General features: G+C 73.9%; 54 protein-coding genes, 1 tRNA gene and 1 other RNA gene (1 of these 56 cut by a window edge). 22 read left to right on the forward strand and 34 right to left on the reverse strand.

All coding sequences use genetic code 11. The features are described 5' to 3' along the window. The 4 genes from IEY37_RS14460 to IEY37_RS14475 all read right to left on the reverse strand — a co-directional run. Positions 1-228, reverse strand: the 5' portion of a protein-coding gene (locus tag IEY37_RS14460; protein ID WP_188942740.1) for a DUF3349 domain-containing protein. 99 nt of this gene lie to the left of the window's left edge; only the first 228 of its 327 coding nucleotides appear in the window; its start codon is at positions 226-228; its stop codon lies beyond the left edge, outside the window. Positions 229-265: 37 nt separating this feature from the next. After that, entirely contained in the window at positions 266-526 is a 261-nt protein-coding gene (locus IEY37_RS14465; RefSeq protein WP_188942742.1) for a hypothetical protein, read from the reverse strand. Between the two features lie 14 nt (positions 527-540). Next, the gene (locus IEY37_RS14470) at positions 541-1,836 is read right to left on the reverse strand and encodes an inorganic phosphate transporter (RefSeq protein WP_188942744.1); all 1,296 of its coding nucleotides are present in this window, start codon (positions 1,834-1,836) and stop codon (positions 541-543) included. Between the two features lie 105 nt (positions 1,837-1,941). Next, entirely contained in the window at positions 1,942-2,976 is a 1,035-nt protein-coding gene (locus IEY37_RS14475; protein WP_188942746.1) for an FKBP-type peptidyl-prolyl cis-trans isomerase, read from the reverse strand. 205 nt (positions 2,977-3,181) lie between these two features. Between IEY37_RS14475 and IEY37_RS14480 the strand changes: the two genes are divergently transcribed. The 4 genes from IEY37_RS14480 to IEY37_RS14495 all read left to right on the forward strand — a co-directional run bounded on the left by IEY37_RS14480 (position 3,182) and on the right by IEY37_RS14495 (position 7,077). Next, positions 3,182-4,507: a magnesium transporter MgtE N-terminal domain-containing protein gene (locus IEY37_RS14480; RefSeq protein WP_188942748.1), complete on the forward strand. Its 1,326-nt coding sequence runs from the start codon at positions 3,182-3,184 to the stop codon at positions 4,505-4,507. Next, on the forward strand, positions 4,500-5,102 hold the full coding sequence (locus IEY37_RS14485) for a DUF1003 domain-containing protein (RefSeq protein ID WP_188942750.1): 603 nt from the start codon (positions 4,500-4,502) through the stop codon (positions 5,100-5,102). The genes IEY37_RS14480 and IEY37_RS14485 overlap by 8 nt, the downstream gene beginning before the upstream one ends. Further along, positions 5,099-5,962, forward strand: a complete 864-nt coding sequence (locus IEY37_RS14490; RefSeq protein WP_188942752.1) for an ATP-grasp domain-containing protein — start codon at positions 5,099-5,101, stop codon at positions 5,960-5,962. Before IEY37_RS14485 ends, IEY37_RS14490 begins: the two co-directional genes overlap by 4 nt. Before the next feature lie 122 nt (positions 5,963-6,084). Beyond that, the gene (locus IEY37_RS14495) at positions 6,085-7,077 is read left to right on the forward strand and encodes a universal stress protein (protein ID WP_188942754.1); all 993 of its coding nucleotides are present in this window, start codon (positions 6,085-6,087) and stop codon (positions 7,075-7,077) included. 60 nt (positions 7,078-7,137) lie between these two features. Here the strand turns inward: IEY37_RS14495 and ssrA are convergent. From ssrA to IEY37_RS14530, 7 genes are all read right to left on the reverse strand, one after another. After that, positions 7,138-7,509: a transfer-messenger RNA gene (gene ssrA, locus IEY37_RS14500) on the reverse strand. A gap of 63 nt (positions 7,510-7,572) precedes the next feature. After that, entirely contained in the window at positions 7,573-8,487 is a 915-nt protein-coding gene (locus IEY37_RS14505) for a hypothetical protein (RefSeq protein ID WP_188942756.1), read from the reverse strand. Between the two features lie 43 nt (positions 8,488-8,530). Further along, positions 8,531-9,052 (reverse strand): SsrA-binding protein SmpB, encoded by a 522-nt coding sequence (gene smpB / locus IEY37_RS14510; protein WP_188942758.1) that lies wholly within the window; start codon positions 9,050-9,052, stop codon positions 8,531-8,533. 63 nt (positions 9,053-9,115) lie between these two features. After that, positions 9,116-10,018, reverse strand: a complete 903-nt coding sequence (gene ftsX / locus IEY37_RS14515; RefSeq protein ID WP_188942760.1) for a permease-like cell division protein FtsX — start codon at positions 10,016-10,018, stop codon at positions 9,116-9,118. Between the two features lies 1 nt (position 10,019). Continuing rightward, entirely contained in the window at positions 10,020-10,709 is a 690-nt protein-coding gene (gene ftsE / locus IEY37_RS14520; protein ID WP_188942762.1) for a cell division ATP-binding protein FtsE, read from the reverse strand. Between the two features lie 155 nt (positions 10,710-10,864). Further along, entirely contained in the window at positions 10,865-11,665 is an 801-nt protein-coding gene (locus IEY37_RS14525; protein ID WP_188942764.1) for an inositol monophosphatase family protein, read from the reverse strand. A gap of 22 nt (positions 11,666-11,687) precedes the next feature. Further along, entirely contained in the window at positions 11,688-13,577 is a 1,890-nt protein-coding gene (locus tag IEY37_RS14530) for an ABC transporter ATP-binding protein (protein WP_373298348.1), read from the reverse strand. 243 nt (positions 13,578-13,820) lie between these two features. Here IEY37_RS14530 and IEY37_RS14535 point away from each other — a divergent pair, with 243 nt between their 5' ends. Further along, a complete protein-coding gene (locus IEY37_RS14535) occupies positions 13,821-15,047 on the forward strand; it encodes a TadA family conjugal transfer-associated ATPase (protein WP_188942766.1) in 1,227 nt (408 codons plus the stop codon). On the opposite strand, the gene IEY37_RS14540 is transcribed toward IEY37_RS14535, so the two are convergent. Continuing rightward, positions 15,044-15,811 carry a dienelactone hydrolase family protein gene (locus IEY37_RS14540; protein ID WP_188942768.1) on the reverse strand — a complete coding sequence of 256 codons (768 nt, stop codon included), beginning with the start codon at positions 15,809-15,811 and terminating at the stop codon, positions 15,044-15,046. The two genes, IEY37_RS14535 and IEY37_RS14540, sit on opposite strands and share 4 nt — an antisense overlap. A gap of 58 nt (positions 15,812-15,869) precedes the next feature. Here IEY37_RS14540 and IEY37_RS14545 point away from each other — a divergent pair, with 58 nt between their 5' ends. Both IEY37_RS14545 and IEY37_RS14550 read left to right on the forward strand, forming a co-directional pair. Next, entirely contained in the window at positions 15,870-16,919 is a 1,050-nt protein-coding gene (locus tag IEY37_RS14545) for an LLM class flavin-dependent oxidoreductase (protein WP_188942769.1), read from the forward strand. A gap of 45 nt (positions 16,920-16,964) precedes the next feature. Continuing rightward, a complete protein-coding gene (locus IEY37_RS14550; protein ID WP_188942770.1) occupies positions 16,965-17,723 on the forward strand; it encodes an SDR family NAD(P)-dependent oxidoreductase in 759 nt (252 codons plus the stop codon). A gap of 5 nt (positions 17,724-17,728) precedes the next feature. On the opposite strand, the gene IEY37_RS14555 is transcribed toward IEY37_RS14550, so the two are convergent. Both IEY37_RS14555 and IEY37_RS14560 read right to left on the reverse strand, forming a co-directional pair. Further along, the gene (locus tag IEY37_RS14555) at positions 17,729-19,048 is read right to left on the reverse strand and encodes an HNH endonuclease (protein ID WP_188942771.1); all 1,320 of its coding nucleotides are present in this window, start codon (positions 19,046-19,048) and stop codon (positions 17,729-17,731) included. Between the two features lie 280 nt (positions 19,049-19,328). Continuing rightward, on the reverse strand, positions 19,329-20,336 hold the full coding sequence (locus IEY37_RS14560; protein WP_188942772.1) for a Gfo/Idh/MocA family protein: 1,008 nt from the start codon (positions 20,334-20,336) through the stop codon (positions 19,329-19,331). A 101-nt stretch (positions 20,337-20,437) separates the two neighbouring features. Here IEY37_RS14560 and IEY37_RS14565 point away from each other — a divergent pair, with 101 nt between their 5' ends. The 3 genes from IEY37_RS14565 to IEY37_RS14575 all read left to right on the forward strand — a co-directional run bounded on the left by IEY37_RS14565 (position 20,438) and on the right by IEY37_RS14575 (position 23,533). Continuing rightward, positions 20,438-22,099 carry an alpha-amylase family protein gene (locus IEY37_RS14565; RefSeq protein WP_188942774.1) on the forward strand — a complete coding sequence of 554 codons (1,662 nt, stop codon included), beginning with the start codon at positions 20,438-20,440 and terminating at the stop codon, positions 22,097-22,099. 61 nt (positions 22,100-22,160) lie between these two features. After that, a complete protein-coding gene (locus IEY37_RS14570) occupies positions 22,161-23,117 on the forward strand; it encodes a pirin family protein (protein WP_188942776.1) in 957 nt (318 codons plus the stop codon). After that, complete coding sequence (locus IEY37_RS14575; protein WP_188942778.1) at positions 23,114-23,533, forward strand: ankyrin repeat domain-containing protein; 420 nt, start codon at positions 23,114-23,116, stop codon at positions 23,531-23,533. The genes IEY37_RS14570 and IEY37_RS14575 overlap by 4 nt, the downstream gene beginning before the upstream one ends. 7 nt (positions 23,534-23,540) lie before the next feature. On the opposite strand, the gene IEY37_RS14580 is transcribed toward IEY37_RS14575, so the two are convergent. The 8 genes from IEY37_RS14580 to nhaA all read right to left on the reverse strand — a co-directional run bounded on the left by IEY37_RS14580 (position 23,541) and on the right by nhaA (position 33,976). Further along, on the reverse strand, positions 23,541-25,607 hold the full coding sequence (locus IEY37_RS14580) for an NAD(+) synthase (protein WP_188942779.1): 2,067 nt from the start codon (positions 25,605-25,607) through the stop codon (positions 23,541-23,543). 26 nt (positions 25,608-25,633) lie between these two features. Next, entirely contained in the window at positions 25,634-26,503 is an 870-nt protein-coding gene (locus IEY37_RS14585) for an EamA family transporter (protein ID WP_188942781.1), read from the reverse strand. 11 nt (positions 26,504-26,514) lie between these two features. After that, positions 26,515-27,537: an isopenicillin N synthase family dioxygenase gene (locus tag IEY37_RS14590; RefSeq protein WP_188942783.1), complete on the reverse strand. Its 1,023-nt coding sequence runs from the start codon at positions 27,535-27,537 to the stop codon at positions 26,515-26,517. 40 nt (positions 27,538-27,577) lie between these two features. Further along, the gene (gene dhaM / locus IEY37_RS14595) at positions 27,578-30,076 is read right to left on the reverse strand and encodes a dihydroxyacetone kinase phosphoryl donor subunit DhaM (protein WP_188942785.1); all 2,499 of its coding nucleotides are present in this window, start codon (positions 30,074-30,076) and stop codon (positions 27,578-27,580) included. After that, positions 30,073-30,735 carry a dihydroxyacetone kinase subunit DhaL gene (gene dhaL / locus IEY37_RS14600; RefSeq protein WP_188942787.1) on the reverse strand — a complete coding sequence of 221 codons (663 nt, stop codon included), beginning with the start codon at positions 30,733-30,735 and terminating at the stop codon, positions 30,073-30,075. The genes dhaM and dhaL overlap by 4 nt, the downstream gene beginning before the upstream one ends. Beyond that, the gene (gene dhaK, locus IEY37_RS14605; RefSeq protein WP_188942789.1) at positions 30,732-31,733 is read right to left on the reverse strand and encodes a dihydroxyacetone kinase subunit DhaK; all 1,002 of its coding nucleotides are present in this window, start codon (positions 31,731-31,733) and stop codon (positions 30,732-30,734) included. Before dhaK ends, dhaL begins: the two co-directional genes overlap by 4 nt. After that, positions 31,730-32,575, reverse strand: a complete 846-nt coding sequence (gene ddaH, locus IEY37_RS14610; protein WP_188942791.1) for a dimethylargininase — start codon at positions 32,573-32,575, stop codon at positions 31,730-31,732. Before ddaH ends, dhaK begins: the two co-directional genes overlap by 4 nt. A 72-nt stretch (positions 32,576-32,647) precedes the next feature. Continuing rightward, the gene (gene nhaA, locus IEY37_RS14615) at positions 32,648-33,976 is read right to left on the reverse strand and encodes a Na+/H+ antiporter NhaA (RefSeq protein ID WP_229674449.1); all 1,329 of its coding nucleotides are present in this window, start codon (positions 33,974-33,976) and stop codon (positions 32,648-32,650) included. Positions 33,977-34,174: 198 nt separating this feature from the next. On the opposite strand from nhaA, the gene IEY37_RS14620 reads away from it, so the two are divergent. Continuing rightward, entirely contained in the window at positions 34,175-36,022 is a 1,848-nt protein-coding gene (locus IEY37_RS14620) for an MFS transporter (protein ID WP_188942792.1), read from the forward strand. A 33-nt stretch (positions 36,023-36,055) separates the two neighbouring features. On the opposite strand, the gene IEY37_RS14625 is transcribed toward IEY37_RS14620, so the two are convergent. The 8 genes from IEY37_RS14625 to IEY37_RS14660 form a co-directional block, all read right to left on the reverse strand. After that, complete coding sequence (locus IEY37_RS14625) at positions 36,056-37,132, reverse strand: DNA topoisomerase IB (protein ID WP_188942793.1); 1,077 nt, start codon at positions 37,130-37,132, stop codon at positions 36,056-36,058. A 45-nt stretch (positions 37,133-37,177) separates the two neighbouring features. Further along, positions 37,178-37,927 carry a VIT1/CCC1 transporter family protein gene (locus IEY37_RS14630; RefSeq protein ID WP_229674450.1) on the reverse strand — a complete coding sequence of 250 codons (750 nt, stop codon included), beginning with the start codon at positions 37,925-37,927 and terminating at the stop codon, positions 37,178-37,180. Positions 37,928-37,976: 49 nt separating this feature from the next. After that, positions 37,977-38,378 (reverse strand): pilus assembly protein TadG-related protein, encoded by a 402-nt coding sequence (locus IEY37_RS14635; RefSeq protein WP_188942795.1) that lies wholly within the window; start codon positions 38,376-38,378, stop codon positions 37,977-37,979. Further along, positions 38,375-38,782 carry a hypothetical protein gene (locus IEY37_RS14640; protein ID WP_188942796.1) on the reverse strand — a complete coding sequence of 136 codons (408 nt, stop codon included), beginning with the start codon at positions 38,780-38,782 and terminating at the stop codon, positions 38,375-38,377. Before IEY37_RS14640 ends, IEY37_RS14635 begins: the two co-directional genes overlap by 4 nt. Before the next feature lie 83 nt (positions 38,783-38,865). Then, the gene (locus IEY37_RS14645) at positions 38,866-39,216 is read right to left on the reverse strand and encodes a TadE/TadG family type IV pilus assembly protein (protein ID WP_188942798.1); all 351 of its coding nucleotides are present in this window, start codon (positions 39,214-39,216) and stop codon (positions 38,866-38,868) included. Between the two features lie 38 nt (positions 39,217-39,254). Continuing rightward, positions 39,255-39,536: a hypothetical protein gene (locus IEY37_RS14650; RefSeq protein WP_188942800.1), complete on the reverse strand. Its 282-nt coding sequence runs from the start codon at positions 39,534-39,536 to the stop codon at positions 39,255-39,257. Next, on the reverse strand, positions 39,533-40,471 hold the full coding sequence (locus IEY37_RS14655; protein ID WP_188942801.1) for a type II secretion system F family protein: 939 nt from the start codon (positions 40,469-40,471) through the stop codon (positions 39,533-39,535). The genes IEY37_RS14650 and IEY37_RS14655 overlap by 4 nt, the downstream gene beginning before the upstream one ends. A gap of 10 nt (positions 40,472-40,481) precedes the next feature. Next, entirely contained in the window at positions 40,482-41,336 is an 855-nt protein-coding gene (locus IEY37_RS14660; RefSeq protein WP_188942803.1) for a type II secretion system F family protein, read from the reverse strand. A gap of 462 nt (positions 41,337-41,798) precedes the next feature. Between IEY37_RS14660 and IEY37_RS14665 the strand changes: the two genes are divergently transcribed. From IEY37_RS14665 to IEY37_RS22820, 5 genes are all read left to right on the forward strand, one after another. Then, entirely contained in the window at positions 41,799-43,847 is a 2,049-nt protein-coding gene (locus tag IEY37_RS14665; protein WP_188942805.1) for a serine/threonine-protein kinase, read from the forward strand. 185 nt (positions 43,848-44,032) lie between these two features. Further along, the gene (locus IEY37_RS22560; RefSeq protein ID WP_268238013.1) at positions 44,033-44,167 is read left to right on the forward strand and encodes a hypothetical protein; all 135 of its coding nucleotides are present in this window, start codon (positions 44,033-44,035) and stop codon (positions 44,165-44,167) included. Then, positions 44,164-44,763: a PRC-barrel domain-containing protein gene (locus tag IEY37_RS14670; RefSeq protein ID WP_188942807.1), complete on the forward strand. Its 600-nt coding sequence runs from the start codon at positions 44,164-44,166 to the stop codon at positions 44,761-44,763. Before IEY37_RS22560 ends, IEY37_RS14670 begins: the two co-directional genes overlap by 4 nt. Continuing rightward, positions 44,763-45,194, forward strand: a complete 432-nt coding sequence (locus IEY37_RS14675) for a PRC-barrel domain-containing protein (RefSeq protein ID WP_188942809.1) — start codon at positions 44,763-44,765, stop codon at positions 45,192-45,194. Before IEY37_RS14670 ends, IEY37_RS14675 begins: the two co-directional genes overlap by 1 nt. Before the next feature lie 67 nt (positions 45,195-45,261). After that, a complete protein-coding gene (locus tag IEY37_RS22820) occupies positions 45,262-45,837 on the forward strand; it encodes a GNAT family N-acetyltransferase (RefSeq protein WP_373298349.1) in 576 nt (191 codons plus the stop codon). Here the strand turns inward: IEY37_RS22820 and IEY37_RS22175 are convergent. Next, entirely contained in the window at positions 45,825-48,896 is a 3,072-nt protein-coding gene (locus IEY37_RS22175; protein ID WP_229674451.1) for a C40 family peptidase, read from the reverse strand. The genes IEY37_RS22820 and IEY37_RS22175 overlap by 13 nt on opposite strands. A gap of 358 nt (positions 48,897-49,254) precedes the next feature. On the opposite strand from IEY37_RS22175, the gene IEY37_RS14690 reads away from it, so the two are divergent. Further along, positions 49,255-49,659, forward strand: coding sequence for a hypothetical protein (locus IEY37_RS14690; protein WP_188942811.1), 405 nt, complete (start codon positions 49,255-49,257; stop codon positions 49,657-49,659). Positions 49,660-49,876: 217 nt separating this feature from the next. Further along, positions 49,877-50,983 (forward strand): peptide chain release factor 2, encoded by a 1,107-nt coding sequence (gene prfB / locus IEY37_RS14695; protein ID WP_188942814.1) that lies wholly within the window; start codon positions 49,877-49,879, stop codon positions 50,981-50,983. A 100-nt stretch (positions 50,984-51,083) separates the two neighbouring features. Here prfB and IEY37_RS14700 read toward each other — a convergent pair whose 3' ends face one another. Beyond that, a complete protein-coding gene (locus IEY37_RS14700) occupies positions 51,084-51,335 on the reverse strand; it encodes a DUF6458 family protein (protein ID WP_188942816.1) in 252 nt (83 codons plus the stop codon). Positions 51,336-51,520: 185 nt separating this feature from the next. On the opposite strand from IEY37_RS14700, the gene IEY37_RS14705 reads away from it, so the two are divergent. The 3 genes from IEY37_RS14705 to IEY37_RS14715 all read left to right on the forward strand — a co-directional run bounded on the left by IEY37_RS14705 (position 51,521) and on the right by IEY37_RS14715 (position 53,111). Beyond that, on the forward strand, positions 51,521-51,898 hold the full coding sequence (locus IEY37_RS14705; RefSeq protein WP_229674452.1) for a BlaI/MecI/CopY family transcriptional regulator: 378 nt from the start codon (positions 51,521-51,523) through the stop codon (positions 51,896-51,898). Between the two features lie 10 nt (positions 51,899-51,908). Then, a complete protein-coding gene (locus IEY37_RS14710; RefSeq protein ID WP_188942818.1) occupies positions 51,909-52,856 on the forward strand; it encodes a M48 family metalloprotease in 948 nt (315 codons plus the stop codon). A 99-nt stretch (positions 52,857-52,955) separates the two neighbouring features. Next, positions 52,956-53,111, forward strand: a complete 156-nt coding sequence (locus IEY37_RS14715; RefSeq protein ID WP_188942820.1) for a DUF6131 family protein — start codon at positions 52,956-52,958, stop codon at positions 53,109-53,111. Between the two features lie 92 nt (positions 53,112-53,203). Here the strand turns inward: IEY37_RS14715 and IEY37_RS14720 are convergent. Then, positions 53,204-53,280, reverse strand: a tRNA-Met gene (locus IEY37_RS14720). A gap of 72 nt (positions 53,281-53,352) precedes the next feature. Continuing rightward, a complete protein-coding gene (locus tag IEY37_RS14725; protein ID WP_229674456.1) occupies positions 53,353-56,292 on the reverse strand; it encodes a UPF0182 family membrane protein in 2,940 nt (979 codons plus the stop codon). A 220-nt stretch (positions 56,293-56,512) separates the two neighbouring features. Here IEY37_RS14725 and IEY37_RS14730 point away from each other — a divergent pair, with 220 nt between their 5' ends. Continuing rightward, positions 56,513-57,067 (forward strand): PPA1309 family protein, encoded by a 555-nt coding sequence (locus IEY37_RS14730; protein WP_229674453.1) that lies wholly within the window; start codon positions 56,513-56,515, stop codon positions 57,065-57,067. Positions 57,068-57,078 lie beyond the last annotated feature (11 nt).

The following is a 57,078-nucleotide window of genomic DNA, read 5'->3' on the forward strand; positions in this document are numbered from 1 at the left end:
GGGGGGCTGCCGCGACACCTCGCCGACGACCTCGCCGATCCGCGAGCGGTCGATCTCCAGCTCCCCCGACTCGACCAGGGTAGCCACGATCTCGTCCAGCTCGACGTCGGTGAGCCGGTGCCGCAGCACGGCGATCAGCGGCAGGCAGTCCTTGGGCGGGACTCCGTCCGGGTAGCCGGCGCGCAGCCACGAGACCACCGACGAGAAGAAGCCGGTCCGCTCGGTCATCAGGTCCCTCCGGGTGCGGTGCGGTGCGGGTGGCGGGTCAGGACAGGCCCCAGCGGGCCAGGAACGTCTTGGAGGCGGTGAGCACCACCAGCCCGGCGATGACGGCCACCGCCACGACGAGGAAGCACACCGCGGCGCCGGCGATCCCGGCTGGACTGGTGCGGCCGCGCGGCCCGTCGCTGCCGACGGCCAGCGATCGCATGCCCAGGGCCACCAGGGCGGGCAGGCCGGCGCCGAGCACCAGGCCGACGAGCAGCACCTTCCAGATCGGTGCGACGGAACTCCAGACGGCGGACACGGTGTCGTCCCTTCTCAGACCGAGGCCGGGGTGCGGGGCGAGGCGTCGGCGGCAGCGCGCGGCGCACCGTCCCACTCCTCGTTGACGTTGCCGGCGTGCACCGGGGCGCGGCGCGAGCGCAGCCAGATGGCGGTGGCGGTGGCGACCAGGATCGCGAAGACCAGCAGGATGCCGAACAGTCCGTCGGCCGGGCCCTTGAGCAGGTCGGCCAGCCACCAGCAGATCGCTCCGACGACGGCCGCGATCGGCAGCGTGAACAGCCACCCGGCGGCCATCCGGCCGGCGATGTTCCAGCGCACCTGCGCGCCCCGGCGGCCGACCCCGGTGCCCAGGATCGAGCCGGTCGCCACGTGGGTGGTGGACAGCGCCAGGCCCAGGTGGGACGAGGTCATGATCACCGCGGCGGACGCGGCCTCGGCCGCCATCCCCTGCGGCGGGCTGATCTCCACCAGCCCCTTGCCGAGCGTCCGGATCACCCGCCAGCCGCCGAGGTAGGTGCCCAGCGCGATCGCCACCGCGCACGACAGCTTGACCCAGAACGGGATGCCGTCGGAGCTGGTCAGCGACCCGTGCGCGACCAGGGCCAGGAAGATCACGCCCATCGTCTTCTGGGCGTCGCCGGTGCCGTGCGCCAGGGACACCAGCGACGCGGAACCGATCTGACCCCAGCGGAATCCGCGGTCGCGGCGGCGGGGGTCCAACCGCGCGGTGATCGAGTAAACCAGGTACGTGCCGACGGCCGCGATGACCAGCGCCACCAGCGGCGAGAGCAGCGCCGGGATGACGATGCTGGACAGCACCAGGGTCCAGTCGACGCCGCTGGACCAGCCCAGACCGGCGATGGCCGCGCCGATCAGACCGCCGAACAGGGCGTGCGAGGAGCTCGACGGCAGGCCGAGCAGCCAGGTGACCAGGTTCCAGAGGATCCCGCCGACCAGGCCGGCGAAGACGATCGTGATGAGCAGGTGGTGGCCGCCGGGCGCGTCGAAGAACGGCAGCGGCTGACCGCTGTGGTGGACGACCTGACCGGAGGCGTCCTTGACGTCCTTCGTGTACTGGATCTTGACCACCTTGGAGACCGTCTTGGCCACCTCGATGGACAGGAAGGCGCCGACCAGGTTCAGCACGCCGGACAGCGCGACGGCGACCTTGGGCTTGAGCGCCCCGGTCGCGATGGACGTGGCCATCGCGTTGCCGGTGTCGTGGAAACCGTTCGTGAAGTCGAAGGCCAGGGCGGTCCCCACGACCAGGACCAGGATGACGAGTTCGGTCACGACCTCATGGTCGTTCAGCCGCTGAACGAAGTCCATCGCCGTGCGAAGTGTTTGCGCAGCTCAGCCCAGTGTTCCGCCGCTGTTCACCGGCTGTTCACCTGGGCCGGCGGCACCCCTCGGGGCGCCGCCGGCTCCGGCGGTTCAGAGCTGTGCGACGAGATCGACCACGGCGGCCGCGGCGGACTGCGTCTGCCCCGTCGACTGGTCGGTGCTGCCGGCGATGAGCACCAGCACCCGGCTGCCCAGGGGGACGCCGACCAGGCCGGCCAGCGCGCCGTCGGCGCTGACGGTGATCTGCTGCAGCCCCTGGCTGCTGCTCTCCGTCGCGGCCGCGCCCTTCTTCGGCGGCCACGTCGACTGGGTCTGCGTGCCCGCCCAGTCCCGCACCACCAGCTGCACCAGCACGCCGCCCGCCTTGACCGGAGCGCCGGTGCCCTTGTCGACGACGTGCACCGAGTTCGTCTTGGGCTCCGCCAGACCCTTGGGGATGGTGATGGTCGGCTCCTTGCCGGGAGCGCCGCTGATCGTCGGCAGGCCGGCCGGCAGCTTCTGCGGCGCGGCGTCGGCCTGCCCGGCGGTGTCGGACTTGATCACGCCGACGATGTCGATGACGAACACCAGGGTGTCGGTGCCCTTGATGTCGGGTGCCTTGCCGGCCGACCCGTAGCCGTCCGACGGCGGGAGGCTGAGCAGGACCCGGTCGCCGACCTTGAGGCCGACCAGCCCGACGTCCCAGCCCGGGACGACCTGCCCGGTGCCGATCTGGAACGTCGAGGTGGCCTTGCGGTCGTAGGAGTTGTCGAAGACCTTGCCGCCCCAGGTCTGGCCCAGGTAGTTGGTGACCAGGTAGTCGCCCTTGCCGACCGTGGCGCCGTTGCCCTGCACCAGGATCCGGCGCTGCAGGCTGGGCGGCGGGTTGCCCTTGGGGAAGGTCAGCGTCGGCTTCTGCCCGAAGCCGCCGGTGGCCGTCGGCAGTTGGTCGGCGGGCACCGCCGCCGCGACGACGGTGGCCGCGGGAACCGCCGGCCCGAGCGTGGCGGCGGGCGATGCGGTGGAGCCGCTGGCCCCGCTCGACCCGCTGGCCCCGCCGTCCGTGGTCGGCGTGCTGCTGGTGCCGGATCCGCAGGCGGCCAGCAGGACGAGGGGCAGGGCGGCGAGCACGGCGCGGATGCGCATACGAGAGGTTCCTCCGGTGGTACTCCTGCGCGGCGCGACGTCGCGGACAGGACAGGGATGACGTGCGTACGGGTGGACCGTGGCGGAGCGGCGGTCCGACGGCCCACCCTACGCAGACCTGCTGTCGACCAGGTGTGAACGAGCTGGGCGAGGTCCCGGGACGGTCCGGTCCGTGCGGGCCCGGCGGAGACCTACCCTCTGTGGCGTGGCCGGTCAACGCGTCTTCGTCGCCCAACTGGCCGGTCTCCCGGTGTTCGGGTCGGCCGGCGAGTCGATCGGCAAGGTCCGCGACATCGTCGCGGCGCTGCGACTCGACCGGCATCCCCCGCGGGTGCTCGGGATCGTCGTCGACCTGCCGACCCGCCGGCCGATCTTCGTGCCGATGCTGCGGGTGGCCTCGATCGAGCCGCGCGGCATCGCGCTGACCAGCGGGTCGGTGAGCCTGCGCCGGTTCGAGCAGCGGCGGCTCGAGGTGCTGCTGCTCGGGCAGCTGCTCGGCGCCCGGGCGCGGATCGCCACCACGGCCGGGTCCGCCACGCTGGTGGACGTGGCCATCGAACCCACCCGCACCCGCGACTGGGTGGTCGCCAAGGTCGCGGTGCGCGAGCGGGCCGGACGGCTGGCCCGGCGCACACCGGTGCAGGTGCTGGCCTGGGGTGACGTCCGCGGGCTCGACCCGGCCGAATTGACCGGCACCACGATCACCGGCACCGAGCAGCTGCTCGCGTCGTTCGAGGGCATCCGCCCCGCCGACGCCGCCACGGTGATCCGGGACCTGCCGGCCGCACGCCGGTACGAGGTCGCCGACGCGCTGGACGACGAGCGGCTGGCGGACGTCATCGAGGAGCTCCCCGAGGAGGACCAGAAGGACCTGCTCTCCCACCTGGACGAGGGCCGCGCCGCCGACATCCTGGAGGCGATGGATCCCGACGACGCGGCGGACCTGCTGGCCGAGCTCCCGTCCGGGATCTCCGAGCGGCTGCTGGAGCTCATGGAGCCGGAGGAGTCCGGACCGGTCCGCCGGTTGCTGCAGTACTCGTTCGACACCGCCGGTGGCCTGATGACCCCGGAGCCCGTCGTGCTCACCCCGGACGCCACCATCGCCGAGGCGCTGGCGCGGGTGCGCTCCCCCGACCTGACGCCGGCGCTGGCGTCCATGGTCTTCGTCTGCCGCCCGCCGCAGGCCACACCGACGGGCCGCTACCTGGGCTGCGTGCACACCCAGCGGCTGCTGCGGGAACCGCCGTTCGAGCTGGTTGCCGGCGCGGTCGACAGCGAGATGGCCCGGCTGTCCCCCGGCGCCGGTCTGGCCGAGGTCACCCGCTTCTTCGCCGCCTACAACCTGGTCTGCGCCCCGGTGGTCGACGAGGAGGACCACCTGCTAGGCGCGGTGACCGTGGACGACGTGCTCGACCACCTGTTGCCGGAGAACTGGCGGGAGCTGGGCCTGGCCGAGATGGGCATCGGCGAGCGCCCGCGGACCGCGGCGGCCCGGATCCCGGCACGACCGAGAGGAGCCGGCCGTGCCTGAGGCCCGCGGACGCCGGTTGGACCAGCCGCGCACCAGCCGGCGGTTCGGCCTGGACATCGACCCCGAGGCGTTCGGCCGGTTCTCCGAGAACCTGGCCCGGTTCCTGGGTACCGGCAAGTTCCTGTTCTGGCAGACCCTGCTGGTGATCACCTGGATCACCCTGAACCTGGCGGCCGTCCACCTGCGGTGGGATCCGTACCCGTTCATCCTGCTGAACCTGGCGTTCTCCACGCAGGCCGCGTACGCGGCGCCGCTGATCCTGCTGGCACAGAACCGGCAGGACGACCGGGACCGGATCAGCCTGGAGGAGGACCGCACCCGGGCGGCGCAGACCAAGGCCGACACCGAGTTCCTGGCCCGGGAACTGGCCGCGCTGCGGGTGGCCATCGGCGAGATCGCGACCCGGGACTACCTGCGGGGCGAGATCGACCGGTTGCGCGGGGACCTCGAGGACATGGCCGCCGGCCGCCCGCCGCGGGACAAGCAGTCCGGCAAGTCCGGCAAGCAGGGCGGCAAGTCCGGCGGCAAGGGCGGTGGCGGGTCGCTCCCGGTGCTCGCGGACGGCGACCCCGTCGGGACGGTCGTCAGCGGATGACCGCCGCGCCGCGCGTCGTCCTGCTCACCGCCGCCGGGATCGGCGACCACGACCGGGACCTCCGGCCGCTCGCGCAGGCGCTGGCCGACCTCGGCGCCGTCCCGGCCGTCCGCGAGTGGGACGACCCCGCACTGGGCGACCTGCCGGCCGACCTGGCCGTCATCCGCAGCACCTGGGACTACAGCGGCCGGCTCGACGAGTACCTGGCCGTGCTCGACGCCCTGCCGTTCCCGGTCGTCAACCGGTTGCCGGTGGTCCGCTGGAACGCCCGCAAGACCTACCTGGCCGGGCTGGCCGCCGCCGGGGTGCCGGTGGTGCCCACCACCGTCGTCCCGGCCGGCCCGGACCCGGTGCTGCCCGACGTCGACGCGGACCGGGTCGTGGTCAAGCCGTCCGTGTCGGCCGGTGGTCGCGGGGTCGGCCTGTTCCCTGCCGGCTCGCCCGCGGCGCTGGAGCACCTGCGGACGCTGGCCGCCGACCGGGACGTGCTGGTGCAGCCGTTCCTGCCGGACGTGGCTCTCGGCGAGCGGTCGCTGGTCTTCCTGGACGGCCGGTACTCGCACGCCGTGCGGAAGGTGCCCGCCGACGGCGGCTACCTGGTGCAGGAGCGGCACGGCGGCACCACCGGGCCGCACCGGCCCACCGACGACGAGCGGGCCGTGGCCGACGCCGCGCTGGCCCGGGTCCCCGGCGGCGCCGACGACCTGCTGTATGCGCGGGTGGACCTGGTGGGCCCCGGGCCTGCGCCGCTGCTGATGGAGCTGGAGCTGATCGAGCCTGGCCTGTTCCTCGGGCACGCGCCCGGCGGAGCCGCCGCCCTCGCCCGAGCCGCGCTGGACCGGATCACCGACGGGCTGTGAGCTGCGACCCACCGGACGAACGCGTCCGGGGCGGCAGCCGTCTAGATGTCGGCCTCGACGGAGCGGCTGCCCTGTGCCGTCCGCTCCCCGCCGTCCACGCGGCCCGATCCCCGACGAGGACCATGCCCGACACCATCCCCCGCCCCCTGCCCGTGCCGCCGTCCCCACCGCTGCCGGTGATCGCCGCGCTCGACGGCTCCGCCGACGACCTGGAGGTCGCCCGTTGGGCCGCCCGCGAGGCGGCGCTGCGCGGCACCGGGCTGCGGCTGGTCCACCTGTCCGTGCCGGCCCTGCCGCTGGCACCGGCCGGCGCGGTGGCGCCGGTCCGCAGTCGCCGGCTGCTCGAGTCCGCCGACCTGGCCCGGCGGTCGCTCACCCGGATCGCCCGCACGGTGGTCGACGACGACCCGGCCCTGCCGGTGGCGGCCGCCCTGGCGCACCAGGACCCGGTCGGCACCCTCCGCCGGTTGACCGGGTCCGCCGTGCTCACCGTCGTGGGTGCGGCCGGTGTGCGCAGCGGCGGTCTCGGCCGGCAGGTGACGTCGGCGTTGGCCGGCGGTTCGACCGGGCCGGTGGCGGTGCTGCGCCGCGACCCGGCCGACGGAATCGTGCGGTCCGACGGGCCGGTCGTGGTGGCCGTCGACGCCGGGCGGGACACCGCCGCCGCCGTCGACTGGGCGGCGGACCGGGCGGCCCGCGCCGCGGTGCCGCTGCTCGCGGTGGCCGTCCCGGGCCGCTCCCGCCGCGGCGACCGGGCATCCGCCGCGGCGGCCGGGGCCGACGTCGTCGCCGAGGCGGAGGCCTACCTCCGGCTCGACTCCGCGCTGACCGCCGTCCGCGAGCGGCACTCCGGGCTGGACGTCCGGCCGCTGGCGCCGCAGGGGGACCCGGTCGCCGAGCTGCTCGCGGTGGCGGCCACCGGTCGGGCGGCCGGTGCGCCGTCGTTGCTGGTCGTGGGCCGGCGTCCGGCTGCCTGGTGGCGCGTAGGCGCCGCCGCGCGGCGCCGCCGCGCCGTCCTGGCCGGGGCGTCGTGCCCGGTCGCCGTGGTCGGCATCGCACCCGCCGGCGGTGCGCGATCGGGGGCCGGCCGATCGGACCGGCAGTCCGGGCGCTGACCACCCCGGGTACGACGAAGGCCCCCGACCTGACAGGTCGGGGGCCTTCGTGCCCACGTCGCGTGGAGGTGGCGGGAATCGAACCCGCGTCCAACGTTGCGTTGTGAGGGCTTCTCCGGGCGCAGTCCGCGTCGTCCCTACTCGGCCCCACCGGTCATGCGAACGTGCCGGTGCGACAGGCCCAGTCGCTGTGAGTTGTCCCGCAGGATCCCGCGACCGGATCCATTGGTGAGTCCCCTTGTCGACGCCAGGACCCGGGTCGGAGACACACCCGGCCTGACGGAGTCGCTACTCGCTCAGGCGGCGAGGGCGAACTCGCGCTGACTGTTGTCGGCGCTTGATTTTTTGCAACGGATGGTTTTCGAGATCATCGTTGCCTTCCTCGGCCCGCTTCACCTCACTCGACAGCCGCTGTCGAGACCAATCACCCCCGGGGGGAGAACGGCTCCGTCAGCCTACCCGGCGGCGGCCCACCGGTGCCACGCCTGTCGTGACTCAGATCCGCGGGCAGTCGGGTTGACCGGGGACGAGCGGCGCGACCAGGAGCACCTTGGTCAGCACGCCGACCCGCCAGACCGACTGCACCGGCCCGCTCCCCAGCCGGTCCAGCACCGCGGTGGCCGCCCGCCCGGTGAGGACGCCGCACCGCCCGCCGGGCGCCCGGTGTCGCAGGGCGCCGTCCAGGTCGACCCCCGACGGCCACGTCACGGGCGTGTCCGTGCGCGGGCCCGACGACTCCACCACCCGCACCCGGTCCGGCGTCCACCGCGGGGCGCCGGTGACCGCGGCGGCCAGCCCGTCGAGCAGCCTGCGCAGGTCCGCGCGGTGGCCGCGCTGCACGGGCGAGACGTACTCGTCGCCCACCCCGAACCCGTAGACGTCGATGGTCACGGCGCCCTGGCCGCTGCCGAGCGCGACGTGGGTGGTGCCCTGGTCGGTGATCGACGGGGTGCCCATGTCCTGCCTGGACAGCTCGCGGATCTGCCGGACCACAGCGGCCGTGGCGCAGTCGCCGACCGTCCCGATCCGGAACCGGGCCGGCGGCCGGGTCCGTTCGCCCGCGTCGTCGGTGACGATGACCGTGCCGTCCGGCCAGAGCGCGATCCGGTACGGCTCGGTCTGCGGGCTGGCCACCCAGTAGTTGGCCCCGTGCGTCACCACCAGCAGCGGCGGCCCGGCCGGCGTGGGCGGAGCGGTGGCCGGCTGCCGGACCGCCGGACAGCTGCCGGTGTCCGTCGCGCCGGTGCTGGTCGTCCCGGTGCTGGTCGTGCCGGTGCTCGTCGTGGAGCTCGTCGGTCCGGTGGTCGCCGGCGAGGCAGTACCCGAGGTCTGGCAGGCCGCCAGCAGCACGACGGCCGCACCGGCCAGCGCGGAGCGGGTCAGGGTCCGGAAGGTGCGCAGTGGGGACATGCCGCATCCGACGGCGGCCGGGCCGTCGCGGTTGCAGGTCGGGTCAGTCCATGCCCTTGGCGCGGCGGCCGACCGCCACCTGGATCTCCCGGTCGGCGTCCCGCTTGGCCAGCGTCTGCCGCTTGTCGTACTCGCGCTTGCCGCGGCCGAGCGCGAGCTCGACCTTGACCTTGCCGTCCAGGAAGTACATCGACAGCGGGACCAGCGCCAGGCCGCTCTCCCGCAGCCGGGCGGTCAGCCGGTCGATCTCGCCGCGGTGCAGCAGGAGCTTGCGCGCCCGCCGGGGCGCGTGGTTGGTCCAGGTGCCCTCGGCGTACTCGGCGATGTGCACGTTCCGCAGCCACACCTCGTCGTCCGAGATGGTGGCGAATCCGTCGACCAGGGACGCCCGCCCGGCGCGCAGCGACTTGACCTCGGTACCGGTCAGGGCGATGCCGGCCTCGAAGGTGTCGAGGATGGCGTAGTCGTGCCGGGCCTTGCGGTTGGCGGCGATCGGCGAGCGGCCGGACGACCGGCGGTCCGCCTTGCGGTCGGCGCGCTTGTCCGCGCGGGAGTGGGGTGACATGGCCCGTCCAGGGTAGTCGGCGCGGGCCACGGGGATCGGACGGCGGGAGCCGACCCCTCCCGGTCAGAGCCGGACGTACGCCCGCAGGGTGGCGTAGGCCGCGGCGCCGGACAGCACGATCCCGATCGGGATCAGCCAGTACGACGCGAAGACCAGGTAGGTGCCGTCGATCGGCGGCAGCAGGCCGGTGCTGATGATCGACCCGAAGATCTTGTCGACGAAGGTCAGCTTGGCGACCACCAGCCCGAGGATGGCCAGCGCGACGCCGACCAGGCCGGCGAACACCGCCTCGATCATGAACGGCAGCTGGGTGCGCCATCGGGACGCCCCGACCAGCCGCATGATCGAGGTCTCGGTGCGTCTGCTCAGCGCCGCCACCTGCACCATGTTCGAGATCAGCAGCACCGCGGCGAAGGCCTGGATCAGGGCGATGGTGATCGCCACGTTGCGCACGCTGTTGAGCAGGCTGAACACCTTGTCCAGCACCTCGCTCTGGTCGTCGACCGAGAGCACGCCGGGCTTGCCGGTGAAGTCCTGGCTGATCACCCGGAACCGCTGCGGGTCGACCAGAGACACCCGAAAGGTCGCCGACAGCGCCTCCTTGCGGACGATGGCGATCATCTCGGGCTGGCTGGCGAAGGTGCGCAGGTAGCGCTGGTACGCCGCCTCCTGGCTCTCGTAGCTGACCGAGGCGACGTCCGGGTTGCCGCGCAGGTCCTCGAGCAGGCCCTGGCAGACCGCGCCGGTGCAGTCCGGGTCGCTGCGGGACTGGTCGACGGTCAGGTACACCTGCACCTGGACCTTGTCGCCGTAGAGCGTGCGGGTCTCGTCGGTGAGCTTGGCGACGATCAGGCCGAATCCCAGCAGGCCCAGCGAGATGGCCGTGGTGAGGATCATCGCGATCGTCATGGTGACGTTGCGGCGCAGCCCGGTCAGGACCTCGCTGAAGACGAATCCGGCACGCATGTCAGCGACCCACCCCGTAGACACCGCGGGCCTCGTCGCGGACGACGCGGCCCAGTTGCAGCTCGATGACCCGTCGCCGCATGGAGTCGACGATGGTGTTGTCGTGCGTGGCCATCAGCACCGTGGTCCCGGTCCGGTTGATCCGCTCGAGCAGCAGCATGATGTCCGCGCTGGTGTCGGGGTCCAGGTTGCCGGTGGGCTCGTCGGCCAGCAGCAGCAGCGGCCGATTGACGAACGCCCGGGCGATGGCGACCCGCTGCTGCTCGCCGCCGGACAGCTCGTGCGGCAGCCGGCGCGCCTTGCCCTCCAGGCCGACCAGTTCCAGCACCTCCGGCACGATCGTCCGGATGGCGCCGCGGGGACGACCGATGACCTCCAGCGCGAAGCCGACGTTCTGCTCCACCGTCTTGTTGGTCAGCAGGCGGAAGTCCTGGAACACGCAACCCAGGCGGCGGCGGTGCTGCGGGACCTTGGACCGGCGCAGCCGGCCCAGGTCGCGCCCGGCCACCTCGATCCGCCCGCCGGTCGGTGCCTCCTCGCGCAGCAGCAGCCGCAGCACGGTGGACTTGCCGGACCCGGACGGGCCGATGAGGAAGGCGAATTCACCCTTCTCGACGTGCACGGTCACATCGTCCAGAGCAGGACGGGTCGACGTCTTGTAGCTCTTCGAGACGTGGGACAGGTGAATCACAACGCGCCACTGTACGGGCGGCCGAGGTGAACCCGGTGTGACCCGCTGGGCGTGGCGCCGACCCTTTTCGATGCCGTCTGCGCTGGTCGGGCGGCTTGTCCGGACCGGCGACCGGCTGGTGGAGGGTGCCGGCGACCGGTGCGGCGCCCTCCCGTTCAGGGGTTGAGCAGGGCCGTCACGGCAGGGTGCAGCAGGCCGTTGGTCGCCAGCGCGCTGGTGCTGTGCAGGCCGATCGGGGACCCGTCGACGCCGGTCAGCCTGCCGCCGGCCTCCCGCACCACCGGCACCAGGGCGGCCAGGTCCCACAGGCTCAGCTCGGGCTCCGCCGCGACGTCGACGGCGCCCTCGGCGACGAGCACGTACGACCAGAAGTCGCCGTAGGCCCGGGTGCGCCAGGCCTGGTCGAGCAGGGCGGCGAAGCGGTCGCCGCGGCCGGCCGCGGCCCACTCCCCCACCTCGGAGTAGCTGACCGAGGCGTCCTCGAGCCGCCGGACGCCGGAGACGTGCAGCCGGCGGGGCTGCGCCCCGGCGACGCTGCCCCAGGCGCCGTCACCCTCGGCGGCCCACCAGCGGCGGGCGAGGGCCGGCGCGGAGACCACGCCGACCGCCGGCAGGTCGCCGTCGAACAGCGCGATCAGCGTGGCCCACACCGGAACGCCGCGGACGTAGTTCTTGGTGCCGTCGATCGGGTCGAGGATCCAGCGGCGCTCGCCGGCACTCGAGGTGGCCGCTGCGGCGCCGCCGAACTCCTCGCCGAGGACGGTGTCGCCGGGTCGTGCGCGCTCCAGCACGCCGCGGAGGGCGCGCTCGACCGCGAGGTCGGCGTCGGACACCGGGCTCAGGTCGGGTTTGGCCTCGACCCGCAGGTCGCCGGCACCGAACCGGTCGATGCTGATGGCGTCGGCCGCGTCGGCCAGCTGCAGGGCGAGGGCGAGGTCGTCGCCGTACCGGGTCACCGCGACACCGTAGCGGCGCGGATCAGACCTGCGCCGGGGACGCCTCGGTGGACGCCTGGATAGCCGCCTGCCCCTGGAACTGGGTGCGGTACAGGTCGGCGTACAGCCCGCCCCGGGCGACCAGCTCGTCGTGGGTGCCGGACTCGACCACCTGCCCGTGCTCGACGACCAGGATCAGGTCGGCGGCGCGGACGGTGGACAGCCGGTGGGCGATGACCAGCGAGGTCCGGCCGGCCAGCGCCGCGGCGAGCGCCTGCTGGACCGCCGCCTCGGACTCGCTGTCCAGGTGGGCGGTGGCCTCGTCGAGCACCACGATGCCCGGGGCCTTGAGCAGCACCCGGGCGATGGCCAGCCGCTGCTTCTCGCCGCCGGACAGCCGGTAGCCGCGGTCGCCGACGACGGTGTCCAGGCCCTCGGGCAGCGCGGCCACCAGGTCCCAGATCTGCGCCGCCTGCAGTGCGGCCACGAGCTCGTCGTCGAGCGCGCCGGGCCGGGCGTACAGCAGGTTGGCGCGGATGGTGTCGTGGAACAGGTGGGCGTCCTGGGACACCACGCCGATGGCGTCGCGGACCGATTGCAGGGTGGCGTCGCGGACGTCGACGCCCCCGATGCGCACCGCGCCGGAGTACGGGTCGTAGATCCGCGGCAGGAGCTGGGAGATCGTCGTCTTGCCGGCACCGGACGGGCCGACCAGCGCGACCAGCTGCCCCGGCCGGATCCGGAAGCTGATGCCCCGCAGGACCGGGATGCGCGGGCTGTGGTCGGGGATGGCGATGTCCTGCAGCGAGGCCAGGGAGACCTGGTCGGCGCCGGGGTAGGCGAAGTGGACGTCGTCGAACTCCACGGAGCGGGCGTCGGCCGGCAGCGGGCGGGCACCCGGCCGGTCCTGCACCAGGGGTTGCAGGTCGAGGATCTCGAAGACCCGCTCGAACGAGACCAGGGCGCTCATCACGTCGACCCGGACGTTGGACAGCGCGGTCAACGGCCCGTAGAGCCGGGTGAGCAGCAGGGCCAGCGACACCACGGCGCCGGCGTCCAGGCTGCCCCGGATGGCCAGCGAGCCGCCGAGCCCGTAGGTCAACGCCTGGGCGAGCGCGGCGACCAGGGTCAGCGCGGCGATGAAGATCCGCCCGTACATGGCGCTGCGGACGCCGATGTCCCGGACCTTGCCGGCGCGGTCGGCGAACGACGCGGCCTCCTGCTCCGGGCGGCCGAACAGGGCGACGAGCAGCGCACCGGAGACGTTGAAGCGCTCGCTGGTGGTGGTGTTCATCGATGCGTTGAGGTTGTACGACTCGCGGGTCATGGCCTGCAGCCGGCGGCCGAACGCCCGGGCGGGCAGCACGAACAGCGGCAGCAGCACCAGCGACAGCAGGGTGACCTGCCAGGACAGGGTGAACATCACCGTGGCCGTCAGCACCAGCCCGATGACGTTGGAGACCACGCCGGAGAGCGTCGACGTGAAGGCCTGCTGGGCGCCGATGACGTCGTTGTTCAGCCGGCTGACCAGCGCGCCGGTCTGCGTCCGGGTGAAGAACGCGATGCTCATGCGCTGCACGTGGTCGAAGACCCGGGTGCGCATGTCGTAGATCAGCCCCTCGCCGATGCGCGAGCTGAACCACCGCGAGACGAGGGACATCGCCGTGTCCAGCAACGCGAGGCCGGCGATCACCGCGGCGATCGCCACGACCCGTCCCTCGGTGCCGTGGCCGGTGATGGCGTTCACCACGGCACCGGCGAGCAGCGGCGTCACCACCGCGATCACGGCCGAGACGACCGTGACCGCGAGGAACAGCGCCAGGTCCCGGCGGTAGGGGCGGGCGAAGGAGAGGATCCGCCGCAGGATGCCCTTGGGCAGCTTGCGGTTGGCGACCGACGAATCCTGGTGCATGGAGCGGTACGCGCTCCGCATGGCCATTCCCGAGCTCACCGGCGGCTCCTCGTGCTGGGTGGTCCGGATGGCCGGCGCCACAGCGCCGGCGGGCCGCGGTCCGCGGCTCCTCGACCGTGCCGGTCAACATCCTCGGTGACCCGACCGTTCCCGCGCCGGTCGTCGTTCCGCCGTGGGCGGACAACCAACGGGTGAACCGCGCGGGCGCCGCTGCCGCCGCGGGTTAGCGTCCGCTGTCCGCAGCCACGTACCGCAGGAGACTCCATGGCCACGGCCACCGACCACATCTACGACGAGGTCCGGGAGCTCGTGCGCCGCCGCGGGATCGACCCGGTCACCGACCACCGGTCGACCCGGCAGCTGATCGGCGAGGTGATCGCGCACTACGAGGAACGGGTGGCGACGTCGTCGCTGCCGCCGCTGCTCGACGGCGCCGGCGCCGGGCGGTTCGTCTTCGACGCGCTCGCCGGTTTCGGGCCGCTGCAGCGCTATCTGGACGACCCCACGGTCGAGGAGATCTGGATCAACCAGCCGGGAAAGGTGTTCGTCGCCCGGCACGGCCGGTCGGAACTGACGACGGTGGTGCTGGCGCCCGGCGAGGTGCGGGACCTGGTCGAGCGGATGCTCAAGCCGTCGGGACGGCGGCTGGACCTGTCGTCGCCGTTCGTCGACGCCCTGCTGCCGGACGGCTCGCGCCTGCACGCGGTGATCCCGGACATCACCCGCGAGCACCTGGCGCTCAACATCCGCAAGTTCGTGGTGGCGGCTACCGGGTTGGAGGAGCTCGTCGCCCGCGGCAGCCTGACGGCGCACGCCGCCCGCTTCCTCGAGGCGTCGGTGGTGGCGGGCTTGAACGTGATCGTGTCGGGGGGTACTCAAGCGGGCAAGACGACGCTGCTCAACACGCTCGTCAACTCGATCCCGGCGCGGGAACGCGTCGTCACCTGCGAGGAGGTGTTCGAGCTGCGGCCGAACCTTCCGGACGTGGTGGCCATGCAGACCCGGCAGCCCAACCTGGAGGGCCACGGCGAGATCCGGCTGCGGCGGTTGATCAAGGAGGCGCTGCGGATGCGGCCGAGCCGCATCGTCGTGGGCGAGGTGCGGCAGGAGGAGTCGCTGGACCTCTTGATCGCCCTGAACAGCGGCCTGCCGGGGATGTGCTCGGTGCACGCCAACTCGGCCCGCGAGGCGGTGGTCAAGTTGTGCACGCTGCCCCTGCTGGCCGGCGAGAACGTCACCGACGCGTTCGTCGTGCCCACCGTCGCCACGTCCGTGGACCTGGTCGTCCAGGTCGGCATCGATCCCGACGGCTCGCGGCAGGTCCGGGAGATCGTCGCGCTGCCCGGCCGGGTCGAGTCCGGCGTCATCGAGGTCGCCGAGATCTTCACCACCCGCGACGGGCAGCTGGTCCGCGCCCAGGGCTATCCACCGCACGAGGACCGCTACGTCCGGCACGGCATCGACCTGGTGGCCCTGCTCGCCACCCGCTAGCCCGAGTGGTGTTGCAGCGTGCGCCCGAAGAGTTCCAGCAACGCCTCCCAGTGCCGCTCGGTGGCCGCCTCGTCGTAGGCGGCGGTGTCGGCCATCGTCCAGCCGTGCCGGGCGCCGTCGTACTGGACGCAGGTGTGGGTGACGCCGGCGGCGGTCAACGCCTGGTCGAGTCGTCGCTGCTGCTCGGGCGGCATCCCCGTGTCGCCGTCGGCGCTGGCCACGTACAGCTCGGCGCGGATCCGGTCGGCCAGCAGGTGGGGGCTCTCCGGTGCGTCGGTGGCCAGCCGGGCCCCGTGGAACGACCCGACCGCGGCGACGTCGTCCGGGCGGTGCGCTGCGGCGCGGATCGCCAGCGCTCCGCCCATGCAGTAGCCCACCGCGCCGACCGGGCCGGGCGCCACCTCCGGCCGCCGGCGGAGGGCGTCGAGGTAGGCGTCGGCGTCGCTCGCGGCACGGTCCGGCGTCAGCTCGGCCATCATCGGCCGCAGGGTGCCGAACACCCGCTCGCGGACCGCCGGGTCCAGCAGTGCGCCGGTGTCCAGCAGGGGTGCCCGGCCGTGCCGGTGGAACAGGTTCGGCACCAGCACGGCATAGCCGTGGCCCGCGAGCCGGGACGCCATGTCCTCGAGTCGGGGCCGCAGCCCGAAGGCGTCCATGAACAGCAGGACCGCCGGGTACGGGCCACCCTCCGCCGGAGCCGCGAAGAAGGCGTCCGCGGTGCCGTCCGGAGTGGGGATGTCGACGGCGGCGCTGCGGACCTGCATGGGCCGGAGTCTGCCAGCCGCACGGAATGCCCGAGCCCCGGGATGCGCTGAGCTGACCGTGCAGAAGAGCATCGGTTTCCTGACGTTCGGCCACTGGCGCGGGGTGCAGGGCTCCCAGACCCGGACGGCCGCGGACGCCCTGCTGCAGACCGTCGAGCTGGCGGAGGCCGCGGAGGAGCTGGGGCTGGACGGCGCCTTCACCCGCGTCCACCACTTTGAGCGGCAGCTGGCGTCCCCGTTCCCGCTGCTCGCCGCCATCGGCGCCCGCACCCGGCGGATCGAGCTGGGCACCGCCGTCATCGACATGCGGTACGAGAACCCGCTGTACATGGCCGAGGAGGCTGCCGCCACGGACCTGCTCGCCGGCGGCCGGTTGCAGCTGGGCGTGAGCCGGGGGTCGCCCGAGACCGTGCTGCGCGGCGCCGAGGTCTTCGGATACCGCCCCGCGGCGGGCGAGACGGACGCCGATCTGGCGCGCGCCAAGACCGAGCTTTTCCTGTCGGCGATCAAGGGCACGGCCCTGGGCCGGACGGACCCGGCACGGACCGGGTTCAGCGGCGGTCTGGCCGTGCAGCCGCAGTCCCCCGGGCTGGCCGAGCGCATCTGGTGGGGATCCGGCACCCGTGGGACGGCGCAGTGGGCCGCACGGATGGGGATGAACCTGCAGAGCTCGACGCTGCTGTCCGAGGACACCGGCGTGCCGTTCGACCGGTTGCAGGCGGAGCAGATCCGGCTGTACCGGCAGGCGTGGGCGGAGGCCGGCCGGGAGCGGGAGCCGCGGGTGTCGGTGTCGCGCAGTGTGCTGCCGATCACCGAGGACATCGACCGGATGCTCTTCGGCGAGCACGGGCAGGACGACCAGATCGGTCTGCTGGAAGGCGTCCGGTCCCGGTTCGGCCGGACCTACGTCGGGGAGCCGGACCGGATCGCGGCCGAGCTGGCCGAGGACGAGGCCGTCCGCGAGGCCGACACGGTGTTGTTCACCGTCCCGAACCAGCTCGGGGTCGACTACAACGCCCGGATCCTCGGGACGATCGCTCGCGAGATCGCGCCGGCCTTCGGGTGGCGGCGCGACGCCGTGCGGATCGGCGACGCGGGACGTGCTTGACTCGACCCGATATCGGCGAGCGGAGGACGGTGCACCGTGGGTGTGATGGACAAGTTCGACCTGACCGGCCGGACCGCGGTCGTCACCGGCTCGACCCGTGGGCTGGGCCGCGCCTTCGCGTCGGCGCTGGCCGAGGCCGGGGCCAACATCGTGATCGTCGGTCGTGATGCGGCGGCGGCGGAGCGGGCGCAGCAAGAGCTGTCCGAGCAGGGGCACCAGGTGCACTCCGTGCTGGCGGACATCACCGAGCGGGCGGCGGTGCAGCGGATCCTCGACGAGTCGGTGGAACGGTTCGGCAAGGTCGACATCCTGATCAACAACGCCGGCACGTGCATCCACGCGCCGACGGTCGACGTCACCGACGAGCAGTGGCGGTCGGTCATGACGGTCAACGTGGACGCCCTCTGGATGGCGTCGCAGATCTTCGGCCGGCACATGATCGAGCAGGGCGGCGGCAACATCGTCAACATCGGCTCGATCTCGGGGATCATCGTCAACCGGCCGCAGTGGCAGGCGGGCTACAACGCCTCCAAGGCAGCGGTGCACCAGCTGACCAAGAGCCTGGCCGCGGAGTGGGCGCCGCTCGGGGTGCGGGTCAACGCGCTGGCGCCCGGGTACATCAAGACCGACATGGCACCGGTGGACGATCCGAAGTTCCACCGCCACTGGATCGAGGACACGCCGCAGCAGCGCTACGCCTACCCCGACGAGCTCGGTCCGGCGATCGTCTTCCTGGCCAGCGATGCCGCCACGTTCGTCACCGGGTCGGTGCTGGTGATCGACGGCGGGTACACCGTCTACTGAGCCGGTCACGTCGACACCAGATCGTCCCGCCACGGTTCCGAGCTCGGCGGCGGCGGGTGGCTGACGTAGCGGTGCCCGGTCGGAGTTTCCGTGACCACGGCACCGTCCGGGCGCCCGGGGGCGTGCCAGCCGAGCTGGTCCTTGGCGAGGTTGCGACTGCGGCACAGGCCCTTCGCGTTGGTCTGCACCGTCGATCCGCCGGCCCGGAACGGGTGCACGTGGTCGATGTCGCGGACGGGCGCGCCGCACCACGGGGTCCGGCACCGCTGGTCGCGCCACACCACGAGCCGGCGGATCGACGCCGGGAAGAGCCTCGGGCGGCGGTCGCTCACCGCGACGGATCCCGTCGACGGGTCGGTCCAGCAGCGGCGGACCCACACCGAGGCGGGCGATGCGGTCCCCGCCCCGGCGTCGACGAGCCGACGCGCGAGCGGCGCCGGGATCGGCCCGCACCCGTTCAGCACCGCCGGTTCGGCATCGGCGTCCAGCAGCGTGCGGTCGGTCATCAGCAGTCCGATGTGCACGTCGGGAGCACCGGCATCCGGCACGCCCAGTTCGTCGCAGCCGCTGTTCGATCGACCTGTCAGCCGCGCCACGAGTTCGTCTGCCATGACCTGCCCCCGCGTCCGCGTGCCGTCCGAGGCGTGGGAGCTGTCGGCAGCTCGGAGGAGCGGCGCGTAGGCGGCGACACCGCCCGCCACCGGCAGCAAGGCCGAGAGCCGCACCATGGTGTCCGGCGCCGGACGCAGGCTGACCCGGCGGTCCGACACGGTATTCCGCATCCGGTCCAGCACGGCCTCCGGATCCAGCCGGTAGGCCACCGTGGTTGCGGCCGCAACAGCGGCCTGGTCACCGAGCGCGGGCAGCCGCGGAGCCAATTCGGTCTCGGCCTTGCGCCGCGCCTCCGCGGTGAGGCAGCCGAGCTGACGGGCGACCAGGACGGCGCGCCACTCGGGGATCGACCCGTCCCGGAGCGCGGTGAGGGTGCCCGGCATCTCGTCGATCAGAGCCATCGCCAGTCCGACGTGCCGCCGCCCGGCGTGCGGGCTCTCCCGGCGAGCGAACGCCACCTGCGCGGCGATGCTGCGGTCCGTCCGGGTCCGGTCCTGCCCTGCGGATGCTGCCGCGGTGCGCTGCGAGCGGACCAATTCAGCGGTGACCTCGGCTTGTGCCGCCGCACAGGCGGCCTTCAGCCGTTCGAGGGCGGCGATCCGGTCGATGCGCTCGGCGTCGTCCGCGACCGGACGCAGCTCGGCGACGGCGGACGTCCAGCGGACGACGTCCGCGGTGGTTGCTCCCCGGACCACTCCACCTGTCTCGAACACATGTTCTATTCTACGGCACCTGGCGGGCCTGCGGAAGCTGTCCACAGAGCGGTTCGCGGATTCTGTCGACTGCGCCGGCATCGCGGGCCGACGGCGGTCTCCGGGTCGAGGTGAGCGGGATCCGGCGAGGCGGCTGTCGAAGACCCGGGCGCAGCACCGACATGGTCTGCGCGGCACTCACCGCGCGCGGGGTCCGGCTGCGCACCGGACCTCTCGACCGGCCCTGAGCGTCCGGACGGCCGGCTTCGCCGCCGGGCACGTCTGGGAGGTCGCGCACCGACTAGGCGTCCCGGACCTCCGCCACCGTCACCGGGCGGTGCTCGGCCAGCGAGCGGGTCGCGGCCTCGGCGATCCAGCCGACCGCCACCGCGTCGGCGATGGTGCACGGCGACGGGATGCGGCCGGCGACCACGTCGGTGAAAGCGGCCAGTTCTCGGCGGAAGGCGTCGGCCAGGCGGTCCATGAAGAACGTGTGCGGAGTGCCGCCCGGGAACGTCGTGCCCGGCTCCGTCGACCGCAACGGCAGCCGGCTCTCCAGCCCCGCCGCGACGCTGTCCCGGGTCCCGTGCACCTCGAGCCGGACGTCGTACCCGCGGGCATTGTATCGGGTGTTCGAGATGACCGCCTGCGCACCGGATTCCAGCACCAGCACGGTGGCAGCGGTGTGCACGTCACCGATCTCGGCGAAGACCGGGTCACCGCCGCGTGCGGTTCCGCTGGCGTACACCTCGACCACCTCCTCCCCCGTGACGAACCGGACGGCGTCGAAGTCGTGCACCGCGCAGTCCCGGAAGATGCCGCCCGACGTCCGCAGGTAGCCGGCCGGTGGCGGCGCGGGGTCCAGCGTCGTCGACCGGACGGTGTGCACGGAGCCGAGTTCGCCGCTCGCCACGGCGTCCCGGGCCGCGGCGAACGCGGCATCGAACCGGCGCGGGTACCCGATCTGCACGGCCACCCCGCGGCGGCGGGCGAGCTCGTCGACCGCGACCGCGTCGGCGGGGTCGCGGGTCACCGGCTTCTCGCAGAAGGCCGGGACACCGGCGGCCACGGCGGCGACCAGCAGCTCGGCGTGCGCGTCGGTGGCAGCGGCGATCACCACGCCGTCGACACCCGAGGCCAGCAGCTGCTCGGGCGAGGTGGCCGTCTCCACCGGCAGCGCGGCGGCGACCGCCTCGACGGCGGCCGGGACCGCGTCCGTCACCACCAGCGCCTCGACCTCCGGGAGCGCGGTCAGTGTCCGGGCATGGAACGCGCCGATCCTGCCGAGCCCGATCAGCCCGAGCCGCATGGGTCCTCCTCGATCCGTTCGCGCCGACAGCTTGCCATCCCCGTGGCAGGGTGCTCTCGACGGCCGTCCACCGACGGCCACGTTCCCGTGGAGGCGCTCGGATGTCGGAACGCTGGTACAAGGAAGCGGTCGTCTACTCGCTGCAGGTCGACTCGTTCGCCGATTCGGACGGCGACGGGTGCGGCGACCTGCGCGGGTTGATCAGCCGCCTGGACTACCTGGCCAGGTTGGGCGTCACCTGCCTGTGGCTCAACCCGGTGCACCCGTCCCCGTTGCGGGACAACGGCTACGACATCACCGACTACTACGGCATCCACCCGCGCCTGGGGTCGCTCGGTGACTTCGCGGAGCTGGTGCTGGAGGCGCGGGAACGCGGCATGCGCATCCTGATGGACCTGGTGGTGAACCACACCTCCGACGAGCACCCGTGGTTCGTCTCGGCGCAGGGCAGTCCCGACTCGCCCTACCGCGACTGGTACGTCTGGAGCGACACGGAGCCGTCCGACCGCAAGCAGGGCATGGTGTTCCCCGGCGAGCAGGAGGAGACCTGGTCCTGGAGCGACGCCGCGCAGAGCTGGTACTACCACCGGTTCTACGGTTTCCAGCCCGACCTGAACTGGGCCAACCCGGCCGTCCGGGCGGAGATCCGCAAGGTGATGGGGTTCTGGCTGCAGCTGGGGGTCGCCGGGTTCCGCGTCGACGCGGCGCCGTTCATCCTCGAGCAGACGGTGCCCGGTGTGGCGTCGCCGCCGATGGACTGGACGATCCTGGACGACTGGCGGTCCGAGGTGCAGTGGCGGCGGGGCGACGCGGTGCTGCTGTGCGAGGCCAACGTCGGCGCGGTGGACGTGCCCAAGTACACCGGCGAGAACCCGGAGGGGGCCAACGACCGCGCGCACATGATGTTCTCGTTCGGGCTCAACGCCCGGCTCTGGCTCGCGCTGGCCAGGGGTCTGGCCGAGCCGGTCGTCGAGGCCCTGCAGTCCCTGCCGCGGTTGCAGGCCATGGCGCAGTGGGCGACCTTCCTGCGCAACCACGACGAGCTGGACCTGTCCAAGCTGACCGCCGACCAGCGGGCGGAGGTCTTCGCCGCCTTCGGGCCGAAGGCGGACATGCGGATCTACGACCGCGGCATCCGGCGGCGGCTGGCCCCGATGCTCCGTGGCGACCGCCGGCACGTGGAACTGGCCTACGCGCTCCAATTCTCGATGCCCGGCAGCCCGGTGCTGCGGTACGGCGAGGAACTCGGGATGGGCGAGGACCTGTCGCTGGACGGGCGCGAGTCGATCCGCACGCCGATGCAGTGGGACGACGGCCCCAACGCCGGGTTCTCCGACGCCGCCGATCCCGGCGACCTGGTCCGCCCCGTGGTGACCCGGGGGCCGTTCTCCTACCGCACGGTCAACGTCCGCGCCGAGCAACGCGACCGGGACTCGCTGCTCCGGTGGTTCGGGGAGCTCATCGACACGGTCCGCGAGTGCCCGGAGATCGGCGTCGGCGTCTGCAGCGTGCTGGACGTGCCCACGCCGCCGTCGGTGCTGGCGCACCGCTTCGACGCCCCGGAGGGATCGATCCTCTTGCTGCACAACCTCGCCGACGGGGCCGTGACCGTCGACATCGGGCGGCTGCCCGGCACCGAGGGCCGGCCGTGGGAGATGTTCGCCGACGGGCCGTATCCGCGGCCGGCGGCGACGCTGCGGAACCTCTCCCTGAACGGCTGGGGCTACCGGTGGATCCGGCTCCGCCGCGGCCGCAGCGACTGACCGGGGACACTGGAGCCGTCCGGAACGACGCACCACCCCCGACCACGACCCGGAGGCAGCCGTGAGCGATCTCGACGTCGCACCGCAGGAGCTGCGCGCCCCTGCCGTGCGCCCGGCGGCCGGCGTGCGGGTGTGGCCGGGTCGGGACGTGCCGCTGGGTGGCGTGCGCGGCCTGGAGGTCACCCGGCTGCTTCCCCAGCGCGGGCTGCCGACGGTGGGGCCGTGGTGCTTCCTGGACCTGATGGGCCCGACGGACCGGCCGGCGGACATCCTGCCGCACCCGCACACCGGCCTGCAGACGGTGACGTGGCCGCTGTCCGGACAGATCCGGCACCGCGACACCCTGGGCAGTGACGTGGTCGTCCGGCCCGGCGAGCTGGACATCATGACGGCCGGGCACGGCATCGCGCACTCCGAGATGTCCGTGCCCACCACGGCTCCCACCCACCTGGCGCAGCTGTGGATCGCCCTGCCCGACGGCGTCCGGGACGGTGCGCGCCGGTTCGAGCAGCACCGCGAGCTGCCGCACCTGGCTGTCGACGGCGTGGACGTCACCGTCGTGGTCGGAGCGCTCGCCGGGGTCCGGTCGCCGGCGTGGGTGGCGGGTCCGGTGGTCGGCGCGGACCTGCGCTGGCCCGCCACCGGGCGGACGGTCGAGCTGCCCGTGGACCCCACCCACGAGCACGCGGTCGTGCCGCTGTCCGGACCGGTCGAGGTCGACGGCGTGCCCGTCCCGGGCGGCTCGCTCGGTCACCTGCCCACCGGGACGTCCCGGCTGCGGCTGACCGCCGGGCCCGGAGCGCGGGTGCTGCTGCTGGGCGGTCCGCCGTTCCGCGAGGATCTGGTGATGTGGTGGAACTTCGTGGCCCGCAGTCACGACGAGGTGGTGGCGGCGCGGGCCGAGTGGGAGGCCGGCAGCGAGCGCTTCGGCCACATCCCGGCACACGGCGCACTCCGGATACCGGCGCCGCCGCTGCCGGGCGTGCGGCTGCGGCCCCGCCGCCGGGACCTGCCGTGACGGGCGGGCCGGACCCGCGGGAGCCGTTCACCGAGGAGGAGCTGGCCAAGGTCGGGCAGATCTTCGACCTGGCCCGCGGCGGCGTCACCGACGAGCTGGCCGCGCTGCTGGAGGCCGGCGTCCCGGTGAACCTGACCAACGGCCGCGGCGACACGCTGCTGCTGCTGGCCGCCTACCACCGGCGGCCGGACACCGTCCGGATGCTGCTGGCCCGGGGCGCCGACACCGACCGGGTCAACGACCAGGGCCAGACCGCGCTGGGTGCGGCGGTCTTCCGGAACGACCCGGACCTGGTGCGCAGCCTGCTGGACGCCGGGGCCGATCCCGAGGCGGGCGGGCGCACACCGGCCGAGATCGCGGCGTTCTTCGGCCTCGACGACATGGCGGCGCTGCTGGTCGAGCACCGCCGGGGCTGACCGCCGGTCAGTCCTTGGTCGGCTCGTCGGGCACCGACCGCTCGATCTCGGCGAGCCAGACGGCGGCGGTCGAGTCCGACGGAGCCCGCCAGTCGCCGCGCGGGCTCAGCGACCCACCGGCCGAGACCTTCGGCCCGTTGGGCAGGGCCGAGCGCTTGAACTGGGCGAAACCGAAGAAGCGGCGCACGAACACGGTGAGCCAGTGCCGGATCTGCGGCAGGTCGTAGGCACGTCGCCGCTCGTCCGGGAAACCGACCGGCCAGGGCCCGACGTCGACGTCGCGCCACGCGTGCTGGGCCAGGAACGCGATCTTGGACGGGCGGAACCCGTAGCGCAGCACGTGGAACAGCGTGAAGTCCTGCAGCTCGTACGGCCCGATCGCGGCCTCCGTGCTCTGCGGCGGTTCGCCCTCCTCCACCGGCACCAGCTCCGGCGAGATCTCGGTCGCCAGGATCGCGCCGAGCACCTCCGCGACCTGCCGGGAGAAGTCGCCGGTGTCGGCCACCCAGCGGATCAGGTACTGGATCAGCGTCTTCGGCACGCCGCCGTTGACGTTGTAGTGCGACATCTGGTCGCCGACGCCGTACGTGCACCAGCCCAGTGCGAGCTCCGACAGGTCGCCGGTGCCCAGCACGATGCCGCCGTGCCGGTTGGCCAGCCGGAACAGGTAGTCCGTGCGCAGCCCGGCCTGCACGTTCTCGAACGTGGTGTCGTAGACCTTCTCGCCGCGGGCGAACGGATGGTCCATGTCCGACAGCATCTGCCGGGCCGCGGGACGGATGTCGACCTCCCCGGCGGTGATCTCCAGTGCCGACATCAGGGTGTGCGCGTTGCCCTTGGTGCTGCTGCTGGTGGCGAAACCGGGCAGGGTGAAGCCCAGGATGTTGGTGCGCGGCAGCCCCAGCAGGTCCATGGCGCGGGCGGCGACGATCAACGCATGGGTGGAGTCCAGGCCGCCCGAGACGCCGATGACCACGCGCTGGGCGCCGGTGGCGCGCAGCCGCTGCACCAGCCCGTCGACCTGGATGTTGTAGGCCTCGTAGCAGTCCTGCGCCAGCCGGTCCGGGTCGGACGGCACGAACGGGAAGCGTTCCAGGGTGCGCAGCAGACCCAGGTCGCGGTCCGGCGGCGCCAGCGTCCACCCGACCCTGCGGTAGCCGCCCGACGTGCCGACCACCGCCCGGTTGTCCTCGAAGGTCCCCATCCGTGCCCGCTCCTGACGGAGCAGGTCCAGGTCGAGATCGGCGACGGTGGCCAGGTTCCGGCCGGCGAAGCGCGGCCCCTCGGCCAGCAGCACGCCGTTCTCGAAGATCGACGTCTGGCCGTCCCAGCTCAGGTCCGTGGTGGACTCGCCGGTCCCGCCGGCGGCGTACAGGTAGGCCGACAGCGTCCGCACGGACTGCGAGCGGCACAACAGGTTTCGGGTCGTCGACCGGCCGATGGTGATCGGGCTGCCGGACAGGTTCAGCAGCACGGTGGCACCGGCCAGTGCCAGCCCGGCCGACGGTGGCACCGGGACGAACATGTCCTCGCAGATCTCGACGCCCACCGTCAGCCCGGCGACGTCCTGGCACTCGAACAGCAGGTCGGTGCCGAACGGGACGGTCCGGCCCGCCACCTGGATCTGCTCGCCCACGACACCGGCACCGGAGGCGAACTGCCGCCGCTCGTAGAACTCCCGGTAGTTGGGCAGGTGGATCTTGGGCACCACCCCGAGCAGCCGGCCGCGGTGGAGCACGACGGCGGTGTTGTACAGCCGCTCCCGGTGCCGCAGCGGCGCGCCGACGACGATCAGCGGCAGCAGGTCGGCGGTCTCGGCGAGCAGCCGGCCGATCGCGCCGTGCACCGCGTCGAGGACCACGTCCTGCCCGAACAGGTCCTCGAGCGAGTACCCGGTCATCGACAGTTCCGGGAACAGGGCCACCGCGACGCCCTCCCGGTCCAGGTCCCGGGTGACGTCGACGATGCTCGCGGCGTTGCCGTCCGGGTCGGCCAGGGCCGTCCGCAGGGTGCAGGCGGCCACCCGGCCGAAACCGTGCCGGTACAACGACGCCCAGTGCCCGTCCGGTGCCATCCGCCGACCCTACCGACGACGCCCCGTCAGGCCAGGCGCAGCACCACCGCCCCGGCCGCGATGACCACCGCCGCCGCCGCCCTGGCCGGTCCGACGCGCTCGTGCAGCAGCGTGCCGGCCACCACGGTGGCGAACACGATCGACGTCTCGCGCAGCGCCGCCACCGGCGCCACCGGCGCCCGGGTCATCGCCCACAGCGCCAGGCCGTAGGCGCCGACGTTCGCCGCGCCGCCCACCGGGGCCACCCACCACCGCGGCAGCTGCGCCGCGGGTGCCGCTCGGCGCAGTCGCCGCAGGCCGAGCACCACCATCGGCACCGCGGTGCCCAGGAAGATCCATGCCGTGTAGGTCGCCGGCGCACCGGAGCGCCGGACGCCCGCCCCGTCGACCACCGTGTACGCGGCGATGACCGCCGCCGTGACCAGGGCCAGTCCGGTCGCCCGGCGCGGGGGCAGCCGGCCGGTCCGGCTCCGTCCCAGCGCCGGCCCGAGTGCCGGGCCCAGCGCCAGCAGCCAGATGCCGGCGCAGATCAGGGCCACGCCGAACCACTGCCCCGCCACGGGCCGCTCGCCCAGCACCGGACCGCTGACCAGCGCCACCAGCAACGGCGCCGTCCCGCGCATCAACGGGTAGGTGGCGCTCATGTCGCCGGCCCGGTAGGTGGCCGCGACCAGCGGGTAGTACACCGCCTGCAGCACCACCGAGCCCGCGACGTTCCACCACGCCGCCGCGTGCACGGCCGGCAGGAACGGCAGCGCGGCGGCGCAGAGCACCCCGCCACCGGCGGCGACCGCCGAGGTCGCCAGCGTGCCGTCGGCGGCGGTCTTGACCAGCGAGTTCCACAGGACGTGCAGCAGCGCGGCGACCAGCACCACGAGGACGACGGCGCCGCTCACGGCGCCTCGACCTACGCCCGGGCCAGGAGGTCGGCGTGATGTGCCTGCGCGACGTCCGGGTGGGCGCGCAGCCGGCTCTTGAGCGCGTTGGCGCCGTAGGTGTCGAAGATCGGGTTGTCCGGGTCGGCGGTGATCCCGGTGGCCTCGGCGGCCAGCTCGGGCGGCAGCTCCATCCGCGGCACCCGCGCCGACAGGGCGGGGTTGTAGAAAAACGGCACCGAGATCCGGTCCGTCCCGGCGGGCGGCGAGACCACGCGGTGCACCGTGGCGGTCAGGTAGCCGCCGGTGGCCACCTCGAGCAGCTCGCCGATGTTCACGACGAACGCCCCCTCCATCGGCGGCGCGTCGATCCAACCGTCGCCGTGCCGGACCTGCAGGCCCTGCTTACCCGGCTCGACCAGCAGCAGGGTGAGCACACCGGAGTCCTTGTGCGCGCCGACGCCCTGGGTGCTCTCCTCGTCGGCGCGGCCCGGATACCGGACGATCTTGATCAGGGTCGAGGGCCGCTCGGCGAAGGCCGCGTCGAAAACGTTCTCCGGCTGGCCCAGCGACACCGCCCAGGCACGCAGCAGCCGCAGGCCCACCGCGGTCAGCTGGGCGTCCCACCGGCCCACCACCTCGCGCAGGTCCGGGAGCGCGTCGGGCCACTGGTTCGGGCCCTCCAGCCGCTCCCAGTCCGGCACGCCGTCGCCGCGCGGCACGGCGGGCCGCTCCGGGCCGATGTCGATCTGCTCCCGCCAGTCCGCGGCGCCCTGGGTGCGCTCGCCGCCGACCCGCGTGTAGCCGCGGAAGTGCGGGCTGTTGACGTTCTCGATCGCCAGCTTGTCCTGTTCCGGCAGCGCGAAGAACCGCCGGGCGACCGACAGCAGCTCCGCGGTGAGCTCCGCCGGCACGCCGTGCCCGACGAGGTAGAAGAAGCCGACCTCGTGGGTGGCGGTCCGCAGGTCGTCGAGGAACGCCTGCCGCTCCTGCGGGCCGGCGTCGAGCCGGGACAGGTCCAGGACGGGGAGCGTGCTGCGGGCGGGCTGGGTCATGTGCGACACCTCTGGGTGGCCGGACGGGGCGGGCCCCACTCTAGGCCGTGTCGCGGAGCAGCTCCTTGATCACCGGGATGCGTGCGGGCGCCATCGACAGCTCGTGGACGCCGCGCCGGACCAGACCCGCCGCGAACTCGGTCATCCCGGCCATCTCACCGCAGACGGCGACCGGGACGCCGGCGGCGGCCGCATGCGCGCACAGCTGGTCCAGGATCCGCTGCACCGCGGTGGCCGCGGGATCCAGCAGGTGCAGCACCTCGGTCACCGTGCGGTCGGCGGCCATGGTGTAGCTCGTGAGGTCGTTCGTGCCGACCGAGACGAAATCGCTGACCGCGCAGATCTCATCGGCGGCGAGCGCGGCAGCGGGCACCTCGACCATCACGCCGACCTGCTCGGGCATCCGGAACGGCGTGCCGTCCCGGCGCAGCGACTCGGCGGCGTCCTCGACGGCTGCCCGGAAGCTGCGCACCTCGTCGGCCACCGTCACCATCGGCGCCATCAGCGACACCCGGTGCCCGACGGCCGCCCGCAGCACCGCACGCAGCTGGATGCGCAGGATGTCCGGGTGCACCAAGAGGTACCGCAGGCCGCGCAGGCCGAGGAAGCCGTTGTGCTCGTTGTCCAGGTTCAGTGCGGTGACCGGCTTGTCGCCGCCGGCGTCGAGCACCCGGACGACGACGGGACGGTCGCCGAGCACCTCGAGGATCTCCCGGAGGTCGGCCACCTGGGTGTCCTCGTCGGGCAGGGTGTCCCGGTCGAGCACCAGCAGTTCGGTGCGCAGCAGACCGACCCCGTCGGCGCCCGAGGCCACGGCCGCCCGGGCGTCGGCGACGGAGCCGATGTTGGCGACGACCGCGACGTGCCGCCCGTCGGGGAGCACCACCGGCTCCGCCGCCGCCGCGACCTGCCGGCGGGTGCGCTCGGCACGGGCGGCGATCACGGCCCGGGCCGCTGCCTGCTCCGCGGCGGGCGGGTCGATGCGCACGGTCCCCGCGTCGCCGTCGAGGACGACCACGGTGCCCGGCGCGATCCGGGACAGCTCGTCCCCGGCCTGGAGCACCACCGGCAGCCCCAATCCCCGCGCCACGATCACCGCGTGCGCGGTGACCGAGCTGCGGGCCAGCGCGACGCCGACGGCGCCCCGCTCGACGAGCACCGGCACCTCCCCGGGGCCGAGGTCGTCGGTCACCACCACCGCCCCTGTCAGGTCGGCGGGGATGCGGTCGACCGTCACGCCCAGCTCGGCGAGCACCGCGGCGCCGGCCTCCCGCACGTCCACCGCCCGGGCGGCCACCAGCTCGTCCGGGTCGGCGGCCAGCTCGTCGGCACGCTTCTGCACCGCGGTCCACCACGCCTCGGCGGCCAGGACGTCGCTGCCGACCAGCCGGCGGTCCGCCGCCTCGCGCAGGTCCGGATCGGCCAGCAGCGCCCCGTGGGCCACCTCGAACTCGTTGCCGGTGGACAGCCGGCGGCGGGCCAACCGCAGCGCCGAGACCAGCAGCTGCCGCTGGTGGTCCCGGTCGAGCGGGCCGGCGTCCGGTGGTGCGGCAGCGGTGTCGCGCACGCCGGCCAGGGTGACCGGCGCCCGGTCCAGCCGGCGCAGCCGGCCGACCGCGCTCCCCGGGGCGCCCGGGACGGCGCGCAGCGTGCCGTCCTCGACCACGGCACGCGGCAGCCGGCGCACCGGCGGAGTGTTGCCCAGCCGTGCCCGCGCCGCACCCATGGCGAACGGCGGGATCCGGCCCGTGGCCGGGGCTTCGCCGAAGCCCTCCTCGATCAGGTCGGCCAGCTGCTGCACGGCGTGCGCCGCGTCCGGCCCGCGGGCGGCGAGCTCGACGGTCTCGCCGCCGCGCAGCGCCAGCGCCACCACCCGCAGCACGGCCCGGACGGGTACCTGCGGCTCTCCCGGCCGGCCTAGCGTGACCTCGGCGGTGACCCGGTCCAGCGCCCGGACCAGCGCACCGGCGGGGCGGGCGTGCAGCCCGAGCGGGTTCACCAGCCGGACCGTGCGCGTGGCCACCGGCTCGGCGTCCTCGGCGTCCTCGGCGTCCTGCGCGTCGCCGGCTGCGGGATCGGCAGCACCGTCCGGCAGCGGGACGGCTGGGGGCGGGGTGTCGCCGGAGGCTCCGGCCGGTCCGTGCACGGCGGTGTCGCCGGGCCCGACGCTGTCCCGGGCGGCGGCCGCGACATGCGGTGCGTCCGCGCCACCCTGGGCGCTGACCGCCGCCGCCAGCGCGCCCTCCACCAGCGGCGCGTCGACGATCCAGACCTTCTGCGCGACGTCCGGATCCAGGAACTCCAGCGCGGTCTCGGTGGTCAGCAGGGCACTGCCCAGGTCGTAGAGGACGACGACGCCCTCGCCGTCGGCAACCTCCTGGATGGCGGAGCTGACCAGGTCGAAGGACGTGCCGATGGACCCGTCCTCCTGGCCGCCGGCGGGTGCGATGGCGACGTCCGGGGCCATCTGCGCCGCCAACTGGGCGGTCCCGGAGGCGACCTCGCGGCTGTGCGAGACCAGGACGAGCCCGACGGTCATGACCGGTCGGAGTCGTCGGCGGCGCCGGTGGCCCCAGCGGCGAACGACGCCAGCAGGTAGGCGGTGCTGCGGCTGCCGGGATCGACGTGGCCGACCGACCGCTCGCCCAGGTACGACGCCCGGCCCTTGCGGGCCTGCAGCGGGACGGTGGCCTCCGACCCGCGGGCCGCCGCGTCGGCCGCAGCAGCCAGCACCTCGCGGACCCCGCCGCCGCCGTCCGCGGCCGCCCGGGCCGCCTCGGCGGCCGGACCGAGGGCGTCCACCATGGTCTTGTCGCCCGGCTCGGCCTTGCCGCGGGCGACCACACCGTCCCGGGCGGCGGCCAGCGCGGCCGCGACCAGCTCGGGCGTCAGCTCGGCGGCACCGGCGAGCGCCGTCGACGCCCGCAGGAACGCCGTGCCGTACAGCGGGCCGGACGCCCCACCGACCGTCGAGATCAGGGTTGTCGCAACGAGTTTCAGGGCGTCGGCCGGGGTCGCCGGCGCCGCCGACTCGAGCTTGACCAGGACCGCGTGGAACCCCCGCGCCAGGTTCTCGCCGTGGTCGCCGTCGCCGATCGCCTGGTCGAGCCGGGTCAGCTCGGCCTTGTGCCCGGCGATCATGGCGGCGGCCGCCCGGACCGCCGACACGGTCGCGGCGGTGTCGTAGACGTCCGTCATGCGCCCCACCGTAGTGCCGCCGTGTGCACCGGGGCGTCCCACAGGTCGCGCAGCTCGTCGTCCAGCCGCAGCAGCGTCACCGAGCAGCCCGCCATGTCCAGCGCGGTGGTGTAGTTGCCGACCAGCGAGCGCTCCACCGTGACGCCGCGCCCGTCGAGCACCCCGCGGGCCGCCCGGTAGGCGACGTACAGCTCGGACAGCGGCGTCGCCCCCATGCCGTTGACCAGCAGCAGAACCCGGTCGCCGTCCTCGAACGGCAGGTCGGCGAGCACCGGATCCAGCAGCAGGCGGACGAGCTCGTCGGCCGGCACCAGCGGCCGGCGCTCCCGGCCGGGCTCGCCGTGGATGCCGATGCCGATCTCGATCTCCTGCTCGCCGAGCTCGAACGACGGCGTGCCGGAGTGCGGCACGGTGCACGCGGTCAGCGCGACGCCCATGGTGCGGGTGGCGCCGACCACCCGCCGGGCGATCCCCGCGACGGCCGCGAGGTCGTCGCCGCGGGCGGCCGCGGCGCCGGCGATCTTCTCGACCAGCACCGTGCCGGCGACGCCGCGCCGGCCGGCCGTGTAGGTCGAGTCCTGCACCGCGACGTCGTCGTCCACGACGACGGTCTCGACGGCGACGCCCTCGGCGGCCGCCAGTTCCGCGGCCATCTCGAAGTTGAGCACGTCCCCGGTGTAGTTCTTCACCAGCAGCAGCACGCCGGCGCCGCCGTCGACCGCGGCCACGGCGGCCTGCACCTGGTCCGGCGTCGGCGAGGTGAACACGGCACCGGGCACCGCGGCGTCGAGCATCCCCGGGCCGACGAAGCCGGCGTGCAGCGGCTCGTGGCCGCTGCCGCCGCCGGACACCAGGGCGACCTTGCCCGCCACCGGGGCGTCGACCCGGACCGCGCAGGCCGGGTCGGTGTGCACCCGCAAGAGGTCGGGGTGCGCGAGCCCCATCCCGGCCAGCGACTCGGCGGCGACGTCGGACGGGTTGTTGATCAGCTTCTTCATGTGCCCACCTCTGCTCGTCCTGGTCCGCCCGGCGCCGGGGGTGGCGCCGGGACGGTCTGCGGTGGTCGGCGCAGCCGCACCGACAGGCAGGTGACGCAGCCCTCGAGCCGCTCGAACTCCTCGATGTCCACCGGTACCGGCGTCCAGCCCAGGTCGGCCAGCAGCACGGCGGTGCGCGGGGCGGACGCCGCCAGCAGCACCCGTCCGCCGCCGAGATCGACGACGTGGGAACCGCTCTGCTCGGGGACCGGCCGGGCGCCGGGAAAGGCCGGCGGGTCACCGGCGAGCGCCGGGTGCCCGAGGACGGTGCCGTCCGGGAGGGCGGTGACGGCCGACTTGAGGTGCAGGGCGGCGCCGTGCGGCACCGGCCTCACCGTCCGGCCGAGCGGCTCGATCAGCCGGGCGAACTCCGCGGCGCCCGCCGCGTCGGTGCGGCCTCCGGTACCGACGTAGATCCGCATCCCGACCTGCAGGACGTCACCGCCGTCGAGGTGACCCTCGCGCATCCGCAGCACCGGGTACCCGAGGCCGGTCAGGGTGGCGACGGTGCCCGCCACCTCGCCCTCGCGGGACGGCGCGCCCGGACGGCAGGCGATCGCGACCTCGCCGACCACGACCGCGGTGTCCTCGACGAAGACGGCGTCGGGGTGCTCCGGCGCCTCGGGCACCTCGACCACGTCCCAGCCGGCGGCGGTGAAGGCAGCGACGTAGCCGGTCCACTGCTCCAGCGCCCGCGCGGCGTCCACCGGGGTGCGCTTCAGGTGCGTCAGCAGCCCGTCCGCGACGGCCGGACCGGGGCGCCGCACCAGCGCGCGACCGGCGGGCTCCGGGAGGGCGGGCACCGACGGGACGTTATCGGACCTGCCGGCCGGCCGCAGTGCCGCGCGGCGGCCGGCTCCCGGCGGGACCCGGCGTCAGGCCCCGCTACGTGGCCGGTCCGTCGCGAAGACGTCCGGCACGCCGTCCTGGTCGGCGTCCTCGGCCTCCTCCACGGCGAACCGGCGCCAGGTCCGGTTACTGGCGCGCAGGAACACCGAGGCCAGCAGCGCCGCGAGCAACGAGGCGGCCAGCACGCCCACCTTGACCCGGTCGTCCCGCTCGGTCCCGGCCCCGAACGCCAGGTCGCCGATCAGCAACGACACCGTGAAGCCGATCCCGGCGAGCACGGCCACCCCGGCGATGTCCCGCCACCGCAGTCCCTCGGCCAGGGGCATCCGGAAGACCGCGGACGCCAGCGCCGTGCCACCGAGCACGCCGACCGCCTTGCCCAGCACCAGGCCGACGACGATCCCGAGCGCCACCCGGTCCGAGAGCGATGCGGTCAACCCGCTCCAACCGCCGACCGCGACGCCGGCGGCGAAGAAGGCGAAGACCGGCACCGCCACCCCGGCCGACAGCGGGCGGAAGCGGTGCTCGAAATGCTCGGCCAGCCCGGGCCCGGCGTCCGGACCGCCGGCAGACCGGCTGCTCAGCACCGGCACCGCGAAGCCGAGCAGCACGCCGGCGACGGTGGCGTGGATGCCCGAGGCGTGCACGAGCGCCCAGGTCGCGACCGCCAGCGGCAGCAGCACCGCCGGGTTGCGGACCCGGCGCTGGACGGCGACGGTGAACGCCGCCAGCGGCAGCAGCGCCAGCACCAGGTAGAGCGGGTGCAGCTCGGCGGAGTAGAAGAAGGCGATGACCACGATGGCCAGCAGGTCGTCGACCACCGCCAGCGCCAGCAGGAACGTCCGCAACGCCGACGGCAGGTGGGTGCTGATGACCGCCAGCACGGCCAGCGCGAACGCGATGTCGGTGGCCGTCGGGATGGCCCAGCCGGCCAGCGCCCCGTCGTGCGACCCCAGGTTCATCCCGACGTAGATCAACGCCGGGACGGCCATGCCGCCGACGGCGGCGGCCACCGGCACGGCGGCCCGCCGGACGCTGCGCAGGTCGCCGGCGACGAACTCCCGTTTCAGCTCCAGCCCGGCCACGAAGAAGAAGATCGCCAGCAGGCCGTCCGCCGCCCACTGCTCGAGCGAGAGGTCCAGGTGCAGCGCGGAGGGCCCCAGCCGCACCTCGCGCAACCACTGGTAGCTCTCGCCCCACGGCGAGTTGGCCCAGGCCAGCGCCAGCACGGTCGCGGCCAGCAGCAGCACGCCGCCGACGGTCTCCCGGCGCAGGATCGCGGCGATCCGGCCGTACTCGGGCCAGGACCCGCGACCGAACAGCCGGAGCACGGGGAGGTCGGAGGGTGCGGGCACGGGCGGCTCCTGGAGTCGGGCACGGGCGAGTCACGCGCCGACCAGACTTCCCGGCTCACCGGGTCCCAGGGTAGTGCACGCCCTGCAAGCCGGGCGCCGGGGCGGACCGGGCGGTGCGTCGGGCGCCACACCGGGGAGGGGTTCCGTCGCCCGGGCAATTCGTTAGCATCGGCAACCAGTTGCGGAACGGGAGGCGCGATGCACACCACCGGAGTGGACCGGGCGCAGGCACACCGGCGGCGGACCGCGCTGTCGGTCACCACGGTCGGCGTGCTGGCGGCGACCCTGAACTCGTCGATCCTGCTGATCTCCCTGCCGGCGATCTTCGCCGGACTCGGCCTGGATCCCCTGGCACCGGAGAACATCTCCTACCTGCTCTGGATGCTCATGGGCTATCTGCTGGTCACCGCGGTGCTGGTGGTGACCTTCGGCCGGCTCGGCGACCAGTACGGCCGGGCCCGGCTGTTCAACCTCGGCTTCCTGATCTTCACCGTGGCGTCCGTGGCCTGCGCGCTGGTGCCCTCGGGCGGCGCCGCGGGGGCGGTCGAGCTCATCGTGCTGCGGGTGGTCCAAGGCGTCGGCGGAGCCATGGTGACCGCCAACTCCACGGCGATCATCACCGACGCCTTCCCACCGGCCCGGCGCGGCTTCGCGCTGGGCGTCAACCAGGTCGCCGGCCTGGCCGGCTCGTTCCTCGGCCTGGTCATCGGCGGGTTGCTGTCCGAATGGAGCTGGCGGGCGGTCTTCTGGGTCTCGGTGCCGGTGGGCCTCTGGGGCACCTGGATGGGGTACCGGACGCTGCACGACTCGCGCCGGACGGCGACGGCCGCGCGCATCGACTGGTGGGGCAACCTGACCTTCGGTGCGGGACTGGTGGCCCTGCTGGTGGCGATCACCTACGGCCTGCAGCCCTACGGCGGGCACACCATAGGCTGGACCAGCCCGACCGTGCTCACGGGGTTGATCGGCGGAGTGGTGCTGCTGTCCGCCTTCGTCGCGATCGAGCTCCGCGTCACCGACCCGATGGTGGATCTGCGGCTGTTCCGCATCCGGGCCTTCGCCGCGGGCAACCTGGTCAACTTCCTGTCCGCGATGGCCCGCGGCGGGCTGCAGTTCATCCTGATCATCTGGCTGCAGGGCATCTGGCTGCCGCTGCACGGGTACGACTTCGAGCAGACGCCGCTGTGGGCCGGCATCTACATGCTGCCGCTCACCGTGGGCTTCCTGGTCGCCGGTCCGCTGTCCGGGGCGCTGTCGGACCGGTTCGGCGCCCGCCTGTTCGCCACCGGCGGCCTGCTGCTGACCGCGCTGACCTTCGTCGGTCTCATGCTCGTCCCGGCCGACTTCTCCTACCCGGTGTTCGCCGCCCTGCTGGCGCTCAACGGGATCGGTTCCGGCCTGCTGGCGGCGCCGAACTCCGCGGCGATCATGAACGCGGTGCCGGCCGCGCAGCGCGGGGCCGCGTCGGGCGTCCGGGCCACCGGCATGAACGCCGGCATGGTGCTGTCGATGGGCGGATTCTTCACGCTCATGGCGGTGGGCCTGTCCAGCCGCCTGCCGTCCTCGCTGTACGACGGGTTGACCGGCCTCGGCGTGCACCCCGAGGCGGCGACGGCCATCTCCGGGGTGCCGCCGGTCGGCACGCTGTTCGCCGCGTTCCTCGGCGACAACCCGGTCCGGCAGCTGCTGCAGGAGGTCGACCCGGCGCAGCTGCAGGCCGGGGGCGGCGCGGACGTGGCGACGCTGACGGGCCGCACCTTCTTCCCGCACCTGATCTCCGACGCCTTCCACCACGGCCTGGTGGTGGCGTTCACGGCCTCGGTCGTCCTGCTGCTCGTGGCCGTGGTGGCGTCCGCACTGCGCGGCCGGCACTTCGTGCACGCGGACGCGGTGGCGGCCGACGAGCACCCCGGACACGTCGTCGCCGCGATCGGGACCGCCGGCGCCGCGCTCGACGTGCCGAACTCCCCCGACGCCGCCGCGGTCCTCGCGGACGCCACCGCACTGCACGGCGCGGCCGCCCGGCCCGGGGGCCGAGCCGGCTGACGGTGCCGGCCGCCGGCCGGCCGCCGGCCGGCGTCAGGACTGCAGCAGGGTCAGGACCGCCTTCTCCACGGCCGGCACGGCGGCGACCCGGGACAGCACCAGGCCGACCTGTTCGGCGTCCGTCAGGTCCGGCAGGTCCGCGGCCAGCGTGCGCAGCGCCCGAGTGACGGCGGTGGACACGGTCTGGTCCTGCTCGTAGGCGGAGATCACCCGCGGGTCGATGTACGACGACCGCGCCACCGCGGGCGTGTTGCCCAGCAGCTGGGACGTGGCGACCACCGCGGTGCGGACCGCCTTGGCGGTCGCCGTCTTGGACGGCTTGCGCCGCGGGTCACGGGCGGTGGCCAGCTGCGCGAGCGCCACGGAGGCCAGCACCGTCCCGTGCCAGGTGCGGAAGTCCTTGGCGGACATGTTCTCCGACAGCACGTCCTTGAGATAGGCGTTGATGTCGGCGGATCCGATGTGCCGCCAGTGCCGGCCGTCCCGGAACACCAGCAGCTCGTCGCCGCCGCCGCGGCGCAGCCGCATGGTGCCGACCGCGTCGAGCAGCTCCGGGTCCTCGATGCGCTCGATGCGGTGCAGGCCGGACTTGGCGGTGTAGTCGAAGACCAGCTGGTTGCGTTCCCGGCGGACGTGCTCGCGGCGCAGCGTCGCGAGCCCGAAGCTGCCGTTGGTCTCGGCGTACACCTCGCCGCCGATGCGGAAGTGCCCGCGGTCCAGCAGCCGGAACGCGGTGGCCAGGGCGCGTTCTCGCGGCATCCCGGGCAGGGCCAGGTGCTGGTCGACGGTGCGGCGCGCGCTCGGCAGCTGCTTGCCGAAGTCGATGACCCGCTCGAACTTGGCCCGGTGCCGGCTCTCCTGCCAGTACGGGTGGTAGAGGTACTGGCGCCGGCCGGCGGCGTCCGTCCCGACCGCCTGCAGGTGACCGTTCGGGTAGGGCGTGATCCAGACGTCCTGCCAGGCCGGTGGGATGACGAGTCCGTTGATCCGCTCGACGGTCTCGGGGTCGCGGACGGCGGCGCCGGTCCGGTCCAGGTACTGCCAGCCCTTGCCGCGGCGGCGGCGGGTGTATCCGGGCTGGCCGGGGTGCGTTCTGCGCAGTCGTGGCACGCCCGCACTGTTCCCCGTGCCGCGCGCTGCATGCCGCCGCCGGTGTCAGCTCACCGCGGTGCCGAACAGCGAGCCGATCGCATAGGTGACGGCGAGCCCGATGGCTCCTCCGGTGACCACCCGGGCGACGGCGAGCCGTCCCGATGCTCCGCCGATCCGGGCACTGCCGGCTCCGGTCAACGCCAGCGCCAGCAGGACGGCGACCACCGTCACCGGCACCCGCCAGGCCGGGGGTGGCAGGAGGATCGCCAGCAGCGGCAGCAGCGCGCCGAGGGTGAAGGACAGCGCCGACGCGCCCGCCGCCTGCCACGGGTTCGCCAGGTCGTCGGGGTCCAGGTGCAGTTCGGCGTCCAGGTGCGCGGCCAGCGCGTCGTGCTCGGTCAGCTCGGTGGCGACCTGCCGCGCCGTCGCCGGCCGCAGACCCTTGGCCTCGTAGAGCGCGACGAGTTCCTCGAACTCCTCCTCGGGCGTATCCCGCAGCTCCTGCACCTCCAGCGCCAGCAGCGCCCGCTCCGAGTCCCGCTGGCTGCTCACCGAGACGTACTCGCCGAGCGCCATCGACACGGCGCCGGCCACCAGCCCGGCGATACCCGCGGTGAACAGCGGCCCGCGCGCGGTGGTGGCACCGGCCACGCCGACCACCAGCCCGGCGACGGACACGATTCCGTCGTTGGCGCCGAGCACCCCGGCCCGCAGCCAGTTCAGCCGACCCAGGTTGGAGTGCGGCTCGTGCGCCGGCTGCCCGGCCGCTCCGGGCTCGGCGAACTGTCCGGTGGTCTCCTCGCGACTGCTCACGCCGGCCATGCAAGCACGACGGGAGGGCCGTCACCAGCACAGCCTGGGCTCAGCGCGCCTGGTCACGCCACACCGGGGTGCCCGCCGCGGTGACCGTGCGCCGCAGCGTCGGGTGCCCGAACACCACCCCGAAGGCGACGGGGACGTCCGCGGTGCAGGTCACCCGGACGGTGCCGGCGTCGACGCCGACCACCACGCCGACGGTTTCGCCGCGGACCGCCAGGTACCGCTGGGCGGCCGCGACGGCGGCGTCCTCCTGTCCCGCGCCGCCCGTCCGCGGGTCGATGGCGTCGGCGGCGGCCGCGGCGGCGCCGTCGCACAGGTTCTGTGTGCGCTGCCCGCCCAGGAAGGCCGACCCGGCCGCGGTCACGCCGGCCGCCAGCAGCAACAGGCAGGCCAGCATGCCCAGCACCAGCGGGGTGACCGAGCCGCGGTCCCGCCCGTGCCTCACGCCCCCTCCCGCAGCTCGCCCACGTGCACCGTGTAGACGCCGGTCACCGTGTTGGTCCGGCCGGAGATCACGCTCGGCACCCCGGGCAGGGTCAGCACCGCGGTGACGCAGACGTCGTAGACGCTGCCGGCGGCCAGCGACGGCGCGATCTCGTGCTCCGCCGTGCAGGCGGATCCGGCGGCGACGAACCGCACCGTCAGCGCGCTGCCGCCGAGACGCTGGTCGGCAAGGTCGATCTCGGCGACGGCACGCGCTCGCGCGGCCCCGTCCGCGACGGACGCGGCCGAGTCCATGGCCCGGCCGGCGTCCCGCGCCGCCTGGTCCACCGCCAGGGTCACGGCCTGGATGCGCAGCAGCGCCACCAGGATGTAGACCGCCGGGATCAACACCAGCACGGCGAGCACGACGACCTCGACGACCGCCCGGCCGGCGTCCCCGTCGCCCGGGTCCGTGTCCGTGTCCGTGTCCGTGTCCGCGTCCTCGGTGTTTATCTCTCCTCCCGCAGCGAGTGCCCGGTGACGGTGATGTCCGGCAGCACGCCGTCGAGCAGGGCCACCGGGCCGGGAGCCCGCATGGTGCAGGTGACCTCGACGAGCAGCCCGTCCGCCGACCAGCTGCACCGGACGGTGCCGGCAGTGCCGCCGGCCACGCTCCCGGACAGCAGGGCCCTCGCCCGGTCGGCGGCCACCGCGTCCGGGACGTCGGCGTTCGCCGCGTACCGCGCCGCCTGCGCCGCCGCGGAGGTCAGCAGGGTCCGGGCGTAGGCCCACAGCCCGACGGTGACCAGGGCCAGGAACAGCAGCAGGAGCAGGACGGACACCATCGCGAACTCGGCCACCGCCGAGCCGCGGTCGCCGTCCGCGGCCGCCGGGCCGTTCAGCCCCCGGAGCCGGTGACCGTGCGGAAGGCGTTGGTGACGGCGTCCAGCACCTGCTGCTTGAACACCGCGAGCAGGGCGATGACCACGATCGCGGTCATCACCGTGATCATCACCCAGCCCGGGACGTCGCCGCGGTCGGCGGCGCCGGCCGGGCGGCGGGGTGGTGGGCGACGGGTCAGGTCGGCCAGCCGACCGAGCAGCAGCAGGAACAGCCGGCTCACCATGGTGGTCTCCTCGGTCTGGTGGAGCGGGACGGTCGGGAGGGCAGGGCATCTCACCGGGCCACCGTGGTGATGGCGATGAGGCCCGGGTAGAGGGCGAAGAGGATCGTGATCGGCAGGACGAGGAAGACCACCGGCACCATCATGGCGATCTCCTTCTTGCCGCCTGCCTCGAGCAGCCGGCGTTTGCCCAGATCGCGGACGTCGGCGGCCTGGGCGCGCAGGACGTCGGCGAGCGGTGTCCCGCGCTCGACGGCGACGGCCATCCCGTCCAGGAACCGGGCCAGCGGCTCGAGCCGGGTGCGGTCGCGCAGCGCGGTCAGGGCCGCGAGCAGCGGTGTGCCGGCACGGGTGTCGGCGAGGATGGACGCCAACTGGTCGACCAGGTGACCGCGGGCCAGCCGCGAGATGCGGTCGATGGCGCCGACGGGTCCCTCCCCGGCGGTGACGGCCAGCGCCAGCATCTCCGCCACGACCGGGAACTCGCTCAGCACGTCGGCGTCCCGGCGGGCGGCGGCCTGCGACAGCCACCAGTCCCGGCCGAGCACCCCGCCGGCGGTGCAGGCCAGCACCAGCAGCGCGACCACGACGGGATTGCTCTGACCGAACAGCACGGCGAGCAGCCCCAGGCCGAGCCCGGTGGCCGCGCCGGCGGCGCCCCACACCACCTGCTCGGCACGGAACTGCTCGACGGTCATCGGCGAGTCGAGGGTCTGCAGCCGGCGCCGCACCGACGCCTGGCCGCCGACCAGCCGGTCGAGGAAGCGCACCGCGTCCCGCACGGCCGGGGCGGTCAGCCGGGCCAGCGCCCCGCCGCGTCCCGCCTCGGCGTCCGCGGCCAGCAGCCGGGACGGGGCCGAGGTGTCCCCCAGGTACGGCGCGACCCGGTCGCCGAGCGAGAGCCGGCGCAGCGGCGGGGCGGCCAGCACGGCCAGCAGCACGCCGGCCGCGGCGACCGCCCCGAGCAGGCCGCCGACGACGGCGAGGTTCACCGGACACCGCTCACCGCAGCACCCGCCGGTCCTCGGGCAGCCGGCCGATCCGGACCATCAGCCGGTAGGCGGCCACCGACAGCACCGCGCCGACCACGAGGATCGAGGTGCCGGTGGGGGTGTCGTACGCGGACAGGGTCTCCCGCTGGGTGGCCAGCAGGACCAGCACCAACCACGGTGCGGCCACCGCCATCCGGGCGGCGTTGACCGACCAGGACTGCCGGGCCAGCAGTTCCGCACGGGTCCTGGCGTCCTCCCGCAGGAACGCGGACAGCGTCGTCAGCAGCCGGCCCAGGTCGGTGCCGCCCACCTCGCGGGCCACCCGCAGCGACTCGCACACCCGGTCGCCCACCGGGTCGGCCAGCGCATCCTTGAGCCGGTCCAGGCACAGGTCGAACCGTCCGGTGACCCGATAGTCCGTGCCGAACTGGGCGAAAGCGGCGCGCAGCTGCTGCGGCCCGCGCACCCCGACCGCCGCCAGCGCCTCGGGCAGCGACAGCCCGGCGCGGACGCCGGAGGTCAGGTTGTCCACGACCTCCGGCCACAGCTCCCGCAGGTCCGACTGGCGCCGGCGCCGCAGCCGGGACACCAGCAGCCGCGGACCGGCGGCGGCGAACAGGCCGAAGATCACGGACACCGACACGGACACCGTGACCACCAGGGCCGCCACGGCGACCAGGACACCGGCCAGCACCTGCAGCACCACCAGCTGCCGCGGGGACACGCCGGACAGCCCGGCCTGGGCCAGCTCCTCGCGCATCCGCTCCGTGCGGGCGCGTGGCCGCGGTGCGCGGGGCCGGCGCGTGCACCCGTGCCACAGGAGCAGCAGGCCGACTCCGGCCAGGGCACCGACGAACGCCCCCATCGCCACCCCTCCGTGGTCCCCGCCTGCACGACCTGGGCACCTTAAACAGCAGGTCAGTGCCCGGGACAGGGGTCGGCCGGGACCTGTGGACAACTCCGCGCCTGCCTGCGTCCACCGGTGGTGGCAGCTCCGGCGCCGGTCCGACGACGGCGCCGGCCGCCACCGCCCGGTCGGGTCATCCGGCGGATCGGCGCTCCGCACCGGTCGGCCCGGAAACCGACGGGCCGACCGCGAACGGCCCGAACCGGTGATTTCTCCCCGCACCCGCCTCGAGGGGTCCGTCCACGGTCGTGGCGAGCGGCCGTGGGTACGAAAAGGCCGTGGGTACCGGACGGGTGCCCCGCAGCGTGGTTAGGGTCGGTGGCTGCCACCGGCGGCATCCGGTCGCCGGAAGGCGGCACGGACCACGGCACGGACGACGGCACGGACCACACGGGCAGGCACGGGCGGAGCGGAGGTGCGGTGACGACACCGGGCACGCTGCTCGCCGGGCGCTACCTGCTGGGCCGGCTGCTCGCCGCCGGCGGCATGGGATCGGTGTGGGAGGCCTGGGACCAGCTGCTGCTGCGCCCGGTGGCGGTCAAACAGCTGCGCATCCAGCCGGGTCTGAGCCCGGAGGACGCCCGGCTCGCGGAGGACCGGGTCATCCGCGAGGCGCGGCTGACCGCCCGGCTGCAGCACCCCTACGCGGTGACTCTCTACGACGTCGTCGACCACGACGGCCGGCCCTGCCTGGTCATGCAGCTGGTGCCGTCGACGAACCTGGCCGCGGTGCTGCGCGAGCGCGGCCCGCTCGACCCGGCGCCGGCCGCACGCATGGGCACCCAGGTGGCGTCCGCGCTGTCGGCCGCGCACCGCGTCGGCGTGGTGCACCGGGACGTCAAGCCGGGCAACGTGCTGATCACCGCCGACGGCACCGCGATGATCACCGACTTCGGCATCGCCCACGCCATCGGCGACGTCACGCTGACCTCGACCGGCCTGCTCACCGGGACGCCCGCCTACCTGGCGCCGGAGGTGGCCCGCGGCGGCGAGGCCTCCTTCGCGTCCGACGTCTTCTCGCTGGGCGCGACGCTGTGGGCGGCGCTGGAGGGGTCGCCGCCGTTCGGCGAGGACGACAACCCGCTGGCGCTGCTGCACCGGGTGGCGTCCGGCGCGGTGCCGCCGCCGGGGCGGGTCACCCCGTGGACGCCTTTGCTGCTGCGCATGCTGGCCGCCGATCCGGCCGCCCGCCCGCCGATGCCCGAGGTGGAGCGGGCCTTGGCCGACGCTGCCGCCCGGCCGGCGCCGTCCCCCCGGGCTCCTGCCGCGGTCCCCGTACCGACCGCCGTGGATCTCTCCGTCCGGCCGCCCACCTCGCGCCCGCCGGCCACCTCCGCACCCCCGCCGGCTCCACGCACGCCGACCCCGGCCTCGCGCACTCCGGCTCCGAGCGCCGCGCCGTCCCCGCGCACCTCGGCCCCAGGCCTGGCAGGGAGCGCGGACGCCCCGCCAGGGGTCCCCGCCAGCCGGCCCGTGCCCGCGGCCGCGCCGGCGGGAGACCCACGACGCCGGCGGCTGCTGGCGGTGCTGCTGGCTGCCGTCCTGGTGGTGGCCGCCGTCGTCACCGCCGTGCTGGTCCGCAGCACCGGCGGCGACCCCGGCGACCCGGTCGCCGGGCGGACCTCCGGCGCCTCCACCTCCGCGACCGGCTCCTCCGGCAGCGGCCGCACGCCGGCCCGGTCGTCGTCGACGGTCACCGCGGGCGGGGCGCCGGCGAGCAGGCGGTCGACATCCTCGACGGCGGCCGCCACGTCCACACCACCCAGCACGGCCACCAGGTCGACCGGGGCCACCGGGGCCACCGGGGCCACCGGGGCCACCGGCTTCCGCCGGTCGACCGGCACCGCGGCCGCGCCGCCCACCGCACCCGCCGACGACACCACGGCCGACCCGACCACCGGCTCGGTCACCACCCGCGCCACCCCGCGCACCACCGAGGTCGCCACCACCCCGACCACTGCCCGGGGTGACAGCGGCGAGGGCGGGACGGGTGGGGGCGACAGTGGCGGTGGTGACAGCGGCGGTGGTGACAGCGGCCAGGGCGACGACCGAACGACCGGGACGTCCACCCCGGGTGCCGGGACGGGCGGGGGCGACGACGGCACCAGCCGGCAGCAGCCGGGCGACTCCGGAGCGGGCGACGACGGGGCGGCGCCGACCGCGGCACAGCTGGCGTCGGCCCTGACCGACTACTACGCGCTGCTCCCCGGGGACACCGACGAGGGCTGGAAGCGGTTGACCCCTCGCTTCCAGGCCGACATCGCCCACGGCCGCGCCGCCTACCAACGGTTCTGGGACGGCATCGACAGCGTCCGCGCCACCGGCGCCCAGGGCTCGGCGCCGGGCACCGTCGAGGCCACCATCACCTACCAGTTCGCCGACGGCCGGACCGCCGTGGAACGGACCCGGTACTCGATGGTCCGCGAGGACGGCATCCTCAAGATCGACGACTCGGCGGTGGTCGGCTGAGGCAGGCCGGCACCGCCGGCAGCAGCGCCGCCGGCAGCGGTTTACGCTGTAGACACCCAGCGGCCCGCGGTCCGTCGGCCTAGGCTCCTGCTTGATCGCGACGGCCGCGGGGCACCACAGCAGCTGGACGGCCGAACGCACCGCGCCGCAGGCAGCACCCATCGTGCGAGAGCGAGGGAGTCGACATGGACTGGTGGGTCTGGCTGATCATCGTGGTGGTGGTGATCGCCATCCTGGTGGGCGGCTTCATCGCACTGCAGGCGCGCCGCCGCGCCGGCGGAGTGATCATCGCCGACGGCCGCAAGCGGCGGGACCGGTGAGCACCCTGCTGCGGGCCAGCGACCTGGCCAAGAAGCCCGTCGTCACGTTCGGCGGCGAGGACGTGGCGCAGATCAAGGACATCGTCTACGGCGCCAACGGTGGCCGGGTGGAGGCGTTCACCCTCGCCGGCCGCGGCCTGTTCGCCGGTCCCCTGAAGACCGCGCTGCCCTGGCCCGCGGTCGTCGGGCTCGGGCCGGACGCCGTGATCGTCGAGTCCGAGGCGGTGTTCGTGCCCCGCGACGAGGTGCTGGCGTCCGCCGCGGCCAGCTCGGGCGGCGCGGGCGTCGGCGACGTCCTCGGCTCCGAGGTGCTGACCGACCAGGGGACGGCCCTGGGCCGGGTGCGCGACGTGGTCATCGGGATCCTGCCGGGCGAGCAGGCCGAGGCCGACGTCGTGGGCTACGAGATCGATCCCGCCGAGACCCTGAACCGCGGCCAGCAGACCCTGCTCATCCCGCTGCCGGACACCATCTCCGCGTCCGGTACCCACCTGATGGTGCCGGCCTCGGCGACGCAGTTCCTGACCGACAACATGGAGGGCTTCGGCAACGCCGTGGACGCCTTCCGCCGGCAGCTGCACGAGGGAGCCGTCTGATGCTGTTCACCGAGGGTCGTGGCCGCAAGGTGGTGTCCACCTCGTCCGCCCGGCAGCTGGGGCTGGTCGACGGCTACGTCGTCGACTTCTCCGAGCAGCGCGTCGTCGCGCTGGCTCTGAGCAGAACCGAGGGCAAGGCCCGCTACTTGCGCTGGTCGGACATCACCGCCTTCGGCGTCGACGCGGTCACCGTCCCCGCGGACGACGTGCTGCTGGACAGCGACCCGGTGCTCGACGACCTGCACAACAAGCACCACGCCATCCTCGGCAAGCGGGTGCTGACCACCCACGGCGTCGAGGTCGGCACCGCGCAGGACGTGGACCTCGACCCCGCCACCGGCCGCCTCACCGCCCTGCTGACCCCGGCCGACCAGATCCCGGGCGACCGGGTGCTCGGCGCCGGGTCCTACGCCGTCGTCGTCCGGGGCTGACACGCCCGAGTCGCTGCACGTCGACATCCGACCGGAGCGGCCCGGTGACCGGTCGGCCGTGCGCGCCGTGGTCGCCGCGGCGTTCGGCGGCCCGCCGGTCGCGGATCTGGTCGACGCCCTGCGGGACGACACCGCCTGGCGCGAGCTGTCGTTCGTCGCCGTGACCGCCGACAAGCGGGTCGTCGGGCACCTGCTGTTCACGACGTCGGTGCTGTCGGACGGGGACGGTCCGGCGGTCGAGCTGCTGCAGCTGAGCCCGCTGGCCGTGCAGCCCGACGTGCAGCGTCGCGGCGTCGGGTCCGCGCTGGTCCGGTACGGGCTGGCGGTCACCGACGCCCGCCCGGAACCGGCAGTCATAGGGGCGACCCCCGCTACTACGGACGCTGGGGCTTCGTCGAGGCCGAGCCGGTGGGAGTGCTGCGGCCGCGCGACGCCATCCCCACCTGGGCGTTCCAGATCCGGCGGCGCCCCGGAGCCCCGGCGGTCCGCGGCCGGTTGGCGTATGCGGCGCCCTTCGACACCCTCACCTAGCCGGCCCGGGCGAGCGCGACCGCACCGTCGGGGAGGACGGCGACGGGCCCGCCGGCAGCTGCCGGCGGGCCCGTCGAGGTCAGGTCCGGAGGGAGCCGATCAGCTCCAGTAGCGGTGCAGCACCGAGTCGACCGGCACCCCGCCGTTGCTGTAGTACACCGGCCGGATCTGGACGAACATCCCGACGGTCGGCGCCTCCAGCAGGTACGGCGTGCCGTCGATGACACCCAGGTACACGGCCACATGGCCGTTGTAGCCGATGATGTCGCCCGGCCGGCCCTGCGACCACGGGACCGAGGTGCCGGCGGCCCGCTGCGCCCCGGAGTAGCCCGGGATCTGGTAGCCGGCCTGCTTGAGGACGTAGCCGGTCAGGCCCGAGCAGTCGAACCCGACGATGCCCTGGCAGGAGTTCAGCTCTCCCCCGGCCCGGGCGCAGCCCTGGTCGGCGCCGCCGCCGTTGGTGCCGCCGCCGTACACGTACGGCAGGCCGATGGCCGCGAAGCCGGCGGCCAGGCCCTTGGCGACCGCCGCGCTCGGGGCGACGATCTGCTTGCCGGCCACGGCAGGCGCCACGTGCGCGATCGACGGGATGGTGACCGTCACGCCGTTCAGCGGGATGTCCGCCGAGGCACCGCCGCCGGTCGAGCCGAAGTACTTCTGGAACAGGAAGAAGAAGTTGCGGTTGCCGTAGGTGCTGCACTTGTCCCCGACGCCCGGGTAGGCGGCGAGCGACGCGGCGTTCGGCTGGTAGGGCGTGTAGTTGTACAGCGAGGCAGTGGCCTGGTTGCGGATGTAGACGGGGGCACCGCCACAGCCGGACTCGACGACGTTCCACAGGATGGTGGCCGTCTGGCCGGCGTGGAAGTTGTACTTGCCCGGGTCGACGCGGTACCGCGCCCACTGGCGGGCCATGCCCTTGGTCTGGTTGAACAGGCCCGCGTAGGCCGGGTCGCAGTTGGCCGTGCCGCCGGGTCCGGTGTCCGGGCAGTGCCAGCCGTAGGCCGCGGCGTAGGACGCCGCGCTGACGTCCGTCCGGGTCAGCAACGCCGACTCCTTCTGCAGCGTGACCAGCATGACCTGCGGGTTGATCTTGCAGGCCACCGACAGCTTGGCCAGCACGGCGCCGAACGTCTCGTTGGTGCCGCCGGTGTAGGCCGCGCAGTAGGCGTCCGCCGGGGTGTTCGGCGTGGTCAGCCGGACGTTCTTCAGGCAGTAGCTCGAGGTGCAGGCAGCGCCCTGGGTGGTGACGAACTGGTCCACCTGGGTCCGGGTCATCGCCGTCGCGTTGTAGAACACCGCGTCGGAGATGATGTTGCCCGGGTCGAACGTGGTGGAGCCGGTGCCGGTGCCGCTGCAGTCCGAGGACGTCGGCGGTGTGGCGGTGCCGCCCGAGGTGCCGCCGTCGTTCGTCGACTGCGGGGTCGACGAGCTGCCGCCGGACCCGGCTGCGGGTGCGTCCCGGCCAACCTTGGGGTCGTCGGTGGTGCCGCTGGGGACCGGAGCCGCCGGAGTGTCGACGACGGCGGGGTCCGGCTTGGTGTCGTCACCCTTGGTCGCCGGCGGCGCCGGCACGGGCTTCGGCGCGACGGGCGCTGCGGTCGTGGTGGCGGGGGCCGCCGTGACCGGGGCCGCGGGGCGGGTCACGGTCGTGGTCGCAGCCGCCTTCGTCGTGCTGGACGGCGTGCTGGTCGACGACTTCGTCGTGGCCGGCGCCGAGGTGGCAGCGCTGGTCCGGGCGGTCGTGGTGGCCGGAGTGGTCGCCGGAGCCGACGTCGTGGCCGGTGCCGACGTGGTCGCCGGAGCCGACGTGGTCGCCGGAGCCGACGTCGTGGCCGGAGCCGACGTCGTCGCCGGAGCCGACGTGGTCGCCGGAGCCGACGTGGTCGCCGGGGCCGACGTGGTCGCCGGAGCCGACGTCGTGGCCGGGGCCGTGGTCGACGGAGCCGATGTGGTCGCCGGAGCCGACGTGGTCGCCGGAGCGGACGTCGTGGCCGCAGCCGTGGTCGTCGCCGGAGCTGTGGTCGTCCCGGTGGTGGTCGGGGCGGCCGCGGTGGCCGTCGACGTCGTCGAGGCGGCGCCGGTGACCGTGAGGACCGTGGCGATGCCGTTGGAGGTGACCGTGGTGACGGTCGTGCCGGTCACCGTGGTGGCGCTGGTCGTCGCGGTGGTGGTGGCCGTCGCCGGAGCGGTGTCGGTTGTGGTGGCGCCGGAGGTGGCCGGCGCGGCGGCCGGGGCCGTCACCGCCACGGGCGCCGCGTACAGGGCCGGGACGATGGCCGCGCCTACCCGGGGCGACAGCTGCGCCGCCGGGACCGCCTGGGCGGCGGCCACGGACGCGGTGTCGGTGACGCCCGCGGACGTGCCGGCACCGGCCAGCCCGCCGGTCCCGGCCATCGGCGTCGAGGCGAAAGCGGCCTCGGCCATGCCGGCGGTCAGGATGGAACCGGCCAGCAGGTCCGTGACGGCGGAACCCGCGGTGCGGGCGGTGGCGGCCGAGGCCGCGGTGACCGAGCGCGCCGAGGCGCCGTTCGCGGCGGCGGTGCCGACCCGGATCACCGGGTTCAGGACGTTGCTCAGGGCCTCGGAGACGCCGAACCACTGCAGGACGTTCCGGCCGACGCCGCTCTGCTGGACGACCTCGCCGACCTCCCAGTCGGCCCGGGCGTCGGTGTCGTACCCGGGGACCCGGGCGACGAGCTGCTCGAAGAACATCCGCGCGGCGCCGTCCGCGGTGCGGCGGTCGTGGTTCAGGTACAGACCGCTGGCCTGATCGGCTTTCTGCTGGAACAGCCCGACGTAGTCGGCGCGGACGGCGGCCGGGTTGAGCGACGACTCCTGCAGCGCGACGGCCAGGGCGATCCGCACCCCCCGCCGGGTGATCTTCATCGAGCGGCCGACCAGCACCACGGTTCGCGCGGCGGCAACCTGCGCCAGGCTCAGGGGAACGCCGTCGAAGGTGCCGGGCGTGGCGGCGGGGACGGCGCCGAGCGAGTCACCCGTCGTCATCGGCGTGGCAGCGGTGAAGCAGTCGGCGAGCGAGGGCGCCGGCGCCACGGTGGCCACGGTGGCCACAGCCGGTGACGACACGGCCGTCGCGGTGGGCAGTGCGGCGGCCGCGGCGGACGCGGCCTCGGACAGCCCCATCGCTGCGACGGCACCCACGATGATCATCGACCGCACCCCGGCCGGCCACCGCCGACGCGGCGGCAGCCCCGGGCTCGACACCGATCGACGCGTCACGCCAGACTTCATTCCCACCCGTGGCCCTGATCTTCTTGATCGACAGAGAGACGAACCCCGACGTGGGCATTTCCAAGCGGACCGTCACCGAGGAGTTTATGGGTCCGTGATGCTCCGGACCAGGCATTCCACTCGAACGATGCGAGTGTTCGCCTGACCGTCACCCCATGTCGCCGTGCAGGTCCGTCGCGGGTCGCCCGGGGCCCCGTTCGCCCCCGGCGGCCGTGGCGTCGTCGCGGTAGGTTGCGGACAGTGGCGAGGGCTGCGCGAGCGACCGGGACGGTGGGCGATGAGACTGCGGGACGCGTTCCGTTCGCGGCGCGGTGACGACGACCCGGACGAGGGCTCCGGGCCGGTCGACGTGTCCGCCATCGAGGGCGACGAGAGCGAGTCGGCAAGCTTCCAGCCGCGCACCGACGGTGACTACATCGGTGAGGTCGGGAGCGCGGGCCGGCTGCGCTTCCTACCGGGCGGGCGCGTGCAGTACCGGCCCGACGGCGCGGCCGGATCCGAGCCGTGGCCTGGCGAGTACACACCGGCCGGCCGCTTCTCGGTACAGCAGCGCTTCGAGCGGCCGATCACCTTCACCGTCCTGTCCTCGTCGGCCGACGCCTTCACCGCCCGCCGGACGGACACCCGCGACCGGTCCGCCGACACGCTTGGTTATCGCTTCGAGCCGCCCACCGCGGGCTGACCCGCCCCTCCGCACGCCGACCGGCCGGTCCCGGGACGACCACCGGGCAGTGCCGCCGGGTCCGCCGCCGGCGCGCTTGCCGTCCGCGGCCGGTCCGCCGCCCGTCCGCCGCCCGTCCGCCGCGCGTCCGCTTCGGGGCAGCCTCGGGGCCGCCTCGGGGCCGTCCCGACAGTCGACGGCACCGGCGGGGGCGCCGGTCCGCGTAGGCTGGACCGCTGTGAATCCCGACGTCGCCACCGCGCTCAAGGCCCTGGACACCACCATGTCGAGCATCGAGGCCGTGATCGACGTGGACCGGTTGAAGGCGACGATCGACGACCTGAGCGAGCAGGCCTCCGCGCCCGACCTGTGGAACGACCAGGCGCAGGCGCAGCAGGTCACCAGCCGGTTGTCGCACGCCCAGGCGGAGCTCAAGCGGGTGCAGGACCTCCGGCGCCGGCTGGACGACACCACGGTGCTGTTCGAACTCGCCGACGAGGACCCGTCGATGGCCGAGGAGGCCCAGTCGGAGCTGGCCGCGGTCTCCGGCGAGATCGAGACCATGGAGGTCCGGACCCTGCTGTCCGGCGAGTACGACGCCCGCGAGGCCCTGGTCACCATCCGGTCGGAGGCCGGCGGCGTCGACGCCGCGGACTTCGCCGAGATGCTGCTGCGCATGTACCTGCGCTGGTCCGAGCGCCACGGCTACGCCACCGAGGTCTACGACACCTCCTACGCCGAGGAGGCGGGCATCAAGTCCGCCACCTTCCAGGTCAAGGTCCCGTACGCCTACGGGACCCTGTCGGTGGAGCAGGGCACGCACCGCCTGGTCCGCATCTCGCCCTTCGACAACCAGGGCCGCCGGCAGACGTCGTTCGCCGGCGTGGAGGTCGCGCCGGTGGTGGAGACCAGCGACCACGTCGAGATCGACGAGAAGGACATCCGCGTCGACGTCTACCGGTCGTCCGGCCCCGGCGGCCAGGGCGTCAACACCACGGACTCGGCGGTCCGGATCACCCACCTGCCGACCGGCATCGTGGTGTCCTGCCAGAACGAGCGGTCGCAGATCCAGAACCGGGCCTCGGCGATGGCGGTCCTGCAGTCCAAGCTGCTGGAGCGCCGCCGCCAGGAGGAGAAGGCGACGATGGACGCCCTCAAGGACGCCGGCAACTCGTGGGGCAACCAGATGCGGTCCTACGTGCTGCACCCGTACCAGATGGTCAAGGACCTGCGGACCAACTTCGAGGTCGGCAACCCGGCGGCGGTCTTCGACGGTGACATCGACGCATTCATCGAGGCCGGGATCCGCTGGCGCCGCTCGGCGGAGACCGCCGACGCGCACTGACCGGCACCGACCGGCACCGACAAGCACCGTCCGGCAGCGACGAGTACTGACCCGCACCGGACAGGCCGGGGCGCGCTGACGCGCCCCGGCCCGCGGCGGCTCAGACGCCGTCGATGCGGTCCTCGCGCCGCGTGACGTACTGGCGGCCGAACTCGTCGGTGGTGACGGCGGTGCTGCGCGCCCGGCGGGCCCGCGGGATCAGCAGCGCCAGACCGATGACGAACAGCAACGCGCCGGCGCCCATCAGGATCCAGCCCACGGTGTGGATGTCGAAACCGGAGACGTCCGCCTTGACGGCGAACACCAGAATGGCGCCGATCACGATCAGCGCGAGCCCGAAGCCCAGGACCACGGTTGCCTCCCGGCGGTCGGCCGGCGGTCGGAGACCGGGCCGGCGACGGTGGGGCCGGCCTGCGCCGGCCCCTCGGCGGCAGTGTAGGTGGCCGCACTACACCGGCGTAGGACGCCACTCGTCCGGGTGGCGCGGCGTCCCGACCCGGCGGAGGCCGGCAAACCGGAGCCGATAGCATCGATCACGTGCGCAAACGGCAACCGCCCGGGCACCTCGAGGCCGAGGTGCTCGCCACGCTGTGGGCGGCCGACCATCCGCTGACGACGGCGGAGGTGGCGGACGGGCTGGGCGATGCCAAGGCGTACACGACGGTCCAGACGATCCTGACCCGGCTGCACGCCAAGGGTGCGGTGGACCGTCAGCTCGTCGGCCGGGCGCATGCCTACACGCCGCGGTTGGACGACGCCGGCCTCGCGGCCCGCAGGATGCGGGCCGTCCTGGACCGCGAGAACGACCGACTGGCGGTCCTGCGCCACTTCGTGGGGATACTGTCCCCGCAGGAGGAGTCGGCAGTGGCCGAGCTCCTGGGCCCGTCCGAGAGGTCGGACGCCGAGGACGAGTGAGTCAGCGCTGATGCACTACGCCGTGTACTTCCCTCTCGTGTTCGGCGCGGCGCTCGGGCTGCTCGGCCCCGCGGCCGCGACCCGGCTGCCGCCGCGGCCCGCCACCTGGCTGTTGACGGTCGGTGGGCTCGTCGCGGCCGGGACCACGCTGCTGGTGCTGGCCATCCTGACGGCCACGCTGATCGGCGGCCACTCCCTGCTGGCCGGGCACCTGCACTGGTCCCCCGACGTCTTCGACCGGAGCAACCCGGTGCCGGCCGTCGTCGGAGCCGCGGCGGCGCTGCTGCTCGCGGTGCTCGCCGTCCGCACCGCCTGGGCGGCGGTCCGGTCGGTCGTGGAACTGCGGCAGGCGCACCGGCTGGCGCGGACCCTGGCCCCCGGTGACGGGGAGCTGGTCGTCGTGACCGAGCCGGGCCCCGTCGCCCTGGCGGTGCCCGGCCGTCCCGGCCGCGTCGTCGTCTCCGCCGAGCTGCTCCGGACGTTCGACGCCGCCGAGCGCGCCGTCGTCCTCGGCCACGAGCGTTCGCACCTGCGGCACCGTCACCACCTGCACCACCTGGCCGCCCGGGTGGCGGCTGCGGCCGTTCCGCTGCTCCGCGGCCTGCCCGCGGCGACGTCGCTGGCGACCGAGCGGTGGGCCGACGAGGATTCGACGGCGCAGGGTCCGCGACCCGTGGTGGCGCGGGCGCTGTTCGAGGCAGCGGTGCGGACACGCGGCGCCTGGCCGCGCCGCGGAGCCTGCCTGTCGGTGGCCTCGACCGACACCGACGTGCGGATCCGGATGATGCTGGCCGGTCCCCCGCGCCGCCGGCCGCTGCTGCTGCTGACCACCGTGGCCCTGCTCACGCTGCCCGTGCTCGCGGGCGGCGAGGCGCTCCGCGACGCCCACGGCCTGTTCCGGGAAGCCGCGCTGGACGCACCGATGCACTCGACGCCGCATCCGACATCGCAGCGTTGACCGGGGCGATGCCGCCGTTCACCTCCCCGTGTGCTGGCCGCCGACGTGCTCCTACGCTACTGTCGGAGATGATCCAGCCCCCGAAGGAGAGGTGTACGCGTGATCATCCTCGGCCTGATCCTCCTGGTCGTCGGCTTCATCGCCAAGATCTCGATCCTGTGGACCATCGGCATCGTGCTGATCGTCATCGGCGCGATCCTGGCCATCCTCGGCGCTACCGGCCGGGCCATCGGCGGCCGCCGCCACTGGTACTGACCGGCCGCGTCCGTCGACTCCCCGACAGGTCGGCGGCCGTCCCGGCACAGCAGAAAGGCCCCCGAGGGATTCCCTCGGGGGCCTTTCCGCACTGGTAGCGGGGACAGGATTCGAACCTGTGACCTCTGGGTTATGAGCCCAGCGAGCTACCGAGCTGCTCCACCCCGCGTCGTGCCTCCAGTGTATCCGCCCGCGGACAGCGGGCCAAATCGCCGGACGTGGGGCCCGTCACCCCTCGCACTCATCCCCCGACGGACGCGGACGAGGTCGGCGGCGCCGACCCGCTGGCGGCCGGCGGCGCAGCCGCCGGGGTGCCGGCCACCTGGAAGTACTGGTTCACCGCTTCCTCGAGCCGCTGCGTCGCGGCGCCGATGCGTCCGAGGTCCTGCGACTGCTTCGCGGCCGCCAGGTCCTGGTTGGCCCGGTTGATCGCCGCGAGCGCCTGTTCCGGCGTCACCGACCCCGACGGCGCGCTCGTCGTCGGTCCCGAGGACGACGAGGACGGCGGCGGGCTGCTCGACCCGCTGGTCTGCCCGCTGCCGTTGTCCGGCGGCGGCGTGACCTGGTTGGACGACGAGGCGTTCTGCAGCGCCGCCGCCACCGTGTCGCCGTTGCCGACCCGGTTCCCGAACCACACCAGGATCTGGGTCAGCTGCGGCGACGCCTGGGCCGAGATGCCCCGCTGGTAGAGCGGCTCGATGTACAGCAGACCCTTGCTGGTCGGCAGGGTCAGGAGGTTGCCGTACACGATCGTCGACACGCCCGGTCGTTGCCGGGTGCCGATGTACTGGCTGATGGCGCTGTTGTTCAGCAGGGTCTGCTGGATCTGCACCGGACCCGGCGTCTGCGTGTTGCTCGGCAGCTGCAGGACCGTGATCTTGCCGTAGTCGTCCGGGTCGTTGCCCACCGCCATGTAGGCCGACAGGAACGGCCGGCCGAACCCGGTCAGCACGCTGGTGAGCTGGAAGGACGTCGACGACTGACCCGGCAGCGCCACCTGCTGGTAGTACGGCGGCTGCGAGGCGGTCACCCCGGACTCGGTCGGGTCGTCCGGCACGCGCCAGAAGTTCGAGTTCTGGAAGAAGTCGACCGGGTTGTCCAGGTGGTAGCGCGCCAGCAGCTGCCGCTGCACCTCGAACAGGTCCTGCGGGTACTTGAAGTGGGCACGCAGTTCCGGGCTCACCGCGGACGACGGCTGGACCAGGCCGGGGAACACCTGCTCCCAGGCCTTGAGCACCGGATCGCTCTCGTCGATCGCGTACAGGGTCACGGTGCCGTCGTAGGCGTCGACCGTGGCTTTGACCGAGTTCCGGATGTAGGACACCTGGGAGTTGACCTGCCCGGTCGCCGAGCCGGTGGCCGTCTGCGAGTTGTTCGTCGCGTCGGACAGCGTCACGTTCTGCGCGTACGGGAAGTTGGCGGCCGTGGTGTAGCCGTCGACGATCCACTGGATGCGGCCGTCGATCACCGCCGGGTACGGCTTGGTGTCCACCGTGAGGAACGGCGCGGCCTTCTCCACCCGGTCCCGCGGGTCACGGTTGTAGAGGATCTTGCTGTTGCCGTTGATCTCCGACGAGAACAGGAAGTTCGGCTCGCCGTACTCCGTGGCGAAGACCAGGCGCTGGAACAGGTTGCCGACGCGGACACCGCCGCGGCCGTCGTAGGTGAAGGCGCCCTGGCCGGCGTCGCCCGACCCGTCGTACTCGATGTTCTGGTCCTTGGACTCCGAACCGACGATGGCGTAGTTCGACGCCAGCTGGCCGTAGTAGATGCGCGGCTGGTCGACCTTGATGGCGCCCTGGTTCGAGACGTCGGAGACGGTGAACTCCGGGTAGCCCCCCGGCGCCTGGTTCGCCGGCGCGGCCACCAGACCGTTGCCGTGGGTGAACACCAGGTGCTCGTTGATCCAGTTCTTCTGGTTCGCCTGCAGGTTGTCGACGTTGAGCTCGCGGAGCGCGACGATGAAGTCCTGGGTCCTGCCGTCGATCGTGTAGCGGTCCACGTTCAGCTGCGGCGCGAAGCCGTAGAAGTTCTGCAGCTGCTGCCGCTGGGTGAAGGTGTCGGACAGGATGTTCGGGTCCAGCAGCCGGGCGTTCTGCACGCTCGGATCGGACAGCAGCGCGGACGGGGTCGCGTTCGTGACGTCCGCGTAGTTGGTGTAGGAGACCTTGTCCTCGCCGAGCCCGTAGGCCGCCTGGGTGGCGGCGATGCTGCGCTGGATGTACGGCGGTTCCTTGGTGATGCCGTTGGGGTTCACCACCACCTGCTGCAGGATCAGCGGCCACACGCCGCCGATCAGCACGCTGGAGAGCACCAGCAGCGCCAGCGCGACGGCCGGCAGCCGGATCGAGCGCAGGAAGGCGCCGACCACGAAACCGACCGCGCAGACCGCCGCGATGACCATCAGGATGATCTTGGCCGGCAGCACCGCCTTGACGTCGGTGTACGACGCACCGGTGAACAGCCCGCCCCGGTTGGAGAACAGCAGGTCGTACCGGTCGAACCAGTACTGCACGGCCTTGATCAGGACGAAGATCCCGATCAGCAGCGACAGCTGGAACGCCGCCTGCGACGAGATCCGGCGCCCGGGACCGGACAGCCGGATGCCGCCGAACAGGTACTGCGTCACCAGCACCGCGAAGAAGGCGATCGCGACCACGACGAACAGCCACGTCATGATCATCTGGATGAACGGCAGCCGGAACACGTAGAAGCCGACGTCGTGGCCGAACTGGGCGTCCACCTGGCCGAACGTCTGGGCGTGCAGGAACAGCTGGACCACTGTCCAGTTGCCCTGCGCGGACAGCCCGCAGATCAGGCCCACCAGCCCGGCGATGGACAGCGCGAAGACCCTGGGCCGGGTGGCCACCACGGTCCGGTACGGGCTCAGGGGGTCGACCTCGCCGGCGGGGACGAACACCGGGCGCGACCGGTAGGCCGCGAGCAGCGCCAGGGCGACGACCGCACCGGACCCCAGGCCGGCGATCAGGAACAGCAGGACCCTGGTGACGAACTGGGTGCCGTAGACCTCGCGGAAACCGACCTCGCCGTACCACTCCCAGTCGACCCAGATGCCGACGAACTGGAACCACAGCACGGCAAGGACGATCAGCCCGACGATCGTGAGCAGCACCCGCTTGGCACGCTTGGACATCGACGGCATACCGACGGGGGGCCGCATGGCCACGGCGAAACCTCTCGTTCTGCTTGCTGGACCTCGGCGCTGGACCTCGGCGCGGTGCCGCCCGGGGCGCGGCCCGGGATCGGGCGCCGCGGTCGGACGGTCCCGCAGCGACAACTCTAGGCGGATCGGGATGGTTCCCCGGGTGAGCCGCGGACGCCGCCCACACCCGGCTCCTGGCCGCTGCACAGCCCTGCCGCCCGCGTGCCACGATCGGCCGGTGAGCACCCCCGACGCCTCGTGGATCGAGGACCCCGACCTGGCCTCGGCGGTCGCCGAGGTCGAGGAGTTCGCCGGCGCCGCCGGGTGGGACCGGCCGCCGCAGTTGTTCGCCCTGGTCCGGACCGCCGACCTGGCCCGGGCGGAGCCGCAGCTGGCGGCCCGGCTGGCCGGGGCCGCGGAGTGGACGCCGATCGCCCAGGACGCGCTGCCCGAGGGTGATCTGGCCGACGCGCTCGCCACGGTCGGCTGGCCGCCGGAGGTGGCGGGGTGCGTGCTGGTGCAGGAGATCCTGGTGCTGCCGCCCGTCGCACCGGCCGGCGACACCGCCGGGATCCGTGCGGCACCCGCCGACGACGTGCCGGCGGCCGGGACGGACCCCGCGGCACCGGACGGCCGCCCGCACCGCGAGGGTCGGCTGGTGGCCGGCGTGCTGCGGGACCGGCCCGGCGGGGCGTGCCTGCTGCGGATGCGGGACCTGCCGGACACGCCACTGCGCGGTGCCGACCTGGCGCCGAACCTGCTGGCCGCGCTGCGGACGACGCTGTCGGACTGAGTCCGGCCGGG

The sequence above is a fragment of the Nakamurella endophytica genome, assembly GCF_014646215.1.
In the GTDB taxonomy this organism is placed as follows: domain Bacteria; phylum Actinomycetota; class Actinomycetes; order Mycobacteriales; family Nakamurellaceae; genus Nakamurella; species Nakamurella endophytica.

Coding starts and splice junctions, on each gene's coding strand:
- IEY37_RS14530 (WP_373298348.1), bottom strand. CDS start 13,577: ATGCGGAGCGCGTACCGCTCCATGCACCAGGATTCGTCGGTCGCCAAC.
- IEY37_RS14490 (WP_188942752.1), top strand. CDS start 5,099: ATGACCGCCGCGCCGCGCGTCGTCCTGCTCACCGCCGCCGGGATCGGC.
- IEY37_RS14725 (WP_229674456.1), bottom strand. CDS start 56,292: ATGCGGCCCCCCGTCGGTATGCCGTCGATGTCCAAGCGTGCCAAGCGG.
- IEY37_RS22560 (WP_268238013.1), top strand. CDS start 44,033: ATGGACTGGTGGGTCTGGCTGATCATCGTGGTGGTGGTGATCGCCATC.
- dhaK (WP_188942789.1), bottom strand. CDS start 31,733: ATGAAGAAGCTGATCAACAACCCGTCCGACGTCGCCGCCGAGTCGCTG.
- IEY37_RS14660 (WP_188942803.1), bottom strand. CDS start 41,336: ATGGGGGCGTTCGTCGGTGCCCTGGCCGGAGTCGGCCTGCTGCTCCTG.
- IEY37_RS14560 (WP_188942772.1), bottom strand. CDS start 20,336: ATGCGGCTCGGGCTGATCGGGCTCGGCAGGATCGGCGCGTTCCATGCC.
- dhaL (WP_188942787.1), bottom strand. CDS start 30,735: ATGACGGACGTCTACGACACCGCCGCGACCGTGTCGGCGGTCCGGGCG.
- IEY37_RS14690 (WP_188942811.1), top strand. CDS start 49,255: ATGAGACTGCGGGACGCGTTCCGTTCGCGGCGCGGTGACGACGACCCG.
- IEY37_RS14495 (WP_188942754.1), top strand. CDS start 6,085: ATGCCCGACACCATCCCCCGCCCCCTGCCCGTGCCGCCGTCCCCACCG.
- IEY37_RS14675 (WP_188942809.1), top strand. CDS start 44,763: ATGCTGTTCACCGAGGGTCGTGGCCGCAAGGTGGTGTCCACCTCGTCC.
- IEY37_RS14550 (WP_188942770.1), top strand. CDS start 16,965: ATGGACAAGTTCGACCTGACCGGCCGGACCGCGGTCGTCACCGGCTCG.
- IEY37_RS14565 (WP_188942774.1), top strand. CDS start 20,438: ATGTCGGAACGCTGGTACAAGGAAGCGGTCGTCTACTCGCTGCAGGTC.
- IEY37_RS14710 (WP_188942818.1), top strand. CDS start 51,909: ATGCACTACGCCGTGTACTTCCCTCTCGTGTTCGGCGCGGCGCTCGGG.
- IEY37_RS14580 (WP_188942779.1), bottom strand. CDS start 25,607: ATGGCACCGGACGGGCACTGGGCGTCGTTGTACCGGCACGGTTTCGGC.
- IEY37_RS14470 (WP_188942744.1), bottom strand. CDS start 1,836: ATGGACTTCGTTCAGCGGCTGAACGACCATGAGGTCGTGACCGAACTC.
- IEY37_RS14505 (WP_188942756.1), bottom strand. CDS start 8,487: ATGTCCCCACTGCGCACCTTCCGGACCCTGACCCGCTCCGCGCTGGCC.
- smpB (WP_188942758.1), bottom strand. CDS start 9,052: ATGTCACCCCACTCCCGCGCGGACAAGCGCGCCGACCGCAAGGCGGAC.
- IEY37_RS14590 (WP_188942783.1), bottom strand. CDS start 27,537: ATGACCCAGCCCGCCCGCAGCACGCTCCCCGTCCTGGACCTGTCCCGG.
- IEY37_RS22175 (WP_229674451.1), bottom strand. CDS start 48,896: ATGATCATCGTGGGTGCCGTCGCAGCGATGGGGCTGTCCGAGGCCGCG.
- dhaM (WP_188942785.1), bottom strand. CDS start 30,076: ATGACCGTCGGGCTCGTCCTGGTCTCGCACAGCCGCGAGGTCGCCTCC.
- IEY37_RS14620 (WP_188942792.1), top strand. CDS start 34,175: ATGCACACCACCGGAGTGGACCGGGCGCAGGCACACCGGCGGCGGACC.
- ftsX (WP_188942760.1), bottom strand. CDS start 10,018: ATGCGTGCCGGATTCGTCTTCAGCGAGGTCCTGACCGGGCTGCGCCGC.
- IEY37_RS14535 (WP_188942766.1), top strand. CDS start 13,821: ATGGCCACGGCCACCGACCACATCTACGACGAGGTCCGGGAGCTCGTG.
- IEY37_RS14475 (WP_188942746.1), bottom strand. CDS start 2,976: ATGCGCATCCGCGCCGTGCTCGCCGCCCTGCCCCTCGTCCTGCTGGCC.
- IEY37_RS14540 (WP_188942768.1), bottom strand. CDS start 15,811: ATGCAGGTCCGCAGCGCCGCCGTCGACATCCCCACTCCGGACGGCACC.